The sequence below is a fragment of the Rosettibacter sp. KY25 genome (assembly GCF_057554405.1).
This window is the reverse complement of record NZ_BAAJAO010000004.1, coordinates 115,343-173,013: the sequence shown is the minus strand read 5'-3', so window position 1 is coordinate 173,013 and position 57,671 is coordinate 115,343. Positions and strand designations below refer to the sequence as shown.

Here is a 57,671-nt window from a genome sequence, read left to right as displayed (position 1 = left end):
CATCATAATCTTTGGCTTGAATTTTTTTTAGAAGTTTGAAATAAATATGCTGCATAGCACGTGCAGGAAACAATGAGGGTTTATCTTCAAAATCTATTGATTGCTCTGCTTTTTCAAAGAAGTGAAATGCATGCTGGCTTTCATATTCCATCAATTGTTTGAAGTTATCATTATACTTTTTCTGAATTAATTCTGCTTCGCTATAATTAAATCTAATTAAATCACTTTGAGGGATATAAATTCTTCCTTTTTCAATATCTTTTCCAACATCACGCAAAATATTTGTCAGCTGCAATGCAATGCCAAGATTAACAGCATAATCTTTAGCAGATTTATTTTTATAACCGAAAATTTCTATGCACATTAATCCAACTGTTGCTGCAACTTTGTAGCAATATTGAATTAGGTCATCAAAGTTTAAGTATCTTTTTCTTTGCAAATCCATTTCTACGCCGGAAATTAATTCATAGAAATGTTCAATTGGTATGTTAAATTGTTTGATGATATTTGTTAGCTTATTTAACAAATAATAATCAGATTTCCCCTGAAGTGCTTTTTCAAATTCATTTTTCCATTTTCGCAAACGCTCATATTTGATATCTTCATTTTCATTTCCCTCATCAACAATATCATCTGTTTTTCTGCAAAACGCATAAACCGTGTTCATTGCATCTCGTTTTTCAGAGGGAAGTAAACTGAAAGCATAGTAAAAACTGCTCTTGCTTTCTTTTGCTATTATTTTTGATTGGTCATTCATTTTTTCAAAGCTTTATAAAATAATTTTACTACATCTTTCTTTGAAAGAGTTGGTCTAAAATTCAAAGTGTTATAATCAAGTTCCTCAATTTTTTCTAAAATTTTTTCTCCGCCAAGTATTGTAAGTTTAATTTGTAATCTAAGCATTGCTGGAAGATAAATTAAAATATTTTCCCCTTGGCGGAACAGTTCTTTCGTTTTTTCTATATGAAATTTTAATAACTGCTTAAAGTTAGCATTATTTTTTTTTAACTCAAAAATATTCTCGCTAACACCAAACTTTTTCATTTCATCAAGAGGCAGATAAATTCTGTTTTTTCTATAATCAATTGAAATATCTTGATAGAAATTTGTCAATTGAAGTGCTGTGCATACAGCATCAGAATATTGCATTATTTTTTCATCTCTAATATCATACAATTCAAGAATTAATCTGCCCACGGGATTAGCAGATCTTTCACAATAATTCAAAACATCTTCAAATGTTTTATATCTTGTAACAGTTACATCCTGTTCAAAGGCACTTAAAAGATTGAAAAAATATTTTGGCGTCAGGTTCATCAAACTGATTGTGTTTCCCAGAGCCATCCAGAAATCATCTTCATAAATTTTTTTCAAAGCATTCACAAGTTTATTTTTATAATTTTCCAGAAGCATTAATCTAAAATCAACTGGATAGTTACCTTCATCTGCTATGTCATCTGCCTGACGTGCAAATTGATAAATAACTGCAATATGTTTTTTCAATCTATGCGGCAGAAAGAATGAAACAACTGGAAAGTTTTCATAGTGAGCCTTAGAAAATTTTAATGCATTCTTGTATGCTTTTTTTAATCTATCATATTTCATTCTAAGTTAACATTAATTTTTCAATTTAGATTTACTTTTTTTATTCAAAATATTAAAAAAATACAAAGCGATAATTATCAATAATGCACCTGACAAATAAATAAGCCATGAAAATTTTTTCCCTTCAAAAGTAACATTAAGATTTTTTTCGGTATACAAAGATGCAAGTGAAAATGACCATCGTGCAATGTTTGAATCAATTTTTACTTCATGTGCATTTGAGGAAATAATTTTTGATGGAAGCTGAAGTTCATAATTCCATTTATATTGGGAAAAGATTAAAGAAAAAATTTTTGATTCTTCATCAGTTAATTTTTCTTTGCTGACTGGATATATTTTTCTAGAAAAAATGATGTTTCCATCTTTATCTTTTGTAAGTGATATTATTCCAAACATTCCACTTTGTGTTGTATCATCAGTGATTGAATTGAGATTCTCGATTGAATCAAACTTCAATGTAATTTCAATCCATCTTATATTATTATTCACAAAAGTTCTGCTGTTAAGGAATTTTATTCCCTTTTTGTTTAGATAATTTTTTTTGATTGAATCTGCATTAAAGTTGTCAAGTTCAAATTTTCCTTTCCCAAGATTAAATATTTCATTGTTTATTCCAATAGCAAAAGTAATTTCACCTGAGCCATCATGATTTAATTTCATTTTTTCTGAGTACTGAAGACATGAAGTAAGGATTAAAAAAATTATTAGTGAAATTTTTTTTAATAATTTCATTTCAATAAGAAATTGTTTGGCAGGAAGTTAACAAATAATTTATTATTTATGAACCGAATAGTAAATGTGAAAAAAATAAGAAATTTTTGTGCCCGGAACAGGACTCGAACCTGCACTGGCTAAAGCCAACTAGCTCCTGAAGCTAGCGTGTCTACCAATTCCACCATCCGGGCAAAATTTCAATTCAAAAATAATCACAAATGAATTTTAAAACAAAACTCATCTAATTTCTTTAGCTTCGTGTGTGGAATCTTTTAATGAGTATCTGCTGGGAATAATTGCTTTATTATCCAAAAGTGCATCAAAACTTTCTGGCAGATTTTTAATATTTGCTATATCTACATAAACACCGCCGCGGCAATCAGATGAGTAAAGTTTAGGATTTCCATATTCAAATATTGATTCTCTGCAATATTTAACTGGAACAACATTTCCGCTTGCAGGAGGCTGAAAATCTTCAAGAGGTAGTTTCAATTGTTCGTAAACATCATGCATAAAGATTGCCCAGATAGGTAGTGCAGCTCTTGCACCCTGACCATATTCACCTGTAAATGAAATTCTTTGGTCATCAAATCCAACCCAAACACCTCCAACTAGTTGAGGAGTAAAACCAACAAACCAGGCATCAGCATAATCCTGAGTTGTTCCTGTTTTCCCAGCTGCTGGTCGCTGAAAATTGTAACGATATCTTGCAGCAACTCCAGTTCCTTGGTCAATGGCAGTTCTCATCATATCAGTTACAATGTAAGCTGTTTCTTCAGAAATTCCTTCACGCGACTCAGATACAAATTTATCTATCAACATTCCATCTTTATCTTCAATTCTTAAAATAGAAATTGGTTCATTGTAAATTCCATGATTAGCGATAGTAGCATAAGCAGTCGTTAATTCAAGCGGTGAAACGAGTGATGTTCCGAGTGCAATAGATGGATAGAGTTCGAGTTTGCTTTTTATTCCGAGTCTTTCAGCAATTCTTCCGATATCAGGAAGTGGTGCATAATCTTCAATTATTAATCTTGCAGCAACAATGTTTATTGAATGAGCAAGTCCCTGTCTTAATGTAGTAAAGCCACCTGTTGACAAATCAAAATTTTGAGGACTCCATCCGTTGTAATTAAAAGGCTGATTTAAAATTGGATAAGCTGGATACAAACCTCTATCTATTGCCACAGTATATACTATTGGTTTGAAAGCTGAGCCGGGTTGTCTTTTTATTTGTGTTACATGATTAAGTCCATATAAAAATCTTTGATTTCGCCCGCCGACCATTGCTCTAATTTCACCTGTTTTAACATCCATCACAACAAAACCAACTTCAATTTGCTTTGCTGCATTTTTAACTGAGTCGATAAACTCCTGATTATTTTTTAATCTATAATAGATACTTTTTCTTTCTTCTTCGTTCGAAGCTGTTCTATATTCAATTCTATTTTTTATTGCTTTGTCGATTAAATCATCAATTACGCCTTTATATTTACTCCATGACCATGATTTATCAAATTGTTTTTGAAATTCATTCAAATGAACTTCGGCTGCATGAACAGCAATTCTCTGCATTCGGCTGTCGAGTGTAGTATAAATATTTAATCCATCTCGATACAAATCATAACCATATTTTGCTGCAATTTTTTCCATTTGTTGTCGAATGTATTCTACAAAGTGCGGTGCGATGGTTCCTCTAATTCCCTGTTCAATTTTTTTGTAAGATAATCTTATAGGCTTTACTTTTAATCTTTCATACTCTTCTTCACTTAGATAACCCATTTCAACCATATTTTTTAATACAACATTTCTTCTTTGAAATGCTCTGTCATATTTTTCATACGGGTCATAATAAACCCATGATTTCAGTAATGCAATTAAAAGAGCTCCTTCTTCAATACTCAAATGTTTGACATCTTTATCAAAGTAAACTTTTGATGCCATTGCAATACCATAAGCGCCATGACCAAACCATTGAATGTTAAAATACATTTCGAGTATTTCTCGTTTGGTATATGTTTTTTCAATCTGGATAGCAGTTATCCATTCGCGAATTTTTCTGATTATTGTATCGAATAAAGATTCGTTCTGTAGTTTTAATTCATAAAGATTTTTTGCAAGCTGTTGCGTAATTGTGCTTGCTCCTTCTCTCTTAAACAAAAAAATATTCTTAAACATTGCTTTTATAAATCTGCCAATGTCAACTCCCCAGTGGTCATAAAATTTTCTGTCTTCAGTTGCAATAAGTGCATTAATTACATGAGGCGGTATGCTATCAATGCTTACTTCAACTCTGTTTTCTTTGAAAAATTGCCCAATCAATTCTCCATCAATACTATAAACATTGCTTGCTAATTGAGGTTTTGGATTTTCAAGTTCATCAAGTGAGGGCAAGCCTTCAAAAATATATTGAACCAAAAGTATAAATGCAGTTAAAAATATTATTCCCAAAAAAAGAATAAAAAATTTTAATCCTCTGCTCTTTTTCTTTTTCTGAATATTTTTTGAAGGAATTTGATTTTTAATCATCTTACACCCAATCTATAATCTCAAAATTATTTGTGAATTTTCCATAACATGGTTTTTGCAGCCATGAGCCAAGATTTATATAATATCCATGATTAAACTTTTCAAATGTTCGAATGTGTGAATGACCAAAAATTACGTAGTCATAGCCTTCACTAATTTTTTCTTTGGCTATATCATAAAGTCCATCAAGTTTATTTTGAAATTTTTGAGAAGAATAATTCCTGCTTGTTTTACTTGAAAGACTTGCAATCTTAATTCCCAAATCAGGATGAATCATTGAATAAATTTTTTGAAGAAATTTGTTTCTTAAAATTTGTTTAAGAATTCTATAGCCGACATCGCTTTTAATCAAACCATCGCCGTGCCCAATAAAAAATTTTTTTCCATTTAATTCAATTGAAATTGGATTATGATAAAGTGAAGCTCCGATTTCTTTTTCAAAAAAATCTCTGTGTAAAAAATCATGATTGCCAATGAAATAATGAATCTTTTTCTTGCTTTCAGAAAAATCTTTCAATGCTGCATAAGTTCTATAAAATCCTTTTTGAATTACTCTTTTATATTCAAACCAGTAATCAAACAAATCGCCCATTATGAATAATTCATCACAGTTTTCCTTTGCAAATCGAAGAAATGAAATAAGTTTATTTTCCTTTTCTATTTCAATTTCTTTAGAATCTAAACCCAGATGCAAATCAGATATAAAAAAATATGTTTTCAGAGAATTCATAACAATTATTTTGATTGACTAAAATTTGCAAGCAGCCATTTATCAGGGTCTAACTCAAATGAAACCGGTTTGTTCTTTGTAACAAATTCAAATTTGCTTTCACGTGATTGAACATAAAAATTCTTTACTTCGGGTTCATCATTTTCAAAATAAATTTTTATATCAACAGGAAATTTATAAATATCATAACCATTTTGTAACTGATTGATTTTAAAAATTATTTTATATCCATTGCTTACTGGAATAATATCCCAGTTGTATTCAGCTTCTATTTTCCCTGTGCCTTTGTAAATCCATTGATCAAAGAAAAACTTAAGATTTTTTCCTGTTACTTTTTCGCAAACATCCTGAAAGTCCTGTGTAGATGCATTTTTATATCTAAATTTTTGAAAGTATGTTCGCAAAATTTTAAAGAAGGAGCTGTCACCCACTTCTCTTCTAAGCATGTGCAGAACCCATGCACCTTTGTTATAAATCAAACTGCTGAAAAGATTTTCTTTTGGATTGTATAAAGTTCCTGTCAAAAACATTCCAGATTTAGAATTCATTGTAGAAATAAGAGCACTTTTACCAGCTTGATATTCCCAGTATAATGCTTCTGAGTAAGTAGCAAATCCTTCGTTAAGCCAAATATCTTTCCATGTTTTTGGACTTACAGCATTTCCCCACCAATGATGTGATAATTCATGAATCAGCATATCCTGAAAAAATTTTTTGCCAGTGATAAATCTCGAACCTACACCTGTAATTGTTTGATGTTCCATTGCACCATTCTGCCAAAGAAATTCTGCAACTGCATATTTCTCTTTTATAAATGGATAGGGACCAAAAATTTTTTCGAATGTTTTGATGTATCGAGGATGGTCTGAAAAATCTTTGATTGCATCTTCAAATTTATCCTCTAATGCATAATAGCAAAGCTGGAGAGTATCGCTTGTAACTGAAATATATTTATCGCAATATGACTTATACTTGCCCGAATATATTGTAATCAAATAAGTAGAAATTGGATAATAAGTTTTCCAGTGATATGTTTTTTTTGAATTTTTTGAAATTACTTCTATCAGTTTCCCATTTGAAAGAGAGACATAAGAAGAATCATTAGTTATGAAAATATCTGCAAGAGCTTTATCATCAGGTTTATCAACACATGGAAACCAAGTTGATGCATAAAACGGTTCGCTGATTGTATAAACAAAATTTTGTCCATTCACATTTTCAAAACAAAAAGAACCAAAGCCAAGTCTTTTAGGTTCGCCTTCATAGATAATTTTCAGTTCTGAAGTATCTTTAAGAATTTCCTTTGGAATAAATTTTACTATTGTTTCCTCTCTTTTAAAATCAACAGGTTCATCATTCAGATAAGCATTTTTAATGTTCATGTTATCATAAAAATTAATATCAATTTCTTTGGCATTGGGATTATTTGTTGTAAATCTAATTGAAACAGTTCCTTTAATCATTTTACTTTCTGGAATCAATTCAATATGAATATCGTAATGCAATACATCAAATATAGTTTGAGTAGGAGGATTATATTCTTCAATGAAATTTTCATTCAGTTCGGTTTTATTAAAATTTGTTAGCAGCTTAACTGGTTTATTAATAAAATGAAAAGTTTTCACAGCGAAAGGAACTATAACTATTATTGAAAACAGAATTGACACTAAAGCAATTATAATTGCTGTTCTAATCGGACTCTTTTTAAAGTTCATAAAATTGCATATAATTTATTCATAAACATCACAAAGTTAATCATTTCTTAAATTGCCAATCAATTTATAATTGAATATATTTTAGAAAAAGACTGGAGGCTGCCATGAGAAATTATGCTGGTTCTGAAATTTTAAGAAAAACTCTAACAATGATTTTAGCTGGTGGTCAAGGAGAAAGATTGTATCCTCTTACCAAAGAGAGAACAAAGCCTTCAGTGCCATTTGGCGGTAAATACAGAATTATTGATTTCACACTTTCTAATTGTTTGAACTCCGGATTCAGAAAAATTTTTGTACTAACTCAATACAAATCTGATTCTTTAAATCGACATCTTTATGAAGCATGGAATATTTTTAATCCAGAACTTGGAGAGTTTATTTATTCAATTCCTCCGCAATTTAAAACTGGAAGAGATTGGTATCTTGGGACTGCAAATGCTATTCACCAGAATTTTAATTTGATAACAGACAATCTCTACGAATGGCTGTTAGTCTTATCGGGTGATCACATTTACAAGATGGATTACTTGAAAATGATTCAATATCACATTGAAAAGAAGGCTGCTCTTACATTATCCGCAATTGAAATTCCAAAAGAACAAGCAACTCGATTCGGCGTTCTTGAAATTGATTCTGATTACAGAGTCACATCATTTCTTGAAAAACCAAAAAATCCTCCTGCTATTCCAAATAAACCAGATTACTCATTTGTCAATATGGGCATTTATGTTTTCAATGTCCCTGTAATAAAAGAAGTAATGAATAAAATGGAAGAAGAAAAAGTTCCTAATATTGATTTTGGGAAGAATGTAATTCCTTATATGATAAAAAATAATTATCATATTCAAGCTTATAGATTTGTTGATGAGAATAAAAAAGAGCAGCCTTATTGGGTTGATGTTGGAACAATCGAAAGTTATTATGCAGCGAGTATGGACTTGATAAGTGTTAATCCACATTTTAATCTTTACGATCAGGAATGGCCACTTAGAACAGAACAAAGACAATTTCCACCAGCAAAAACTGTATCGCACGAAGGAGAAAGAGTTGGACGAGCAATTAATTCTTTAATTACTGATGGAACAATTATTTCTGGTGGATTAGTTGAAAGGTCAATTCTTGGTTTTAATGTTCGTGTTAACAGTTATACTTATATAACTGATTCAATCATTATGGATAATTGCAACATTGGGCGACACTCAAGAATTCGAAGAGCAATAATTGACAAAAATGTAATTATCCCTGAAGGAACTGAAATTGGTTTTGATACTGAAGTCGATAAAAAAAGATTTACAGTTTCAGAAACCGGCATTGTAGTAATTCCAAAAAATTACAAATTCAATTAATGGTCAGTTTATTCGGGTTAAAAGTTGCAGGTTAACGGTTAGAGGTTGAAGATAAAAAGTTACAGGTGGAAAGCAAAAAATCACAAATAAAAAACTGATAGGGTTTAACATTAATAGTAAATTCCAATATTACAAAATGTATGAACCTCCGAAGGGGTTCAATATTAAAATCTTAGCAAATCAGCATAATCTGTGTTTATCTGCGTTCTATAAATTTCTTGTTTTTTTATTGAACTTAATTTTCTTTAAAAATCATATTCAATTCCCAAACGAATTCCTCTTTGCGGTCCCCAAACATATCTTGCCATAACAAATACTGGCGAGATTAATTTTGTTCCAAATCCAAAAGAAAACATCCAACCATTTTCTCTAAACGCAAACCTGTTGTTATCCTCAAGTTTATTAAAAGAAGTAAAAAGATAACTAACATTAATAATGTTAAAGAAATCTTTTCCCGTTACCATTGTGTTTCTGCTTTCAATTCCAACTTCAATTCTTCTAAATTCCGAAATATTAGATTTTTCACCCCAATGAGTTCCGGCAAAAAAGCCAGCAATTCCTCTTAAAACAACTTTGTTGTTGTTCCAGGTTTTAATCCATTTTGAAGCACTGACACCATAATATTCGCCGCTTCTTCCAAGTTGATATGAAACATTAAGAGAATAATTTTGACCAAACAAAGAAACGGTCATTAAACAAACAAAAAAGAAAATCAAATACTTTTTCATTTTGTCCCCTCCTTTTTAAAAGCTCAAAACAGTTTTACTCAAATAATATTTTAATATTCTTATTTGAGTACCTGAAAATTGAGATTATAAAAAATATTGAGATAACAATTGAATAAAAATAACTTGTGTAAAGCATCAACATTTTTACATTGCTGTATACATTTTGAACTTCCTGATTTTGAAATTCAACAGGCGGATAATAGAAATTAATAATTGGGGCTATAAGCAAATAAACAATTGATAAAATTAAGCCTAAAATAATTTTTCCTCTCCAATACTCTTTAAATTGCAGAGCAAAAATTGCAGATATTAACAGAAATGCACTCAATAAAAATTGAATTGAATTCATTATCAGAACATAAACAAGATTCATATTCATTTTTGCATTGGCAGCTGATGAATAAATTCTATTTTGAGCAGTATTCATAAACAAACTGCCAATTAGACTGCTTAAAGAAGCGATCAATGAAAGTGATGAAATAACTATAATAACCCAAGTAATAATTTTAATGTTTCTTTTGTTTTTCTCTTGTGATGTTTCCATTTTTTCCCCTCATTGAATTTCAAAATAAAATTGAAAAACCAATCAATAAGGAATTCAATTTTCTTGTATATTCACTATTAGAATAAAAGTTTTCTAATGTATCATGAAAACACTGGTAACGATATTCTGTTCTTACAGCAACACTATTAGTGAAAAAGTACTTCAAACCAAATCCAGCATTTAAGCAGGTAACATCAAACTTATCCGACATTCGAATGAAAGCATTTGTCGCAGTAATAAAAGGATAAGAATTCCCAAGCCCATAACCAACTAAAACGAATGGATAAAATTTAGTATCCATAATCTTATAGTTATAAGCAATATTTCCACTTACAACAAAAGAAGGTTTTTCTCCTTCAACCAAAAAAGTATAAAATTCAGGTTCAAATTGAAATCCACCATATAGAAAATATCCTGCACGAATAAAAGCATTAAAGTAAAATTTTGCATCTGACTCGTAAGTATAATTGCCGGATTTGCTTACAGATGAAACTGTTCCTAAAGACCCGCTTGTTGAGATTTCAAATCTCCTACCTTCAATTTGAGCAAAAGAAATTTGAGAAAAAAGTAATGCGAGGATGATTAAGAATGATTTTTTCATAATGTCCCTCAGTTATAGTGATTAGATTCTAAACTTTAATGAAAATTTTTATTATTAGTGAATTTTATTAAATAGTAAATTTGCTAAAATTTACCCTCACTGTTAATTAAGATGTTTTTAATATTTAATTTGAATGCAAAATAATAATTTCAAAAAAAAATCAAAATATTTTTTTTGTTGATGGTTCACGCAGTTTCTTTACATGTATTCTTTATAAAGGGCTTTTTTATTAATGCGAGATTTCAGATTTTTATCCAATAAATTCTTAACTAAATTTATGAATCCAAATTTAGAAGATAAATTAAATAACTTGCCTGCTTTGCCTGGGATTTACCAGTTCAAAAATGAAAAAGGCAAAGTGATTTATGTTGGAAAGGCAAAAAATTTAAGAAACCGAGTTCGTTCTTATTTCCAAAAAAATCTTGATTCACCTAAAACTGCTGCGCTTGTATCAAAAATTCATGATGTTGAGGTAATTATAACAGACAACGAAATTGAAGCACTGGTTCTTGAAAATAATTTAATTAAAGAATTAAAACCCCGCTACAATGTAAATCTGAAAGACGATAAATCTTATCCTTACATCAAAGTTACCAATGAACCTTATCCACAAATTTATCCAACAAGAAATATTGTTAAAGATGGTTCCAAATATTTTGGTCCATATACTGATGTCAAAAACATGAAGCAATCGCTTCGGTTAATAAACAAAATATTTAAAATAAGAAGCTGCAAATACGATATCACCGAAGAAGCTATTCAAAAAAAGAAATTCAAAGTGTGTCTTGATTATCATATAAAAAAATGTGATGGACCATGTGAAGGACTTGTTTCTCAATATCATTATAATCAAATGGTTAATCAGGTTGTTAAAGTTCTGCGAGGTAAAACTGATGATTTGATTGAGGAACTGAAATCACAAATGAACCAAGCAGCTCAAAATTTAGAATTTGAAAAAGCTGCAGAACTGCGCGATAGAATTGAACAGCTTCAAATTTATTCTTCCAAACAAAAAGTTGTTTCAACTGACTTAGAAGATAAAGATATAATTAGCGCAGCTTATGAAGGAAAAGATGTAGCAGCTACAATTCTTAACATTCGTTCTGGTAAACTTGTCGGAAAAAAGCAGCTTGCTTTGACTACAGAGGAAAATGAAGACGAGAGTCAAATTTATTCTGCAATTATCAGATTTTATTATGATGAATATGTTGAAGTGCCAAAAGAAATAATCATTGAAATTGAACCTGATGATTCTGAAACTTTATTAGAATGGCTGAACAAACGAGCATTAAAGAAATGCAGGTTTGTTATTCCTCAAAAACAGAGTGAAGCAAAATCGCTTTTGATGATGTGCAAGCAAAATGCTCAGCTTTATCTCGAAGAAATTCAGCTTCAAAGAATGAAAAAAGAAGGGAGCGTGCCTTATGCGCTCTCTGCTCTTCAAAGAGATTTGCATTTGAAAAAACTTCCAAGAAAAATTGAATGCTTTGATATATCAAATCTTCAAGGAAGTGATGCAGTTGCAAGCATGGTAGTTTTTGTTGATGGAAAACCAAAAAAAAGTTTGTACAGAAAATTTATTATTAAAACTGTAGAAGGACCAAATGACTTTGCAAGCATGCAGGAAGTATTTTACAGAAGATACAGTAAACTGCTTGAAGAAAATGAACCCCTGCCTGATTTAATTATGGTTGATGGCGGAAAAGGTCAACTCTCAAGTGCAATAGAAGTTCTGAAAAATCTTGGAATAAAAGATTATGAAATTATTGGTCTTGCAAAGCGGCTTGAAGAAATTTTTGTTCCTAATGAATCTGATCCAATATTAATTTCAAAGACATCATCAAGTTTAAAGTTACTTCAGCAAATTAGAGATGAAGCACATCGATTTGCAATCACATTTCATCGCGAAAGAAGAAGTAAAAGAACTTTTACAAGTGAACTACTAGAAATTAAAGGGATAGGAGAAAAAGCTGCACAAAAGCTTTTATCAAAATTCAGCATTGATGAAATAAAAAATATGGATGAACAAAAATTATCAGAAGTTGTTGGAAAATCTAAAGCAAAAATAATTTTTGAATACTATCACCCCGAAATAAAATCAGAACAAAAATAAAAGCCAGACCAAACGACCACCCAGGTTAAATACTTACCGTTGCTTCCTTCCGGACCTGGCGGGGTTGGGTACTAACCTGCCGGCCATTGATCTGGCAAACTTGAAAAATTTTTGCGTGCAAATATATGAATTTAATTTCAGCTGTAAAATTGAATTGAATAGTATCAGGTTTTTTGTTCTTTCTTTTTTGCAGCCGGGAAAAGTATGTTGTTCAATATTAATCTGTAGCCAGGAGAATTTTTAAAAAGACTTAAATCTGTAGGCGGATCACCCACCGCATGTTGATAATCTTCTGGGTCGTGTCCACCATAAAAAGTAAAAGTCCCTCTACCATAATTCCCATGAATATATTTTACCTGATCAGTTCCTGCTCGTTCAGCAAGAATATAAACAGAATTTTTGATATACTTTTTTCTAAACATTGTGGTTTGTCCCATAAAACCATGAATTACATTTACATGATTTTGAGTTAACATTGTTGGAACAGGGTCATATTTAGCAGAGAATTCAAACAAGGTAAAATAATCATTTTGCTCTGGTCCAATTTCGGCAGGTTGAATATCGATATCACTGTATTCATAAATTAAAGGATTCATCTCGAGTTTGAAATTTTCAAAAGCAAGAGTTTGAGAAAAATCTAATTTATTTTGTGCATCAGGGTCTGGCGGGTCACCATCATACATTTTATCTACTATATCAACATTTAATGCTGAAAGTGCAATGTCGTATGTATCTGTTGCAGAGCACATTGCAAATAAAAATCCTCCTTTTCCAACATAATTTTTAATTGAGAGCACAACTGCTTTTTCCATTTCAGAAACTTTTTTGAAACCAAGTTTCTTTGCTTCTTTTTCGTAAATATTCTGCTGTTCTATATACCATGGTGCATTGCTGAACGAAGCATAGAATTTACCATATTGTCCTGTAAAATCTTCATGATGGAGATGGAGCCAATCATATTTTTCTAAATCACCTCGTAAAATTTCTTCTACCCAAATTTTATCATAAGGAACTTCTGCATAATCAAGTGCGAGTGTAACTGCATCATCCCAAGGTTTAAAATTTGGTGGGACATAGACAGCAATCTTGGGAGCTTTTTCAAGCCGAACAACTTCCATATTCTTGTCTTCACTTTGAACGAGAGAATAAATTTGAACAGCTTCCTGCTGGGTTAATGTTTGAAATGCAACTCCTTTTAATCTGCATCTTGCAGCAAGTTTTTCAGAATAATCAAACATAAAAGCACCGCCTCTATAATTGAGCAGCCAGTCGCCTGTCATCCCATCTCTAAGTGCATTGTAAGCAATACCATAAGCTTTTAAGTGGTCAGTTTGCTGCAAATCCATGTAGATAAGAATTTTTGCCTGGGCAAGTAGTAAAGATGACAAAAGAAAATTTATGAGAATAATTTTTTTCATGTATGAAAAGAATTTCGGATAAAAAATTTTAAAAATCTCAACGTTTCTTTGCGTCCTCTGCGGTTAGGATATAAGTTAAACCGCCAAGAACGGAGAGCATTAAAGTGATTACATGGTTATGCAATTTTTCTGTCGGATTCAATATAAATTGGTTTTTCACCTTTGGCAACAACATCACGAGTGATTAAGCATTTGTCAACATTTTCCATTGTTGGAATTTCATACATCACATCAAGCAGAATTCCTTCGACAATTGACCTGAGAGCACGAGCTCCAGTTTTTCTTTCAATTGCTTTTTTAACAATTTCATCAAGTGCAAGCGGGTCAAACTCAAGTTCTACTCCTTCAAGAGCAAATAATTTTTTATATTGCTTAATAATTGCATTCTTAGGCTCAGTTAAAATATTTTTCAATGCAGCTGGTCCTAATGAATGAAGTGGAGCAATAACCGGAAGTCTTCCTACAAGTTCTGGTATCAATCCAAACTTAATTAAATCCTCAGGTTGAACTTTTTGAACAAGATTATCTTTATCAATCTCATCAGCTTTGGACATGTTTGTATCAAATCCAATTGGATTGCGATTTATTCTTGATGCAATAATATTTTCAATTCCTTCAAAAGCACCGCCGCATATAAACAGAATATTTTTTGTATTAACATTAATTAAACTTTGTTCTGGATGTTTTCTTCCGCCTCTTGGAGGAACTCCTGCAATTGTTCCTTCAAGAATTTTCAATAGAGCTTGTTGAACACCTTCTCCCGAAACATCACGAGTAATTGAAACACTTTCACTTTTACGAGCTATTTTATCAATTTCATCGATATAAACAATTCCTTTTTGTGCTCTTTCAAGATTATAATCTGCAGCTTGAAGCAGACGAACTAAAACTGTTTCCACATCATCTCCAACATAGCCAGCTTCGGTTAAAGTTGTTGCATCTGCAATTGCGAACGGAACATCAAGAATCCTTGCCAATGTTTGAGCAAGAAGTGTTTTTCCTACTCCAGTTGGACCAATCAACAGAATATTGCTTTTTTCAATTTCAACATCATCAACATCAAAAAAAGAAGAAGGAGCATTTATTCTTTTATAGTGATTATAAACTGCAACAGCAAGAATTTTCTTTGCGAGTTCTTGTTCTATTACATATTCATCAAGACTTTTCTTGATTAATTCTGGTGTTAATGATAAGCTGATAGAATCTTTTTTACCAAAAGTCGATACATTGTTTTTTAATATTTCAACACTTGTTTTAATGCAAATATCACAAATGTAAACATCTGGACCTGCAACCATACTTGAGACTTCGCTTCCATCTCTTCCACAAAAAGAGCATCTTATAGTTTTGGGTTCTCTATGACCTGCCATATTTAACCATTATTTGTTTGTAAATTATTTAAATATTCTCTTGCTTGTTCAAAATATAATGAATTTGGGAATTTCTCAAGAAGTTTTTGATAAATCTGAATAGATTTAGTTTTATCTTTAATTCCATATTGATAAATCTTGCCCAGCAGAAAAAGTGATTTATCGCCAAAAATTCCCGTTTTTGATTTTTCCAATAAATCTTCGAGTATTTTAATCGCAACAGGTAAATTATTCAAAGCTAATAATGTTTCTGCAAGTTTATAACTTGCAAATTCATTTAGAATAAATAAATCTTTGTTATCTGCCAAAGACTTAAATATTTCTGCGGCTTCATTAAATTTTTTTATGAATAAAAGTAAATCAGCTTCTGCATATTTAGACAAATTAATTGAATCCCGTTTTGTTGCGTTGATGAGAGATAATAACTCTAAAGCATCATTTGCAAAATCACTCGATAAATTTTTAGCAGTTTCAGATAAGAATTTTACAGCTTCATTAAAATTGGACTGCCAGAAACTTATTTTTGCAATGAAAAAGTTTGCTTCTGACTTTTGATTTAAATTTGCTCTGCTGTTTAATAACACTTTTTCAAAAAGAGATTTTGCATTTTCAAATCGATTCTGATGAATTGCAATTTTACCTTTCTGAATAAATGACAAAATTGAAAAATCTGTATTAGCTGCTCTTATGTTTATCAAAGTATATAAACTTTCCGCTTTTTGAATATTGTTTAACAAATTGAAATTAATTTCTGCTATTCTAAATAATGCCTGAGGATAAAAAGAACTTTGCGGATAATTTTTTACAACATCTTCATAAGATTTAATTATTTTTTTTATTTCGTCTTCATTAACTATTGTAATTACTCTGTATGATTTCCATGAGTCAATTTCATTTTTATATTTTTCATTATAAGCTGCTTCGAGTGAAGTTGAATAATAATACTTTATTGCCGGCATCATTTGAGGATTAGTGTTTTTCTTAATTAAATACTCAAAGGCTTTAAAAGCTGCGGAATATTCCTTATTCTGCAATGCATTTTGCGCAAAAGAAAAAATTGTATTCCCATTTCCATTTGTTTTTTCTTCATATTCAACAAGAAGCTGAAATGCAAGTTCATACTTCCCAATTAGTGAATAATTATAAGAAAGCAAGTCATACAATACCGGCGATGGTTTCTCTTTTATTTTTTTCTTGATAGCTTCGATAAACTGTTCAACAGCATTTTGATTATCTGAGTAATAATTAATTCTGCTTTTTACATTACCAATTTGTTCTGGCTTTTTAATTATTAAGTCACAAAATTCATTCGCTGCATCTGTAAATCTCATATTAGCAAGATAGATATTAGCAAGGTCAATAGAAAAAATTTCAGGTTCATCAGATATTTCTTTTCCTCGCTTAAGAATTTCAATAGCCTTTTCAAAAGCTCTGTTTTCAATTGCATAATTTGCAATTACTCTGAGTGCAACTATAGAAGATTGATTTATTTTTAATCCGCGTTCCCATGTCTCATAAGCTTTAGTTACATTATCAGACATGAAATAAACTGAGCCAAGCAGTCCATAAAGATTAATATCTTGAGGTGTTTGTTTCAATCTATTTTCAATTAACTCGGAGGCTTCGGAATATTTTTTTTGTTTGATTAAAATTCTTGTCAGCGCATCAAAATATGAATAGTTGTATGAGTTGATATTTACAAGTTCACGCAGTATTGCTTCTGCTTTTTCAAGCTGTCCTACTTCTTCATAACTTTGTGCTAATCTAAAACGATTGTCTAAGGATAAATCATTTTGTGCAAATGAATAAGATGATAGAATTAATATGAATAATAATGTTATAAAATAATATTTAGTCAAAATAGTTCTCGTAAAAAATATTGCCAATGTTCAAAATTTTATTCGGGTCGAAAACCAATTTTAATTTTGCCATTTCTCTTATAGTTTTTTCATCGTACATTTTAAGAAAGAAATCGCGTTTTAGTTTTCCAATGCCGTGTTCTGCAGAAATTGTTCCTTTCAATTGAACAGCTTTTTCACAAATTGTCATATAAATTTTTTTTGAAATATTGTATTCTTCTTCATTTTGAGGAAGCATATTCAAATGCATGTGTGAATTTCCAAAATGACCATAAACAACATAGTTCAAGCCATTGCTTTCAACAATTTTTTTAACATCATAATAATAATCCTTAAAAACATCATCTGGCACAGCAACATCAGTTCCTACTTTTTTCAAGCCTCGTCGGGTTACATATTCATTTACTTTCCATGCAATTGCGTGTCGAAAATCTTTGAATTGTTCCTGTTCTTTTTTATCTGAAGCTATCCAAGAATTTTCTTCCATTCCTGAATGCTTATTGATTAATTCCATCCAGTGTGAAATTATCTCGTCCTCATTTTCATCAAGTTCCTGCTCGAACCAAACGGCTCCTTTTGCATCATTTGGAATATTGGGATAATCTTCTGATAAAAATTTGAGTGTGTAGAAATCAAAGAATTCCAAGCCTCTTGCAGAAATTAATGAGAGAGAACTTTCAATTCTTTTTTTAGAAATTGCTCTTGCTTCTTCAATAAAATTAAGAGCATTATCTTCATTATCAAAAAATATAACACATGATAAAATTTTCTCCGGGAGTTCAATTAATTTTAATTTTATTTCCGAGAATATTCCAAGCGTTCCTTCAGAACCAATAAACAAATCAATCAGATCCATATTTTTTTTGCAGTAGTAACCTGCTGCATTTTTTGTATTCGGCATTTCATATTGAGGCAATGTAAAGGAAATTTTTTTACCGCTTTCAGTAATAAGAATTGCATTGAAATCATCAGCAAAATATTGACCTCTTTGAATCGACAATTTATCTCCATCAGGAAGAATAATTTTCAGCCCAAGTACATAATCTCGTGTTGGACCATATTTGAATGTTCTCGCTCCGGATGAATTTGTAGCAACATTTGCTCCAATTTGACAATTTCTTTCAGTTGGATCTGGAGGATAAAATAATTTTTGTTCTTCAACATAATCCTGAAAATCCTTGAGTATAACACCAGGTTGAATTACAGCAAATTTTTCTTCTTTATTTAATTCAATAATTTTATTCATATTTTCAAGAGAAATAACAATGCCTCCTTCAGGCACTCTTCCTCCAGTTAATCCAGTTCCATTCCCTGATACTGTTACTCTTTTTTTATTTTGATTGGCATATTTTAGAATCTCAGCAATTTCATCCTCATTAGAAGGAATATAGACAGCTTCACAATTGCCGCCGTAATTTGAAGCATCAGTCAAATAATTTTGAATCTCATCTTGATTTTGTTTTATCAGCATAAGTCCTTCAAGTTTGTTAAAAATTATTCTGATTTAATGCCGTGCCGTTTCATTATTTCTTTCCAGGTTTCTAAATCTAATTCATCAGATTCCTCGATTAACATAATCGGAATGTTGTTCTCAATTCTGTATCTTCTTCTTGTATTTCTGTCGGTAGATACAAGATAGTTATCATCCAACACTAAATCTGCTCCTGATACAGGGCAGCATAAAACTTCCAAGAGTTCTTTTGCAATCATATTTAAAACAATTTTAGTGAATTAAATATTCGAAAAGTTTTTAAAACATTAAGAAGCAGAAAAATTTTTATCGGGATTACAGCTGCAATTTTTTCTTGGCTTCTTCTGCGATTTCTGCAGAAACTAAAATTCTTCCACAGGATTCACATGAATAAATTCTTTTGTTCTGTTTAATTTCAAGTTGTCTTTGTGGAGGAACAACATTATGACATCCCGAACATGCAGAACGAATTATTGTTACAACTGCTTTGCCGCCAAGAGCTTTTCGAATTCTCATATAAGTTGCATAATCCTGCTTTTTAACTTTAGCAGCAACTTTTTCTCTTTTCTCTTTCAGCTTTAATTCTTCCCGTTCGTTTGCTTTAATAATTTGTTTTAGTTCAGATTCTTTTTCTTTAAGCTCTTTTGAAAGAGCAGCAAGCTGCGGTTCAATTTCTTCTATCTCTGCTTTTAATTTTTGAATTAAATCTTCAAGAGCAAGACTTTCACTTTCAAGTTTTTCAATTTGTTCTTCTGTGTGGTCTATTTCTTTTGTTAATGCATCATATTCTTTATTGTTGCGCACTTGATAAAGCTGGCTTTTAAATTTTTTCAAATTAGCTTTCAAGCGCTCAACATCTTCATCATTCTGTTTTCGTTTCTGCAACGACTTTTTCTTTTCTGCTTCCTTTGTTTCTATTTGCTCTTGAATTGCATTAATTTGTGCTGTCAGTTCATTTACAACAGCTGGAAGATCACCTCGCAAATCCTCAAGCTCGTCGAGTTGATCATCAATTAATTGAAGTTCATAGAGTGTTGTTAATCGTTCTACCAATTTAAGTACTCCTTAATGTTTATAAAACTTTATTGGATTTGTAACTTTCGAATATTTATAAACTTTTATTTTACTATTGCCAATAAAATTTTCTATTCTTTTTTTAACTTCATTCAAAATCAATACTTCTGTTTCGTAATGACCGGCATCAATCAGCAATATTTTATTGTTTGCATTATGAAATTCATGATATTTAATATCTGCTGTAATAAATGCATCTGCATTTGAACTGATAGCATGATTTATTAAATTTGAGCCAGCTCCGCCACAAACAGCAACTTTCTTTATAAGTTTATTTTTTCCACTACAATATCTTAGAACTTCTGTGTTCAATGATTTTGATACATGTGTTAAAAATTCTTCTTCATTCATTTCATTTTTTAGAAAACCAATTGCACCGGCTCCAAAATTTACATTTCGATTTTTCAAAGGATAAATGTCATAAGCTGGTTCTTCGTAAGGATGAGCCTTAAGCATTGATGAAATCACTTTATTCAGATTCCACTGGTCAACAATAAATTCCAATCGAATCTCTTCAACTTTTTCGAAAATATTTTTTTTCCCAACAGTTGGATTCGATTTCTCTGAGCCTTTAAAAGTACCTTCTCCTTTTAATCTAAAACTGCAATTCTCATATTCACCAATTATGCCTGCCCCTGAAGAAAAAACAGCATTTGAAACTTGTTCTATATGATTTTCGGGAACAAAAACTGCTAATTTGAATTGGTTTGATTCTAAGTTCTGAAGAAATTTGATTTCTGTTAATCCTAATTTTCTTGCCAGTTCAAATGAAACACCATCTTTGGCAAAATCAAGATTAGTATGAGCAGAATAAACAGTTATGTTGTTTTTAATGATTTTTTGAATAAGTTCAGCAGTCGAATTTGATTGAAAATCTAATTTATAAATTGGATTGAAAATCAGTGGGTGATGCGTAAAAATAAAATTGCAATTTTTATCAATTGCTTCCTGAAGGACTTCGTCAGTTAATTCGAGGCAGAGCATTATGTTTTTTACTTTCGTCCCCCGAGAGCCTATTTGAAGTCCTACATTATCTTTTTCCCAAGCGGCTCCTGGGGGAGACCAGCTTTCAATATATTCTGTCAGTTCTCCTGCAATCATATATAAAAAAAATGCACCCCTCTAAAAGTGGAGTGCATTTCCCATTTGAAATTCTTTTTAGAAAACCCGTTAAGTATTTTTCTTCTTTTTATTGAATAATTGTCCATAAATCTATTCAAAATATATAATAATAGAACAAGAACTTCAAGAATATTACCAATTTTATCCCTGTTCTATCCATTTACCATCTAATTTTATTAATTCTATGAGCTCATCCAATGCGTTCTGGTCGGGAATATTCCTTTTCACAATTTCTTTTCCTTTATACAAAGTAATTTTTCCTGGACCTGAACCAACATATCCATAATCGGCATCTGCCATTTCTCCTGGACCATTTACGATGCATCCCATTATTGCAATCTTTAAACCTTTTAGATGTTCTGTTCGTTTTCGAATTTTATTTGTCACCTCAACTAAATCAAATAATGTTCTTCCACAGGAAGGACAGGCAATATATTCAGTTTTTGTAATTCGAACTCTTGCTGCCTGCAGAATTCCAAATGAAGTTTTGTTTATGAATTCTCTGCTGATATTATTTCTATTTTTATCTTTTGCATTTATCCATATTCCATCTCCAAAACCGTCGATAAACAAAGCTCCAAAATCTGTAGCTGAATAAAGTCTTAGCTCTTCTTCGTCAATATTTTCATAAAATCTTTTAATAATAACAGGATTTTTTATATCTCTTAGAATTAATTCAAAAAAGATTCTTCTTTGTTCTGCCATTCCATGCAGATTATCTGTATTAATCACAAAAACAACTTTTGAATTGTTTTTAATTTTTTCAAACTCGTTAGAAAAAACTTCATCAATTGTTAATCCTACAAAGTTAATTACAAATGAGTATTCTTTTGCTTGTAAGAACTCAACTGGATTTTGATAAAATGGAAATCCTTTTGTTCTATCTTTTAATGTAATCCATTTTTCATAATCATAAATTAATTTTAAGTTTGGCGGTGGTTCAAATGGAAATTCTTTTTTGCCAAGATAAATTACATCAGCTGCTGAATCTGTTAACATCCATTTATCCAATTCCTCTGAATAATTATAACCAATACTTTTCATTAATGAATAAGAAATATTTTCTTCGCTGAAATCTGCAATAACTTTGGGAACTGTTGAGCCACCAATGTTTGATATTTCAAATGTTTCACGACGTTTGTAATCAAAAGGATTGATGGGATTTTCTTCGATTTCAATTATTGGTTTATGTTTTTCTCTTTCTTTATATCTATTAACAAGAATTTTTGCAACTGGAATTTCAAATTCTGGTTCTTCTGTTAATGATACACGAATTGTATCTCCAATGCCATCTTCAAGCAAAGTTCCAATTCCAGCAGAAGATTTTATTCTGCCATCTTCCCCAAATCCAGCTTCAGTTACACCAAGATGAAGTGGATAATTCATTCCTTCTTCTTCCATTTTATTTATCAGTAATCGATAAGCCTGAACCATTACTTGTGGGTTACTTGCTTTCATCGAAAGAACAATTGAATGAAAATTTTCTTCCCTGCATATTCTTAAAAATTCCATTGCAGATTCAACCATTCCAAGCGGAGTATCGCCATACCGACTCATAATTCTGTCTGATAGAGAACCATGGTTCGTCCCGATTCTAAGTGCAGTTCCATACTCTTTACAAATTTTCAACAAAGGAATCAGCTTTTCTCGAATTTTTTCAATCTCTTCATTATACTGTTCATCAGTGTATTCAATAATTTGAAATTTCTTTTTGTCTACAAAATTCCCGGGATTTATTCTTACTTTTTCAACAATTCGAGCTGCAACTTCTGCTGCATTTGGTGTGTAATGGATATCAGCAATTAAAGGTGTTTTGTATCCGCGTCTTCTTAATTCATTTTTTATATTCAATAAATTCTTTGCTTCGTTTATGCTTGGAGCTGTAATTCTGACATAATCGCATCCTGCTTCAATCATACGAATTGATTGTTCAACAGTTGCAATTGTATCCATTGTATTTGTTGTTGTCATTGATTGAATACGGATTGGATTATTTCCACCGAGAGGTACATCTCCAATAAAAACTTCTCTTGTTTTGTATCTTGAATAACTTGTAAGACTGTTACAATATTTCTTTATTGATTCAATTTTATTTTTCATGGCATTTAATAAACAAGATTAAAGGGAAAGTAGTTCTAACTTTTTTTCGAAAGTTCATGCAAAAATTTAGATATAAATTCTGATGCCGAAGACGGGTCTCTTCCTGTTATTACATTTTTATCGATTACAACGGGTTCATCTTTATATTCAATTCCTTCTTTTTCAAGTTCTTTTCTGTCATCTGGATAACATACAGCTGTTTTATTAATTACACCAGCTCTTGCAAGAATAATCGGTGCACTGCAAATTGCTCCAATTGTTTTTCCGCTTTTATTAAATTTTTGTGCAATTGAATGCAGTAATTTATTATTCCAATAATTTCTTACTCCTTTACCTCCAACGAATATTATTCCATTAAAATTTTCTTCATGAACATTGTAAAGCATAATATCATTTTTTACTTTCAAATTTTCTGAACCAATACACAAGGAATTTGAATCGGAAGCAATAAAAACTCTTTTATTGATTTTGATTAGTGAGTTTGAAATAATTAAATATTCCTGTTCATTAAAATCCTGTGCAGGCAGGACTAAAAGGATACTATTTTTAATCAAATAGCTGTTTCTCATTATAATTTCCAAATCGAAAATAATAATATTAATTTTGATGAGCAATCTTGAATGCAAAATGTAAATCATTATAAGTTTGAAAATGAAATTAAGAATAGAATTAATTTATTGAGGATGCTGTCAATTGAGAATATCAGAGCAAAAGATAGAAGAGATTAGAAGTGCTGTAGATATAGTTGATATAATTTCCGGTTATGTTCATTTACGAAAGCGGGGTAAAAATTTTGTAGGCTTATGCCCATTTCATCACGAGAAAACACCTTCTTTTACAGTAAGCAGCGATAAACAAATTTTTCACTGCTTTGGATGCGGAGCAGGCGGCAATGTATTTAAATTCTTAATGGATTTTAAAAACATTTCATTCATCGAAGCAGTTGAAGAAATTGCAGAACATGCCGGAATTAAAATTCAATATGAAAAATCTGAATTGACAGAAATTCAAAAAGAGCTCGAAGAGTTTTATGAAATAAATGATTTTGCTGCAAGATATTTCGAAGAAGTTTTACAAAAGAGCTCTGATGCCGAAGAAGCTAGGCAATACTTAAAGAAAAGAAACATAAAACCAAAAACACAAAAATTATTCAGAATAGGATTTGCACCTGCAGGCTGGAACAATTTTTTAAATGCAGCCAAAGAAAATAAAATTGATTTGCAAAAAGCCAAAACTCTTGGATTAATTGATGTAAATGAAAAAGGTGAATATTACGATAAATTCAGAGAAAGAATAATTTTTCCCATATTCTCTCCAAATGGAAGAGTAATTGCATTCGGCGGAAGAATTCTAATTGATAAAGAGAACACAGCTAAATACTTGAATTCTCCAGAATCAAAAATTTATTCCAAACGAAAATCGTTGTACGGCTTATTTCATTCAAAAGAAGAAATTAGAAAACTCGACAGAGCAATTCTTGTTGAAGGCTACATGGATTTAATTTCACTCTATCAAGCAGATATAAAAAATGTTGTTGCTTCATCAGGCACTTCGTTAACAGAAGAACAGGTTCAACTTTTATCAAGATTCACAAAAAATATAATTGTATTATTTGATGCAGACCCGGCAGGACAAAAAGCATCTCTTCGCAGCATCGAACTTTTGTTAAAACATGATTTTGATATAAAAGTTATGATGCTTCCACCAGATGAAGACCCGGATTCGTTCATCAATAAATACGGCAAGGAAAAATTTGACGAGTTATTAACTTCTGCCAAAAATTTTGTAGAGTTCCAAACAGCTCAGTTTGAAGCCGAGGGAAAGTTTAATGATCCAGCTACTGCAGCCTCTGCCATTCGTGAAATTGTGAGAACTCTTGCTCTTGTAAATGATGAATTAAAGAGAAGTTTATTGATTAAAACTATTGTAAAAAAATTTAATCTGCGAGAACGAATTATTGAAGATGAGTTAAATAAAATTTTATCACAACAAAAAGAAAAAAGTCCCGCACAGAATCCTCAGCCGCTGCAAAGAAATTTGCAGGTTAATAACACTTTATCAAATTCAGCATCTATTACAAATATTTCACAACTTGAAAAAGAAATAATAAGACTTCTTTACAGCGGCAACGAAGAAATTGTTGAACATATTCTTGAAAAAATTAGTCTGGATTATTTTACAAATCCTAAATTAAAATATCTTGTTGAAATTGTTCTTGATGGTCATAACGACAGAGATATTTCTCCTGCATATCTAATCGAAAAAATTGAAGATGCACAGCTGAAAGATTTCATATTCAAACTTGCATTGACTGATGAAACAATAAGTCACAGATGGGATGAACTTTCTCTCAACGGTAAGATTGAAAAAGATTCACTTGAATATGCAAAGGAAACTGTAATTAAATTTCTTGTCTATCAAATAGAACAGGAAATTATGACTAACAATAAAATTATTGAAAACACAAATGACGAACATCTTAAGATTGAACTTTTGAGCAGAAACAAAGAACTACTGAATGAGAAAAAACTGCTTTTAACACAAGAAAAAAATTAATCACGGAATATAAATGACAATTCATCCATCCATTTATGAAATTAATACAAGAGTTTTTATAAAACGATTTGGGAAAGAAACAAAATTAAATGATATTCCAAAAAGTTATTGGGAGTATTTCATTCAAAAAAAGTTTGATTATATCTGGTTGATGGGAATTTGGAAAACATGTAAATCAACAATTGATAAATATTGTTTTGAAGATTACCTAATTCAAAATTATAAACGAGCATTAAAAGATTGGAAAACAGAAGATGTAATTGGCTCTCCTTATTCGATAGATGTTTATGAAGTCAATCCCGACATAGGCAATTTTGAAATGTTGCTTGAATTAAAAACCCTTCTAAACAAAAACAATATTGGATTGATACTGGATTTTGTTCCAAATCATTTTAGTGCAGATAGTCAATTGATAAAAACTAATCCATCATTCTTTTTAAGAGTAGAAAAAGAAACATTCGAAAGGGATTCTAATACTTTTTATAAACCTTTTGATGATGAAGAAAAATACTATGCTCATGGACGCGACCCTTTCTTTCCTGCATGGCAGGATACAATTCAAGTAAATTATTTCAGCAAGGATGTAAGAAAATATTTTAAGGAAGTTTTAACAAATCTTACCAAATATTGTGATGGTGTTCGATGCGACATGGCAATGCTCGGCTTGAATAATGTATTTAAAAATACCTGGGCAGGTGTAATAGATAGATGTGAAAATGAATTGATAACAACTGAATTCTGGAGTGAAATTATATCAGAAGTCAAAAATGTAAGGAGCGATTTTATTTTTATTGGAGAAGTCTATTGGAATCTTGAAAAAGATTTACAAGAGCTGGGTTTTGATTTTACATACGATAAAAGTTTGCTAGATATATTCAAAGCTGGAAATGCTTTTAATATTTATGAACATCTTAAACTTGATGAAGAATATCAAAAAAAATTAGTCCGCTTCATTGAAAACCATGATGAAGAAAGAGCTGTTGTTTCACTTGGGAAAGAAAAATCAAAAGCAGCAGCAATTGTAATAAGCACAATCCCTGGCATGCATTTGTATTATGATGGTCAATTTGAAGGGAAAAAAGTTAAACTGCCTGTTCAGCTGGGTCGAGAACCCGAAGAATTCATTCAAAAAGACTTAAAAGAATTTTATAACAATCTTCTTAATATTACTTCTAATGAAATTTTTAAAAATGGCAAGTGGAAACTGCTCGATGTGCTTCCATCTTGGGAAGGGAATCACACTTTTACAAATATTTTAGCCTGGCAGTGGGAATTAAAATCTCAAAGATGTCTTGTTGCAGTAAATTATGCTGATACAATTTCTTCGTGCAGAATTAAATTAGATGTAAGAAATTATCCGGAAACTTTTGAAATAAAAGATTTGCTAAACAATCAAACATATTACAGGTCAGCAGAAGAAGTTTATCACATTGGATTATATGTTGAATTAAGACCTTATCAAGCACATATATTCTTTTATTGAATTAAATGAAGCTATTCTATTTTTTCTCCTGTCTTGCTCTCGTAAGTTTTAATTAAAGATTCCATAAGAACATTATTCTGAACAGGTTTAGTAATAAAAAGGTCAACACCGGCATTATAAGCATTATCTTTATCTCTTTGAAAAGCATGAGCTGAAAGTCCAACAACTGGGATATTTTTTGTTTCTTCAGATTGTCTTAATTCTCTTGTGAGCTGCAAGCCGTCTTTTTTGCCTCTCAAAGAAATATCCATTAAAATTATATCAAATTTTTGTTCTTTCATCTTTTCATAAAAAGTTTCGGCTGAATCGCAAACATCAACATCAAATTTGCGTTTCAGAAAAAGCTGAAGGAATTTTTGATTTTCAAAATCATCTTCTACAATTAAAAGTTTGGGTTTTCTTTTTTCATTTGTTCCAGACATAGCAATGTTCCTTAAATAGTTAGTATCCTATAAAAATCTACTAAGCGAAAATAAATAATTCAAGCCAACATAAAAAGAGCAACAGAATTTATGTTCTAAATCATAGGTAAAAATTTTTATTACTCAAATAAACATCACAGTAAAAGTTGATCCTTCGCCTTTTTTACTTTCAACACTAATTTCAGCATTATTCAGTTCACAATATTTTTTGACAAGAGCAAGACCCAATCCACTTCCTTCAAATCTTCTTGTATAACCCTGTTCTTCTTGAGTAAAAGGCTGAAAAATTTTTTGAAGAAAATCTTCGCTCATTCCAATACCTGTATCTTTAATCTTGACTGTTAGTTTATCATCTTCATTTCTTTCAATAATAACTTCCACTGTCCCTTTATTTGTATATTTAATTGCATTATCAATTAAGTTTGAGAAGATTTGAGTAACACTGTAATCATCTGCATAGAGATTAAGTTTATCTGTTTTATAATCAACAATAAAATTTAATCCCTTAGTTTCGGCTGATGTAATGAATTCAGGAATAAGTTTATCAATTACATCTTCCTTAAAGTTAAAAAAACGATAAGTTGGAATATAAGTTCCTGATTGAACGGCTGACATATTTAAAATCAGGTCGACAGTTCGAACTATTCTCTTAGATGCCAAATCAATACTGTAAAAATATTCATTAATATCTGGTGAAATTTTATCCTTTATTTCTTCTTTGATTATATTACAAAAGCTAACAATTACATTAAGAGGAGTTCTTATTTCGTGAGACATTTGAGCAAGGAAATATGATTTCAATTTATCTGCTTTCTCAGCTTCTTCTTTTGCAATGATTAATTCTTGTTCGGCTAATTTTTTTGTGGTTATATCTTCCGTAGTTCCTTCAAAATAGGCAATTGAGCCATCAATATTTTTGTATGCTCGAGCATTTTCTCTTATATAAATAATTTTCCCATCTGCTCTTTTCCATTTTTGTTCAAAGCCATAAACTATTCCTTCTTCCATTATAATTTTCAGGAATAAATCTCGGGTACCTTTTTCTGCATAAACTTCTTCCATTACAATTTTAGCTTGAGCTTCTTCCAAGGATTCATAACCAAGCATTGATAAAAATGCAGGATTAGCCATTAAAAGTTTGCCATCTGGAGTTGTTCTATAAACTCCTATTGTTAAGCTTTCATAAATATTTCTGAAGCGTTCTTCGCTTTCTCTAAGCTTTTCTTCTGCAATTTTTCTATCTGTGATATCAAATGCAGTACCGATAGCTGCTGTTTCACCTTTATAATCAATTACAGTGGAAGTAAATGTTACCCATTTTTCTTGATTATCTTTTGTTATAATTTTAAAATCATATTGAGAGGGAACCTCTTTTCCATTTAATCGATCCAAACCGCGCTGCATTATCAAATCTCTGAAATCAGGATGTACAACATCCCAAAAATTCATTCGAAGAAGTTCATGCTCGGAATATCCTGATAACTTTTCCGTCGCTTTATTTACATAAACAAATTTCGTTTTTTTATAAATAAAAATTGCGGTGTTAGTTGATTCAGCTAATTTTCTAAATTTTTCTTCACTTTCTCTTAAAGATTCTTCTACTCTTTTTCTTTCTGTAATGTCGCGAGCAATTCCTTGCACACCAATAAGTTCTCCATTCTCATCATAAATAGGAACATTTAGCTGCTCGGTCCAAATTAAACTACCATCTTTTTTTCTCCACCTTAATACAACGGGCTCTGTAATAATTTTATTTTCAAAGAATGATTTTAAAATTGGCAAATCATCCGGATGAACCAACTTGAAACCAAGCATTGGGTCGGCATAATGTTCTTCAGGGCTATAACCTGTAATTCTTGTTGCAGAAGGACTTACATACTCAAAGCCTTGTTTTGGTTTGAATCTGTAGATATAAATTAAATCATTCGCCCTCTCTGCAATAAATCTAAATTTTTCTTCACTTTCTCTTAGTGCTTTTTCTATTTCTTTAAGATGTGTTATATCTTTTGAAATTATCACAACAGCATTTACTTCATTTGTTACAGCATCTTTCACTGGACTTAAGGTTCTTATAAAATATCTTCCATCTCTAAAGCTCTGATATTCATAAGTTATAGATAATCCTGTTTCACAAACCTTTTTAACTTTTTCTTCAAAATCTTTTGAACCATCAGGGGTATGAAATTCGCTGTAAGATTTGCCTATTACATCTTCTAATTTTAAGCCTAATCTCATTAAGTATCTTTTATTCATGTGAAGATAGCGGCAATCTCTATCAACCAGATAAATAGCATCATCACTCGATTCAATTAAAGTGTAGTATTTTTCTTCATTTTGTTTTAATATTTCTTCAACTTTTTTTCTTTCATTTTCGCTCTCAATATATTCAAGAGCAAAAGATATGTCCATTGAAAGTTGTTCGAGGAGTTCGATTTCTTCTTTGTCAAAAAAGTTTTCTTCGGTTGAATATAAATTGAATGTTCCAACGTTATTCCCAAATGTTTTTATTGGGAAAGCAGCAAAAGATTTGAAACCATATTCAGAAGCTGCATCATAACATAAACTCATTTTTTTATCTTTAAGAATATTATTTGATACATAGTACTTTCCTGTTTTTAATACTTTTCTTATTGGGCATTTATCATGGTCTATTATCTTGAAGTCAGTATTAATTTTGTTTCTATAATCTTCATTCATTCCATAATCTGCTTCGATGATAAGTTCATTAGATTCGGCATCAATCATACTAATCCATGCTAAAGAAAATCCCCCTTTATCAACTGCAATTTGAGTTATTAATTTCAACAATTTTTCTTTTTCACGATTTCTTACAATTGCTTCGTTCGCCTCATACAACATTGAATAAATGCGATTTAACTTTTTGATATTTTCTTCTGCTTTTTTTCTTTCTGTTATATCTTCAATTGCAAGAAGAATAAATTCATTTTTATTTGATTCACTATAAACTCTTCTTGCATTTAAAAGCATTGTTTTGAAACCAATTTTTGGGAAATTATGCTTAACCTCAAAGTTTTCAAAAGAAGTATTTGATGGAAGAATATTTTCAAGTAATAATTTTAATTCTGGTATATTCCATTGTCCATTTCCGAGTTTAAAAAATGATTTCCCTATTGTTTCATTCTCAGAAGTTTTAAATATGTTATAAAAAGCACGATTAGCTTTAATTACATTCATTAAGGAGTCAAGAACAATCAAAGGTTCTCTCACGGTTGCAATTATACTTTCAGCAAAAATCTTTGCTTCTTCAATTTTCCTTTGTGCTTCCCTTTCTTTTGTCTGATCTCTAAATACAAGAACAACACCTGCAATTTTTCCTGATTTATCTTTAATTGGTGCCCCGCAGTCAAGTATTGGTCTTTCTGTTTTATCTTTTGAAATCAGGACTGTATGATTTGCTAAACCAATAACAATTCCTTTTTGCAAAACTTTTTTTACAGGATTGACAACTTTTTTTCTTGTAAATTCATTTACAATATTAAAAACTAATTCGAGCTTCTTTCCTTTAGCATCTTTTTCTTTCCAACCAGTTAATTTTTCTGCAACTGGATTCATCATCCTAATTCTTCCTTTGTTATCCGTAGTTATTACTCCATCACCAATGCTGTACAAAGTAGTTCTTAATTCAGATTCTGCTTTGATAAGTTGATTCTCAAGATTAATATGTTCAGTAACATCTTGAACAATCATTAACTCACATACTAATCCTTCGTAAACAATTTTACTTTTAGTTATTTGGACATCAATTACTTTACCATATTTAGTTCTATGTTTTTGGAGATTTTTAGTAGAAATTTTTTGTGAAGGTTTTCTTAACGATTCTGGAAGTGAAAGGTCAGTCAATTTTAATTTCAAAAAATTACTTTTGCTGTAGCCATATTTTTGAACTGCTGCTTTGTTAACATTTTTAACAGCTAAAGATTTTAATTCATAAACCAAAATTGGCAGGGGATGAAATTGGAAGAGATAATTAAATAGTTCATTAGTGAATTTCACTTTCAAATTATTTTGAGGTTTTGTTGCCATAATTTCCTCTTGTAAGATGGAAATCTATTAGCACTTTTAATTATTAGCTGCTAAGTGAAAAACAAAAAAAATAAAGAACAAAAGTCCTGTCGTAAACTTTCATCAAAAATAGTTTACTTAATAAATTTTAAAATAACCTTCCTAAAATTTTTCTTTATAATTTTTATTAATTAAAAATACAAAAAATAGTTTAATATTCAGTAGAAATTTCAAGAAGGAAGATTTTAAGAAATCTCGAAGAAATTAAATGCGGTTTTTAGTTTATAAAATTTAGGAGCTGGGAGAGAAAACTTTAATACTCATCCCAGCTTTTTGCTTCTAATTGAAGAGGATTTTTATTAACAAGAGCTTCTGCAAGACGCATAGCAAGTTGTCTGTTAGTAATTAATGGAATTTTGAAATCAACAGCTGTTCTTCGAATGATGTAATCGTTGGTTAATTCTTCTTCCTGATAATTTTTAGGAATGTTAATTACCAAATCGATTTTTCCAGATTTAATATAATCAGCTGCATTTGGAGATTTACCATTAAGAGGCCAATCAAGAGTTTCAACTGGAATTCCATTGGCTTCCATAAATTTAGCTGTTCCAGGAGTAGCATAAAATTTTATCCCAATTTTTTGCAGCTGTCTTGTGGATTCAAGTAATTCTGTCTTAGATTCAATTGTACCAGAGGAAATCAAAATTGATTTTATTGGAAATTTATAACCAACAGCTGTCAATGCTTTTAAGAAAGCTTCGTCAAAATCATCACCAAGACAAGCAACTTCTCCGGTTGATGCCATTTCTACACCTGTTGTTGGGTCAGCTCCTTCAAGTCGTGTAAAAGAAAATTCTGGGGCTTTAACTCCAACATAATCATAATTGAATGTTTGGTCATCAATCTTTTCAACTTTTTTACCTATGATTACTTTTGCAGCTAATTCAATAAAATTTTTCTTTAATGTTTTTGAAACAAATGGAAAACTTCTTGAAGCTCTTAAATTACATTCAATTACTTTTACTTTGTTATCCTTAGCAAGGAACTGAATGTTGAACGGTCCATTGATATTTAAGGCTTTTGCAATAGCAGCAGAAAATTTTTTGATTTGTCTCATTGTTTCGAGATAAGTTCTCTGTGCCGGCAGAACTAATGTAGCATCACCTGAATGGACTCCGGCATTTTCAACATGTTCAGAAATTGCAGAACAAATTATTTCACCATTTTGAGCTACAGCATCAAACTCAAGTTCTTTTGCATTTACAAGAAACTTAGAAATTACAACAGGATGTTCGGGTGAAACATCCACAGCTTTTTGAAGATATCGTGTAAGTTCCACATCATCAGTGGCAATTGCCATTGCAGCACCACTAAGAACATAAGATGGTCTAACAAGAACAGGATAACCAACCTTGTTAGCAAATTGAAGAGCATCTTGAATTGTATTTAATTTACTCCATTCCGGTTGTTCAATTCCAAGTTGGTCCAATAATGCAGAAAATTTACTTCTGTCCTCTGCAGTATCAATAGACTTTGGAGAGGTTCCTAAAATTTTAACTCCAATATTATGAAGCTTTAATGCAAGATTATTTGGAGTTTGTCCACCCATCGAAACTATAACACCTTTTGCTTTAATAGCATCATAAATTTCCCAGATTGTTTCGGTTGTCAGTTCTTCAAAAAAGAGAGCATCGGATTCATCGTAATCTGTACTTACAGTTTCGGGATTACAATTTATCATTACAGTTTTGATTTTTGATTCTCTTAATGTTTTTACTGTATTAACACAGCACCAGTCAAATTCTACTGAGCTTCCAATTCGATATGGACCTGAACCAAGAATTATTATGCTGTTCTTAAGTTTGAAATCAAAATCATGAGATGAACAATTATAAGTTAGATACAGATAATTAGTTTTAGCAGGGTATTCAGCAGCGAGTGTATCAATATGCTGAATGTATGGTTTTATGTTATATTTTTTTCTTAGCAAATAAATATCGTGAGCATCTTTATTTAAGATATTAGCAATTTGTCTGTCAGAAAATCCATGCTGTTTTGCTTCGAGTAATAAATCTTTTGTCAATTTTCCAACAGAAGCAATCTTATTTTCTATTTCAACAATATTCTGAATTTTATAAAGGAACCACTTATTAATATGAGTCAATGAATGAATCCAATCAACAGAATAACCTTGTTTAAGTGCTTGAACAACTGCAAACATTCTTTCTTCTGTAGGATGACTTAAAGCTTCCTCAATGTTATCAAACTCAATTTTAGTTCTACTTGCTGTTAAACCTTCAACGCCGATATCAAGCATGCGCATTGCTTTCTGAATAGCTTCCTCAAATTTTCTTCCAATTGCCATAACTTCGCCAACAGACTTCATCGAAGAGCCAATATTTCTTTTAACAAGTCTGAATTTTTTCAAATCCCAGCGTGGAACTTTAACAACGATATAATCAAGTGCAGGTTCAAAAAATGCTTTTGTGGTTTTTGTTACATTATTTGGCAATTCATGCAATCCATAACCGAGTGCAAGTTTAGCTGCAATAAATGCAAGTGGATAGCCAGTTGCCTTGGATGCAAGAGCAGAGCTTCTTGATAATCTTGCATTTACTTCTATAACACGATAGTCACTTGTTTTGGGGTCGAGTGCATATTGTATGTTGCATTCTCCTACAATTCCAAGATGTCTGATTGTTTTTATTGCAACTTCTCTAAGCAGATGATATTCATAATTTGTAAGAGTCTGACTTGGAGCAACAACAATACTTTCGCCTGTATGAATTCCCATCGGGTCAATATTTTCCATATTGCAGACGGTAATACAATTATCATATTTATCACGTACAACTTCGTACTCAATTTCTTTCCAACCTTCAAGGTATTCTTCGACCAAAATTTGTGATGAATATGATAATGCTCTTGTAGCAAGTTTTTTCAATTCGGTTTTATTCCTGCAAATTCCAGAACCCAAACCTCCAAGTGCATAGGCAATTCTGATTATAACCGGGAACCCAATTTTTTGAGCATATTCAATTGCATCTTCAACAGTATTTACTGCTTTGCTTTGAGGAAATTTAACATTTATTTCAGCAAGTTTATTGCAGAATAGTTGTCTGTCTTCTGTATTTTCAATTGCTTCGATTGGAGTGCCAAGAACCTTAACTTTATACTTATCAAGAATGCCTTCTCTGTAAAGAGCAAGACCGCAGTTTAATGCTGTTTGACCACCAAATCCAAGAAAGATTCCGTCTGGTTTTTCTTTTGCAATTACTTTTTCTACATAATGAGTATTAATTGGAAGAAGATAAACTTTATCTGCCAGATAATCTGATGTTTGAATTGTAGCAATATTTGGATTTATTAGAACTGTATAAACTCCTTCTTCTTTTAGTGCTTTGATTGCTTGAGAACCTGAATAATCAAATTCTCCAGCTTCGCCAATTTTTAATGCAGAACTTCCTAAGATTAATACTTTTTTGATTTTCATTTCTCCTTGAGTTATTTATTGTTAAGAATGATATTGAAAAAATCAGACATCTTTCAAAAATTCATCGAATATGAATGAAGTATCAACTGGACCTGGAGTTGCTTCTGGATGAAATTGAACACTTCTAAAGGGCAACTTTTCATGAATCATACCTTCATTTGAGTAATCATTTAAATTTTCGAACCAAGGCTGCCAGCCGCGCGGTAATGTTTTTGTATCAACAGCAAATGAATGATTTTGAGAAGTAATGTAACATTTGTTCGAACCTACTTCTTTTACTGGCTGATTTTGACTTCGATGACCATATTTTAATTTATAAGTCTTTGCTCCTGCAGCAAGTGCAAGTATCTGATGTCCCATGCAAATTCCAAGTATTGGAACCTGCTTTTGAATTAATTTTTTTGCTGATGCAACAAGTTGTTTATAAACTACAGGATTTCCAGGACCATTAGAAATTACAACACCATCATAATTTTCTTTCTCTACATCATAGTCATAAGGAACTCTGATTACAGAAAAATTTCTTTCAAGAATGTTGGTAATAATACTCTTTTTGCATCCGCAATCAATTAATAAAATTCTTTTTTTGCCGCTTCCGTATTTTTCTACATGTGGAATTGTAACTTTAGAAATAAGATTATCAACATCGGGGTTATAAAATTCAACTGTTTCTTCTCCCACTTCAATCTTTCCAAGCATAGTTCCATGTTCTCTTAAAATTTTTGTTAACATTCTTGTATCAATTCCATACAAGCCAGGAATATCATAACTTTTTAACCAGTCATTTAAACTTTGTACTGAGTTCCAGTGATTATAGGCTTCTGATTCTTCAGAAACAATTAATCCCGATATTTGAATTTCTTTTGATTCAAAGAACTCAGGGATATCATCATCATCTTGTGGCGGGACTCCATAATTTCCTATCAGCGGGTAAGTCATAACAAGTATTTGACCTTTATAAGATGGGTCTGTTAATGTTTCAGGATAGCCTACCATTCCAGTATTAAAAACTACTTCGCCAGCTGCTGATTTATGACTTCCAAAAAGATATCCTTCAAATACATCCCCATTTTTTAATATTAGTTTTCCTTTTTGTTTTTGTGCATTCTTTTTGCTGCTCAATTTTTACTCCTAAATACTTTTTACTATTATGAATTCGGGAGGAATTAATACTGGATGTCAAAATAAATTGCGCAAATGTATAAAAAAATTTTTATTCTACAAAAAGTGATAAAAATTTTCTAAGTGTCAGGTTAATATTTTTTCTATCAGAATTTTATTTTCCTCTTCAAGATTCAGCATGGAATTTATAAGATAAACATATTTGAACTTTTTAATATCACTTTTCTTTATTTCTTCTTCTTTAATAATTCCTTCATTCAATAATTTTTCTCTTTTTGTACCTTTAAGAAGAGGTGTTGAAGGTGTAATAAAAATCACTCCATCGGAAAAAATCAGGTTTGCAAAAGATGCATCTGTGACAAAATTATTTTTTACAATTATAATCTCATCAGCATTCGATTCTGACAACATTTTAGTTAATTCTGATCTGTCCTCATATTTATGTTCATAATTTATAAAGTCATTTTCTACAACTTTTATTTTATTTATTACCTTTTTCACATAGGGTATAAATTCTATTGATTCAATCTCTTTTGAATAAATGAGCCGACATTTATAAAGCCCGTTATTTAAATAATCTGGAATTTTTATCATGGTTAATAAATCAATTTCATCATTGCAGTTAAAAAGAATTCTTCTGGAATTATTCATTCTTTTATTGTGATATTCAATGTTGAACAATTTTTTTTCAAATACTTTTATGCTTTCAATTAATCGGCACATAAACCTTATCGATTAGTTCTTGATATTCAGAATATGGATTACTCAAAAATGTTATTCCCCCTCCGCTTCTGTAAAAGAATTCTCCATTTTTATTTTCAATAAAACGAATCATCACTGCACTATCAAGATTAAAACCATCAAATATGCCAAATATACCTGTGTAAAAACCTCTTTTATCTATTTCAACATTATGAATAATTTCTACGGTTTTTCTTTTAGGAGCTCCGCTTATTGAGCCAGCAGGAAGTAGTGAAAAAATAATGCTGCCAATTTTTTCATTGTAATTTTTTTCAAGTTCGCCAACAATTTTTGAACTTACCTGAAGCAATGTTTTTTCGTTTGTAACAAGTTTATCTATAAACCGAAATTTTTCTACTCTAACATTTTTTGAAACAATGCTTAAATCGTTCCGTATCAAATCTACAATAGTATTGTGTTCTGCAATTTCTTTTTCATCACTCAAAAGAATTTTTTCTGCATCTGGAATTGATGCATCAATTGTTCCTTTCATCGGGAAAGACGAGATTAATCCATCTTCAATTTTAACAAATGTCTCGGGCGAGAAAACAACAAATTCATCTTTATATAAAAGTTTGTATTTAGCACTGCTGGCAAAATAAATTTCTTCAAGTGTGAGATTTGTTTTTATCTTTGTTGGAAAAGTAAGATTTATCAAATAAGTATTACCAGAATAAATTTCTTGGTAAACTTTATCAAAAGCCTTTTTATAATCTTCAAACGAAATAGGAAATTTTATGAACTCTATATTTTTATTTATGGAAGAATGCTTTTTTGCGTTAATCTCATAGAATATTTTTTGTTGATTTACTTCTGTTGTTTTTATTATTACCGGATTATTCATATCAAAATCGATAATAAATAAAAATGGGATTTTTTCTTTTCCATAATAATTCATTAATTCTATTGCATATTGAATTTTATCTTCATCTATTAAATCAAAAATTTTCATAGAAAATTCACTTCTTCTGAGTTCTCAAAATATTTTCCACAAAATTGTTGTCCCAGAATTCTTTTACTTCTCCATTATGCAGCCAGTAAATTCTCGGTGGATTTGTTCCAATTAATTCATAAAACTTCACTGCATCTATTTTTTGATATGGCAGATTAGAGCCAGTAATAACTTTGAAAGAATCTACTGAAACATCACCTTCTGAATAGAGCAAAGCAAATATATTTGAATAAACTTCTTGATTTGATTTCAAAGATTCTAATTCCTTTGCAAGCTGCTGACAATGTTCACATTCTGTATTCATTATTACAATAAATTTATCACCCGATGTTAAATCAACTCTTCCTTTTCCTTCAAAATGAGTTAAATCACCAAACTTAAAATCTTTATAAGATTTTAACGGAGAAGCAGCAAACATTAAACCTGATAGTGTAATAACAATTAAAAATGGAATAAATAAATTTTTTTTATTGACTATTCTGAATTTATTTAGTACAAAAATCATTGCCATCAAAAAAATGTTTTTTATAATTGATTCTAGCGGAGACATTGGAATAACTTCTCCAAAGCAGCCGCAGTTTTGATTGTCGTTTTGAATATAGCCTGTGTAAATTAAATAGATTGTAAATGCTGTTAAAAATATATATGATGCTGGGATAACTACTCGTTTCATTTCAATATTTAGGATGAACAATAATCCTAATGAAAATTCCAGACCAATTAACAAACGAACAAAAACTGCAGCTGTTTCTCTTGATTCAAAAAATCCATGCTCAACAAGAATAATTTCAACAATTCCTGGACTAATTAATTTTGAATAAGCTGAAAATAAAAACACAATTCCCAAAAATGTTCTTAAAAATATTATCATTAATTCATTTTTCTTTTGAGAAAGATTTGTTTTGAACATTGTTTATTCTTTCGGGTTTAAAACTTGTTTTAATGCAGAGATTATATTTTCAACCGGAATAATTTCAATAGAATTTTTAATGTTGAGAGATTTATAATTATTATTAGGAACAACCACGCTTTTAAATCCTAATTTATAAGCTTCTTGAATTCTTTTTTCGATATTGTTTACACTTCTTACTTCGCCGCCTAAACCAACTTCTCCAATTACAACTGTATTATTTTTTGCAAATCGATTTGTATAACTTGATGCAATTGCGCAGCAAACAGCAAGGTCTACAGCAGGTTCCTCAATTCTAATTCCTCCGGCAATGTTAAGAAATACATTATGTGATGATAATTTTAGATTAGCTCTTTTTTCTAAAACTGCAAGAAGAATTGAAAGACGACGGTAGTCAAAACCAGTTGCAACTCTCTGAGGATTTCCATAAACCGATGGAGTTACAAGTGCCTGAACTTCAAGTAATATTGGTCTTGTTCCTTCTATGCTCGAAGTAATTACTGAACCCGAAATTTCTTTTTCTCTTTCACTTAAAAAAATTTCACTAGGATTTTTTACTTCGTGTAAGCCATCTTCGTGCATTTCAAAAATTCCGATTTCATTTGTGCCTCCAAATCTATTTTTCTGTGAGCGCAATATTCTATATGAATAACTTCTTTCTCCTTCAAATTGAAGAACTGCATCAACAATATGTTCCAGAACCTTTGGACCAGCAATCATGCCATCTTTAGTTACATGTCCAACAATTATAACAGAACATTTTTTCTTTTTTGCAGTCTGCATCAATTCTGCAGTACATTCTCTGATTTGAGTAACTGTTCCTGCAGTATTTTCCAAATCAGGTTTATAAATTGTTTGAATTGAGTCAATTATAACAACATCAGGTTCATGTTTTTCTATTGCAGTGATAATTACATCAAGGTCTGTTTCTGTAAGAATCGAAATATTTTCTGAATTAATATTTAGTCTTTTTGCACGCAGATTAATTTGATTTACAGATTCTTCACCTGATACATAAATTATCTTGCCATTAATTTTTGCTGCTGCTTGCAGAACCAAAGTTGATTTTCCAATTCCGGGGTCTCCCCCAATTAAAACAACAGAACCGGGCATTAATCCGCCGCCAAGCACTCTATCAAATTCTTCAATGTTTGTTTTAATTCTATTTTCTTCTTCATAATTTATTGAACTTAATTTTGTGAGAGAAATATCAGGAGTGTTTTTACGGTGTTGTTTCTTTTTATCTTCGATAATTTCTTCTACAAAAGTATTCCAATTTTCGCAAGAAGGACATTTACCAAGCCATTTGATTGTTTCATAACCACAATTAGAGCATACATATTTAATATTCAACTTACTCATTAATTAAAAATCCTGTTCTCTTTATAAAATTTTCTATAACAGAATCTTTACTTTCAAGAAAATCCTGAGGTGTTCCTGTAAAATAAATTTTCCCTTCATGAATCATTGCGATTCTTTCTGCAGTGTTTTTAACACTGAACATATCATGTGTAACAATAATTGAAGTTACATTTAGTTTTTCATTTAGTTCTTTTATCAGTTCGTCAATTGAATCTGACATAATCGGGTCAAGACCAGTAGTAGGTTCATCATAAAGAATATATTCTGGATTTGTCACAAGAGCACGAGCAAGTGCAACTCTTTTCTTCATCCCCCCTGATAATTCAGAAGGCTTTAACTCTTGAATGTTTGGCAAACCAATTAACTCCAATTTCTCCTGAACAATTTTTTCAATTTCTTTTTTTGTGAATCCAAAATTATTTTCTATCAATGGAAGACTTACATTCTCAAATACAGTCATCGAATCAAACAATGCAGCGCCTTGAAATAAGAATCCAAATTTTCTTCTGATTTTATATAATTCTTTTTTATTTGCATCATTTATTGAAATTCCATCAACCTTCACATAACCCTCATCAGGATTCAGCAATCCAACAATATGTTTAAGCAAAACACTTTTTCCGCAACCGCTTTTACCAATAATTGCTAAAGATTCTCCTGTATTAATCGTTAAATCAATTCCTCTTAAAACATAATTGCTGCCAAAACTTTTATGAAGATTTTTTATCTCTATCATTTGATTATAACTTACTTTTTTGAAAAGAAATATAAAAAAAAGATAAGACTGATAACTGACGAAAATAAGGTTAATAACTTTTAATAATTTCAGTTCTGCCAGTCAACAAATGTTTGGGAAGATACTTCTTTCATCGTCACTTTATCTTTCACTGTTATTGTAAACAGGTATTTCCCTGAAGAATAGTTTTTCATATCAAGCTGAAGAATTATTTGTGGATTATTTTCAAGTGTTTTGTAATCAGAAATTATGACAACTTCAGAATTTTCTGTTATGCCCAGAAAATCTGAAATAGAACTAATAATTTTCTCAAGACCACTTTCAAATTTTTTATTTATTTTTTTCACAGAGATTTTTTGTTCAAAATTGCAAATACCTCTTTCATTTCTTTGAAGATTGTAAACTTCATAATAAAGATTAATTGTATCATTCTTTGTGAATTGATTTAAAGGATTAGGCTCGATATAAAATTTCCCTCTTCTAATTCCTTTTGATTTTTCTGTTGTAATTTTTTTGCTGAATGAAATATCACTCATTCCAAGTTCGACATTACTGAATTTTTTTATTTCAAAATCAAGACGGTTAGAAGATGTTCCTTTATCCTCTCTTATCATTTCAAATGAGATGAATCCGGAATCGGGATATGTTGTAACTGCTAATGAATTTATAAAATTATTTTTTTCACTTTTCTTTACACTGATGCTATCCAGCTTTCTAAATTGTTCATCGTAAAATTTGTCAAAAAAGAATAATCCAATTTTATATTTAACTGCATCCTTGTGTTTGAATAAAGAATCAGGTACCTCAATTTTATAGTTCAGATACAAATCTGTTTGATACCATTTATCTATGCTTTTGAATTGAAGAACTGAATAATCGACATCGAAACGAGGTCCTTCGAATTTTGGTTCATAAGTTGCATGAACTTCTTTTCTAAGATAATTAATATAGTCCAGTGTATTCCCATTAAATTGTGAGTGAACTTTTTCTTTTTCGTATGAAGGAGTGCTGAACAAATATTTTCCGGAAGAAGCCATATCAGTAAATCCGAAACTGAAATCTTTATAATCCCACACTTCTGTTTTCATCATCAAACCATTTTCGCCTATTGAAGGTCTGATGCGAATAAAATTTAATGGTTCACCATAACGAAGAACCACTTCGCCTCGATTAGTTTTCCATCCTATTAAACCAAGCTCTGGAACACTAAAATGCAAATTAGAAAAAACTACGCGGGAATAATGTTCAAGCAGTCTTTCATTATAATCAGTCATATAAAGTGGGTCATAAACTTTCCAATAAAGTTCAATAAAATTATTTAATTGTCGGTCACTCATTTTCTCAATGACATTTTTGTAGGCAGGCTCAATTAAAAATTTGACCGTGTTAAAAGTAAAATCTTCTTTTTCTTCTTTGTTCATTAGAGAAATTGCTTTTTGATATTCATTGTAACATTCTTTGAGTCTTGATGTTTTGTAATAAAGCAAACCAAGAATTAAATGAATATCTTTATCATCATTCTTTTTGCTCAATAATTTCTTTAGTAAAGGAATCCCCTTCTCTGGATATCCAGCGCTTTCATAAAGTAAACTTAAGTTCTTGTTTGCTTCATAATTCATTGAGTCGATAAGCAATACTTTTCTGTAATATTTCTCTGCTTCATAAAAATCTTCATTAGCATATTTTTGAAGACTTGCATAAAATTCATCGCTTAATTTTCTTACAGAATTATTGTATTCAAAAAAATCTTTGCTTTTAATTTCTGCCAGACTCAAATAAGATGGGATGTGCATGCTGTCAATAGAAACAATTTTTTTGAATTCATTTATAGCACTAACTTTTGCAAAGTCTTTCATTAATGACGCATAAGCGAATCGATAGTCAATGTTAAATGGTTCAAGCAGTGCAGCTTTTTTAAAATATTCATATGCCAAATTTCTTGATTCAAATGTGTGCTTGTTCAAATAAATTTTACCAAGTTCATAGTAAGATGCTGCATCATTATTTTTTAAAACAGATTCCTTTAAGAATTTTAATGCTGTTGAAGAATCCTTAGCTTCCAGGAATTCTTTTGCCTTTAAAAATAATTTGGATTGATTGGAGCTCTGACTCAAAAGAGTTGAAAAAGCAAAGCAGTAAAAAACTAAGAAAATAAAAATTGTATTATTCTTTTTGCTCATTGCTATTCGTTAAATCTAATAGAACTTAATAACAATTGAACTTAAAAATCAACAGAAGCTTTTTTCTCTTTCATTTCTGTTGTGGTGAAGAATTAAAAGAACTAAATTAATTGTAGAACAAAAACAAAATTTAATATGCCATACAAATTCATTGAACATACCGCAGACATTGCAGTTGAAGTTGAAGGGAAATCAATTGAAGAAATTTTTATTTCTGCTTTTAATGCATGGAAAGATATAGTATTGGATACAATAGCTGTTAGAAATGAACAATCAAAAAAATTTTTATTTGCATCAAAAACACTCGAGGAATTACTGATAGAATTTTTGAGTGAGTTGAATTATCAATTGTATACAAAAAAATGGGTGGTCAATTCCATAAAAAAAATATTAATTCAAAAGACTGGGGATATATTTCATCTTGATGTTGAGGTCTTTGGAGAATCACTAAAAAGTAAAAATCATACAATCAAAGAAGAAATAAAAGCTGTAACATTTCATCAAATGAAAATTGTAGAAAAGAACGGGAACTTATCGACAATAATAGTTTTTGATATTTAGGAATTGAAAAGGAGGTGCTATGGAAATAAATGGAATTAAAATAGAAAAGATAAATGATTATCTCTGGGAAATTCCTGCACAAGGTGGTATGCTTGTTCCCGGAAGAATTTATGCATCACAAAAAATGCTTGAAGAATCAATTAAAAACGACGAAGCATTAAAACAAGTAATAAATGTAGCACATTTACCCGGCATTCAAATGTTCAGTCTTGCAATGCCTGATATTCACTGGGGTTATGGTTTTCCCATTGGCGGGGTTGCAGCTACAGACTTAGATGAAGGTGTTATTTCTCCAGGCGGTGTTGGTTATGATATTAACTGCGGGGTAAGACTTGCTCGCACTTCATTAAAATATGAAGACATAAAACACAAAATTCAAAGATTGATAGAAGTACTTTTTCAAAATATTCCAACTGGTGTAGGCTCAAGCGGTGCAATAAGAAAATTATCTCCTTCAGAAATTAAAAGAATATTAAGAAATGGAGCTGAATGGGCAATTGAAAATGGATTTGGCTCGCAAGAAGATTTATTGTTTACAGAAGAGAATGGAAAATTGAAAGATGCAAATCCAGAATCAGTAAGCGAACGTGCAATTGAAAGAGGATTAGACCAAGCAGGAACACTTGGTTCTGGTAATCATTTTCTTGAAGTTGATGTAGTCGAAGAAATTTATGATGAAAAAGTTGCAGAAGTATTTGGCTTGTTCAAAGGTCAAATTGTTATATTGATTCACACAGGTTCACGCGGTCTTGGTTATCAAATTTGTGATGATTACTTAAAACTTCTTGTTCAATCAGAAAAAAAATTTGGTTTTAAACTTCCTGATAAACAACTTGCCTGTGCTCCAATTAAATCTCAAGAAGGTCAGGATTATTTAAGTGCAATGAGATGTGCAGCTAATTTTGCTTGGAACAACCGGCAAATCATCATGCATCTTGCAAAAAAAAGTTTTAAGGAAACTTTTTCTATTTCAGATTCAGAACTTGGCTTTAGATTAATTTATGATGTTTGCCATAACATTGCAAAAATTGAAGAACATGTTATAATTGATAAAAATGGAAAAGAAAAAACAAAAAAAGTTTGTGTCCATCGAAAAGGAGCCACAAGAGCTTATCCAGCAGGAAGTCTGTTAATTCCTGAAAAATATAGAAGTGTCGGTCAACCTGTTTTAATTCCAGGTGATATGGGAAGATACTCATTTATTGCTGTTGGAAAAGAAAAATCTATGGAAGAAACTTTTGGAAGTTCATGTCATGGTGCTGGAAGAGTCCAAAGCCGTCATCAAGCAATGAAATCTGCTAAAGGAAAAGATTTAATTAAAGAACTTACTGACAGCGGAATTGTAATTCAAGCAAAAGGTTACAAAACAATTGCAGAAGAAATGCCTCATGCTTACAAAGATGTATCGGAAGTTGTAGATGTTATGCACTTTGCAGGAATAAGCACAAAAGTAGCAAAGTTAAAACCAATTGGTGTTATAAAAGGCTAAAAAGTCTCCTGTTAACAGCAGGAAAAATCACACACCATAAAATTTTTTTAACTCTTCAAGCAATTTATTAAATGCTTTTGCTCTGTGACTAATTTTATTTTTTTCTTCAAAGCTTAACTCTGCTACTGTTTTATCATAGCCATCGGGAATAAATATAGGGTCATAACCAAAACCTTCTTTTCCTCTTTGTTCATTAATTACAATTCCATTCAATTCACCAACAGTTTCAATAATATTTTTCCCATCATAAAAAACTGCTGTGCACACGAATTTTGCTCTGTGAGGTTCCGGAAATTCAGATAATTCTTTAATCAGCTTCAAATTGTTATCCTCAAATGTGCAATTTGGTCCTGCATATCTTGCAGAATAAACTCCAGGTCTTCCACCGAGCTGCTCAACTACAATTCCAGAATCATCTGCAATAGAAGGTTCATGATAATATTCAAAAATAGTTCTGGCTTTTATTAATGCATTTTCACTGAATGTGGAACCAGTTTCTTCAATTTCAATATTATTTCCCAAGTCATACAAAGAAATTATTTCAAAGGGAGAATTTGAAAATATTGATTTTACTTCTCTAACTTTTCCATTATTCTGGCTTGCAAAAATAATTTTCATTGATTCTCCTTTTTCTTTTCTTCAAAAATTTCATCCATTTTTTCAATTGCAAATCTAAGGTGCGGAATAACAATTGAACCGCCAACAATTAAAGCAATATTAAAAGTCTCATAAAGTTCTGATTCAGTCGCTCCTTCTTCTATTGACCTGTCAATGTGATAAAGAATGCAGTCATTGCATCTTAAAACCATTGATGCAACCAATCCCATTAGTTCTTTAGTTTTAGCAGGTAATGCTCCATCAATGTAAGCTTTGTTATCAAGAGCAAAAAATTTTTTGAAATCACTAAAATTTGAGTTCAATATTCTTTCGTTCATTTCTGCTCGATATTTTCTAAATTCTTTTACTGTTGTTTTCATTTTACACCTTTTATTTTCTCATTAATTCCTTTTTAAGAAACTTTCCTGTAATGCTGCGTTTATTTTCGACTATCTGTTCTGGAGTTCCTTCAGCAATAATTTCTCCGCCATGTTCACCTCCACCTGGTCCCAAATCAATTATATAATCTGCAACTTTAATTACATCCATGTTATGTTCAATTACTATAACAGTATTTCCTTTGTCAACAAGTTGATTTAAAACTTTAAGAAGAATGCATACATCTTCAAAATGTAAACCTGTAGTAGGTTCGTCGAGAACGTACAAAGTTTTTCCTGTGCTTACTTTGCTCAGTTCAGTTGCAAGTTTTACTCTTTGAGCTTCGCCGCCGGATAATGTTGTAGCCTGCTGACCTAATTTCATATAGCCGAGCCCAACATCATACAATGCTTTTATTTTACGATGAAGAACAGGATAGTCTTCAAAAAAGTGAAGAGCTTCTTCAACTGTCATTTCCAAAACATCGGAGATTGATTTTGTTTTATACAGAATTTCAAGTGTCTCACGATTATATCTTTTTCCATTGCATGCTTCACAAGTTACATAAACATCGGGAAGAAAATTCATTTCAATTTTTTTTAAGCCATCACCATTGCATTCTTCACATCTTCCACCGCTTACATTAAAACTAAATCTTCCTGCAGTATATCCTCTCATTTTTGATTCTGGTAGTTGAGCAAATAAATCTCGAATGTGAGTAAATACTCCAGTATAAGTTGCAGGATTTGAACGAGGTGTTCTTCCGATTGGAGTTTGGTCTATTTCAATTATTTTATCAATGTTTTCAAGACCTTTAATTTCCTTATAAGGAAGCGGAACAACTTTGGACTTATAAATTTTCTGATATAATATTCGAACAAGAGTTTCATTTATTAAAGAAGATTTTCCTGAACCACTTACTCCAGTTATTGTAACAAATGTGCCCAAAGGAATTCTCAGATTTACATTTTTAAGATTATTTCCAGAAGCACCAATCAGTTCAATAAATTTTCCATTTCCTTTTCTTCTTGACTCAGGTATTTCTATTTTCTTTTGATTTTTTAGATATTGAACTGTAAGTGAATTTTTTCCATTCGGCGATTTCAAAATTTCTTCTGTCTTTCCATATAGACAAACTTCTCCTCCATGTTCCCCTGCGTATGGTCCCAAGTCAATAATGTAATCTGAATTTTCAATTGTTTCTCTATCATGTTCAACAACAATTACAGTATTTCCCAAATCTCTTAGATTCTTTAAGGAATTAATCAATTTAATATTATCTGCTTGATGAAGCCCGATGCTTGGTTCGTCAAGAACATAAAGCACACCGGAAAGCTGTGAACCAATTTGAGTTGCTAATCTAATTCGTTGAGCTTCTCCTCCAGATAAAGTTCGTGCAGACCTGTTTAGTGTAAGATAATCAAGACCAACATTAATCAAAAATTCTAATCTTGTTCTAATCTCTTTTAAGATTTGTTTTGCAATTAATTCTTCTCGTTCAGTCAATTTTAGTTCTTTAAAAAACTTTAGTGTTTTTTCTATTGAAAGAGAAGTTACCTCGGCAATATTCAAACCGCCAATTTTAACTGATAGTGATTCTTTCTTTAATCTTCCTCCATTACATGTTGAACATGTCAAAGTATTCATGAAAGATTCTGCCCACTCACGAATTTTATTCGAAGAAGTATTTTCATAATAATGCTTAATGTAATTTATTACTCCGCTGAATTTATGCATGTAAGTTACTTCTCTTCCACCACCATAAACATAGGTGAAAGGAATTTTTTCTTTTGTTCCATTTAATAAAATATCAATTTGTTCTTTAGATAAATTTTTGAGTGGGGTATCGAAAGAAAATCCAAAATGATTTGCAATTCCTTCAAGTTGATTAAATATCCAGATAGAACGTGGTTTGCCAAGCGGTACAAGTCCGCCATCATTAATTGATTTATCCCAATCTGGAATTATTAAGTTTACATCTAATTCTTTCTTTTCTCCCAAACCATCACAATCAGGACAAGAACCATAAGGTGAATTAAATGAAAATGAATTAGGTGCTAATTCCTGATAGCTAATTCCACAATGCGGACATGCAAAATTCCTGCTGAACCAAAAATCTTCATTCCCATCGTTTACAATTATATTTCCATTTCCATAGTTTAATGCAACTTCCACAGACTGACGAATTCTATAACGAGAACTCTGGTTAACCTGAAGTCTGTCAACAACTATTTCAATGTCATGAACTTTATAGCGTTCTACCTTAAAATCATCAATCAATTCATGAACAGTGCCATCTACTCTAACTCTTAAAAAGCCGTCTCGAATAATTTCCTGAAATAGTTCTCTATAATGACCTTTTCTTCCTCTTACAACTGGAGCTAAAATTAAAATTTTCTTTTCATTAAAATTGTTGAGAATATTATCAATAATCTGGTCAGAGGATTGCTTTTCAACTGGTCTGCCGCAGTTATAACAAAATACTTTGCCTACTCTTGAGTATAATAATCTGAGATAATCATAAATTTCTGTAACTGTGCCAACTGTCGAACGCGGATTAGTTGCAGAGGACTTTTGTTCAATTGAAATTGTTGGGCTTAGTCCTTCAATTAAATCCACATCAGGTTTTTCAAGAATATCTAAAAACTGCCGTGCATATAAAGAAAGAGATTCAATATATCTTCTCTGTCCTTCTGCATAAATTGTATCAAATGCTAAAGAAGATTTTCCAGAACCTGACAAACCAGTAATAACAACAAAAGAATCCCGCGGAATTTCTAAATCTATATTTTTAAGATTATGTTCTCTTGCACCTTTAATTAATATTTTATTCAGTGTATTCATTTACATAAATTTGTAAAAGTTCAAGATGTTATTTTAGATAAACATAAAACTAAAATCAATGCAATTATAGAAATCATTTACAATCACATGAAGCTTCCCTATTCAATAAAAACAGTTGATGGATTTACAGAATTCAGAATTAAGGAAAAAGGCTCTTTATTTATTGGAATGAGTTTTCCTGTAAGTAATGAATCAGAAGCATTGGAAGAATTATTTAAAATCAAAAAAAAATATTACGATGCTACACACAATTGTTATGCATATAAATTAACAGATGGAACTATAAAATATTCCGATGACGGTGAACCAAATGGAACTGCTGGAATCAGAATCTTAAATGCAATTAATCATTTTGAATTAAATAACATTTTGGTAATAGTCACAAGATATTTTGGCGGAATTAAATTAGGTGTTGGCCCGCTTGGCAAGACTTATTATGATACAGCTTTTCAATGTTTGGAACATTCAAAAATTTTGACTAAAAAACTTTATAATAAAATTATTATCAGCTATCTATATGAAGCATCGAACATTGTTCATAGAAATATTTCAAAGTACAATGCTGTAATAGAAAAAAATTTGTTCAATGAAATTCCGCAGATAGAATGTCTAATCCCTGAAGAAGCAAAGGAAAAATTCATCAATGAAATTAACTCAAATATTCACAGCCAGATTAAAATTCACGAAACAGTTTTTTTCACTTATCTATAAATTCCTCATTTTTCAATAAAATTGACAAAATGTATTGATTTAATTAATTTGAATAAGGACATATATCTCTTTTAAAAAATAATTAAGGGTTAAGTATGATATACACTAAAACAGGTGAATATGCTATCAGAGCAATTCTGTATTTGGCAAGGCAGCCAAAAGAAAAATTAATTATGTCTTCTGAAATTGCCAAAAGCGAGGATATTCCTGCACACTATTTAGCTAAAATTTTACAGAGAATGGCAAAGTATGGATATGTTGATTCATTCAAAGGAAGAGGTGGAGGGTTTAGAATTACAGAGCTTGCAAAGAAAAGTTCAATTCTTGAAATAGTTGAACGAGTAGAAGGACCTGTAATTAATTTAAAGTGTGTAACAGGCTTAAAAGAATGTTCTGAAGAAAATCCATGTCCGCTTCATGATGAATGGGCAGATTTAAGAAACAGAATTTATAATTTGATATCGAGCAAATCTGTCCAAGAAGTTGCAGAAAAGTATGCAGAAACATTAAGCAAGCATAAGTAAAAATATTTAGAGGTTGTTTGAAAGGTAATTAATTACTTTTTGAACAGCCTCTTATTTATTATCATTAAAATAATATTTCAAATAAACCAAATCGCTGCATAAATCATTTAATGCATTCATGCTTTGCATTGTAAGTTGGAAGAACTTTTCGTTGTATATTGTCTTCAAAAATTGATTTGCATTTAAGAGCAGACTTTCCAGAATATTTTTTATTTCTTGAATACTTTTTAGATACTCATTTTTTAATGATTCAAAATATTCACCTTCGAATGAATTATCTCGATTTTGTATAATTCTTAAAACTCCCTGAGAAAATTTGGCATGAAAAGCAAGTTCTTCAAGTTCTTTCATTTTATCTGAACTTAATGCAAGCTCAATAATTCGCATTAAATCTTCTTTGTTCTTAAGTTTTCCTTTAGCCAAATCTTCAACTGCATTACAAATTTTTTCTGCTTCTAATTTATAGTCCATTATAATTTTACCCCCAAACCAATTCCATCACCTATTGGCAAAATTGTGCTTTGAATTGAATTATGATTTAAGAAAAGTTTGTTAAACTCTCTTATTATTTGTGTGGAATTTTTATAAGCATCTGGAACAACTTTCGATGCAGCATATCCATGCCAAAGTAAATTATCAATAAAAATTACTCCATGTTTTTTCAGCAACACTAACGAGTAATAAAACAATTTTTCGTAATCCTGTTTGTCAGCATCCAAAAATATCAAGTCATACTTTTTTGTAAGAGACGGGAGTATATCCAGTGCATTTCCTTCAATTAAATTTATTTTTGATTCCAATTTAGCTTTTTGAATGAATTTACTTGCAAGAGAAATATTGTCAAGGCTTTTTTCGATTGTATCAAGAACCGCTTTCTTTTTAAGTTTTCTTGCAATTCGAATTGAAGAATATGCTATTGCAGTACCAATTTCGAGAACTCTTTTGGGTCTAAGCATCAAAACTAATTGTTCCAAAAACTCTGCAGCTTTCCAATCAAGAATTGGGACATTATTAGCTTTTGCATAATCTTCCATTTCTTTAATTAATGGATCAGGATTACTGCGAAGTAATTCCAGATATTTCAATTGATTTTCATAAATAATTTTACTCATAATAAATTACTTCAAGTAAACCATTTTTTTAGCAAAGAAATTTCCATTTATTCTTAATATACAAAAATAAATTCCGCTTGCTACTTTTCTGCCTTCATCGTTTTCACCACGCCAGTAAAATACATTTTTGCCAATTGAAGCATTATCATCAAAAAGAGTTTTAATTTTTTGTCCTACAAAATCATATACAACTAATTCTGCATAAGCATTATCAATGGAATAAAATTCAATCCTTGTTTGATTATTAAATGGATTGGGGTAATTATTATATAAGTAATATTGAGATGGAATTGGCTCTTTAACATCTGTTGTATCTTCAACACTATAAACATTATAATGAATTAATAAAGAACCATAATTAAACTCGTATGAGCCGATTTGCGGTTCTCGTATTTTTCCATTTTTATTTTCATAAGAAAAATAAAAAGTTACTTTTGAACCTAATGCAAAAGCAGGAAGAGTGAATTTGTATTTTAATTGACCATCATAACTCATCTCTGCAGATTTATAATTTTCATTATCGAATTTGTAGTAAATTATAACTGGTTTTGACTTACTGATAGTTGAATCAACAAAAATTTTATTTAATATAAATTGATTATTTATTTTTTCGAGATTGGGAAATGAAATTGCTCTTCGAGCAGAAATTAAACCATAACCTCTATGATTGTCAGGTTGATTTGCATTATCACCGCTTTCGAGCATTATTTGGCGAATCTGATAATTTGTTAAATGAGGATAAGCAGATTTAAGAAGTGCTGCAATTCCAGCAGTAATTGGAGTAGAATAAGAAGTTCCATTTCCAAAACCATAACCGCCGCCAGCCACAGCAAAAAAAACATATGAGCCTTGAGCTACAAGTTCTGGTTTTATTCTTCCATCATAAGTTGGTCCTCGGCTGCTGAATGTTGTTACTTTATTACTTGTATCAACTGCTCCAACGGAAATAACATTAAATGCATCAGCAGGAGAAATTATTTTTCCATATTTATTATCACCATATTTTGCACCCCAATCTGAATTTCCTTCATTACCAGCAGCAGTAAAAGTTGCAACACCTTTTTGAAATGCAAGATTAATTGCTTTAGCAACAATTGTGGAATTACCATTCATATCCTGAAATGTATAAGAATAATTGCCCGGATCGAAAGTATTATATCCAACTGAACTGCTTGTAATATCCACTCCTTGAGCTTCCATCCATTCAAGTGCAGCTGCATAATTGTCTTCTTCCACATGAGTTTCGGTTGGCACATATTCAGTTTTTGCTAAAAGAAATTCAGCACCGTAAGCTGGACCGATTAAATTCCCATTGTCAAATCCGCCAATAATCGAGAACACAGCTGTGCCGTGTCTATCCTGATTTGGAGCATCTCCTTTTGAAGAATCATTTTCTGTTACATTATCATCTTGAATAAAATCTCTTTCAGCAATCACTTTTGCATTTTTCAAAGCCGGATGATTTTTCCATCTGAAGCCAGTATCAAGCAATCCAATGATAACCCCGCTTCCATTTATCCCAATATCATGCACTAATGGAATTTCTGAAAGCAAATTTTGTTTTAGAGAAAAACCATAATTCAATGAATAATTAGATTTTTTTAGAACTTGTTGAAAATTGCTTTGCTCATTTTGTTCGACTGGTTCAATATTTTTAAGAAGTTTAACCTTTTCAATATTTTTTACAAATGGTAATCTTTCAACTTCGCTTTTCTGTTCATCACTTAAATAACATGAAACAGCATTAAACCATTTCAGAACATGAATAATTTTTATTCCCATGTCTTCTAATTGCTGAATGTATTCTTTGTTAACGGGCAGGTCTTCATAAGTGATGTAGTTATCACCAAGAACTTTTTTTCTTCGTTCAATTGCTTTTGAAGATAATTCTTTTTCTGCCTGCAGAAATAGCGGGGAATTTTTTTTGAGAATTCCTTCTTCTTGCAAACCTTTGTCTTTGAAGTAAACAAAATATTTTGACTGAGCAAAAGTTGTTGAAAGGAGAATTAGAAGAAAAATTGTAATAAGTAATGATTTCATTTATTCTATTTCAAAAAATTAGTGAACTAACTTTGCAATTCTATTTAATCTTACAGAACCAAGGAGTCTGAAGAAATCAGAAAAAGGAATGCTTGGGTCCCAAGACCAGTAGATTAAAAATGCCTGACCAACAATTTTATCACGAGGCACAAAACCCCAGAATCTGCTGTCAGCACTATCATCACGATTATCACCCATCATAAAATAATAATCTTTTTTTAATGTGTATGAGTTTACTGGTTTGCCGTCAATAAAAACTTGATTGCCTTCAACTGTAACAACTCTTCTTCCAAATTCGCGGTCAATTATTGTTCTCCATTGTTCTACATTTTCAACACTTAATGGAATTACATCCCCTTTTTTAGGAACCACAATAGGTCCATAATTATCTTCATTAAAATTTGCGCCTTTTGGAAAAATTCTTGGATTAGGAACCCCCTTAGGAGTAACATAAGGATTTAAATATTGAATATGAGGAGGAATCCACGCTTCTTTTCCATTAACAAAAACTACTTTATCAATTATTTCGATTGTATCACCGGGAATTCCAATACATCTTTTAACATAATTATTAATTTCAGCTGGTTTAAGTTCATCTCGGTCACCTGGATATTCAAACACAACTATATCACCTCGTCTTGGTTCCCTAATAGCAGGCAATTGAAAATAAGGCAGTGCAATATTTGTAAATGGGATTGTACGAGGAGAAGTTGAGCCATAAATAAATTTATTGACAAAAAGGAAATCGCCTACAAGAATTGTTTTCTCCATAGAACCCGTAGGAACTCTTGAGGTTTCTATCAAAAATGTTTTTATCAATAGAGCCGCAAATGCTGCGAACAATAAATTTTTAATAAACTCCCAAAATTTTTGTGATGGTGTTTTTTGTAATGTTTTAGTTTTTTCTTTTTTCTGTAATGACATATTCTACCAATTAATTATTCTAAAAATTTTTAATCTTCAATTTGAAGTACAGCTAAAAATGCTTCTTGAGGTATTTCAACATTGCCAACTTGTTTCATTCTTTTTTTCCCTTCTTTTTGCTTTTCAAGTAATTTTCTTTTTCGAGTTACATCTCCGCCATAACATTTTGCAAGAACATTTTTTCTAAGAGGTTTAATATTTGTTCTCGAAATAACTTTGCTTCCGATTGCAGCTTGAATTGCAATTTCAAACATTTGTCGTGGAATAAGTTCTTTAAGTTTCGAACAAACTTTTAATCCCCAGTTATAAGCTTTCTTTTCATGAACAATAATTGAAAGAGCGTCAACTTTTTCTCCGTTAAGCAAAATATCAAGTTTGACTAAATCTGATTGCCTGTAACCAATCAATTCATAATCAAAAGAAGCATAACCGCGTGATATAGATTTTAATTTATCATAAAAATCAAAAATAATTTCTGAAAGAGGAAACTCAAACGACAAATCCGCACGCTTTGGGTCAATGTAAGTTGTATTCAAATAAACACCTCTTTTTTCTATTGCAAGCTGCATTAAGTTCCCGATATATTCACTTGGAGTTACAATTTGAGCTTTGACATAAGGTTCTTCGATATGGTCTATCTCCCCCTGAGGCGGCATTTCTGCAGGATTATCAACAATTACTTTTTCACCATTTCTTTTATAAACCCAGTATTCAACATTTGGCAAAGTTGTTACAATAGATTGATTAAATTCTCTTTCGAGTCTTTCCTGAACAATTTCCATGTGAAGCATACCAAGAAAACCGCATCTAAAACCAAAACCAAGTGCTGCAGAAGTTTCGGGAGTAAATGTAATTGATGAATCATTCAATCTATATTTTTCAAGAGCATCTCTTAAATTTTCGTAATCATCAGAATTTGTAGGATATAATCCGCTAAAGACCATTGGCTTGATTTCTTTATATCCTGGCAAAGGTTTTTCTGCACCATTTTTAACATGAGTAATTGTATCGCCAACTTTTGTATCTCGTAATTCTTTAACACCTGCAATAACATAACCAACATTGCCAGTTCTAAGTTCTCCAGTTCTGATTCTATTTAATCGAAGAATGCCAATTTCTTCGGCAATATATTTTTTGCCACTTGCAAAAAAAGTAATTTCATCGCGTTCTTTTATTACTCCATTAAACACTCGAATATAAGCAACTGCGCCGCGATAAGAATCAAACACAGAATCAAAAATTAAAGCCTGAAGTGGTGCATCTTCTTTGCCGCTTGGCGGTGGGATTCTCTGAACAATTGCTTCAAGTATTTTGTCTATTCCAATTCTTGTTTTTGCACTTGCTAAAATAATTTCTTCTTCTTTGCAGCCAATTAAATCAATAATTTGTTGTTTAACAGTATCAACCATAGCACTTGGCAAATCAATCTTATTGATGACTGGAATTATTTCCAGACCCGCATCAACAGCCATATAAAGATTTGAAATAGTTTGAGCTTCGACACCTTGAGCAGCATCTACTACAAGAATAGCACCTTCGCATGCAGCAAGCGAACGCGATACTTCGTATGAAAAATCAACATGACCGGGTGTGTCAATTAAATTCAAAATATATGTCTGACCATCCTGTGCAGTATATTCCATCTGAATAGCGTGAGATTTTATAGTAATCCCGCGCTCCCGTTCGAGGTCAAGACTATCAAGCAGCTGCTCTTTTGCTTCTCGTTCAGATACCGTGTGAGTAAATTCTAATAAACCATCTGCTAATGTTGATTTGCCATGATCTATGTGAGCAATTATGCAGAAATTGCGAATGTTTTGCATACTCTATTGAAAAATTTAGTGGCAAATATATAAAGAAGGTAAGGGATTTACAATTTAAACAGTCAGGCAATAAAATATTCCTTTCTTTGATCTTATTAAAATTCATTATCATTCTCTGTTTTACTAATTTTGTGAATGATTAATTAATTTTATTAACATGAAAAAACTGTTCATCATATTATTTTTAATTTACAATATAAGTTTTGCTCAGAAGATTAATTTTGCATTTCTCTCATCTCCTTCAATTAATAAAAGTGGTAATAATTCTGTTTTTGATTCAACAATTTCAAAGATTAATAAAATTGAAAATCTTGATTTCCTGATTATAGCTGGAAATTTAACTTCATCCGGTTCCGAAAGAGAATTTTTAATGCTTAAGTCCTTGCTTAATAAACTTGAAAAACCTTATTACCTTTTGCCTTCAGAAAATGATTTTCAAGATGCAAAAGGATGGATTTATTATCAGGATAATTTTGATGACAAATTTGCAATACGATACAACAATAAAATTTTTATTGGATTGAGCCCTATTATTCCTTTAACAAACTTTAATCATTACACAGTAGAAAATATCAACTGGTTAAATGAAACATTAGATACATTGAAACTAAGTGACGAAATTTATTTTTTCTCGCCCAACCAATTTGAATCTGATATTGACAACTGGAAATTTTTATTAAATAATCTATCACAAAAAAACTTAAAGTTACTTGTAAACGGAAATGCAGCAAAAACAGAGTTAAGAAATTTTAGTGGCTACTCAATTCTTGACATTCATTCATCTCAAAATACAAGCAAAAAAATTTTGGATTTTGTTTTAATAGAAATTTCAAAAGACTCTATAAAAATTTTTGACAACAGCGGCAAAATCATTTCTGTTATCGATAAAACTATTGATATCCCAAAAGAAAAAATTGAAATTGATAAGCTACAATCAATCAGTTCAGATATTTTGCTCAATATCAATTTAAATTCAACAATGTTGACATCTTGCAGTTATTGGAACAACAAAATTTATACATTTGATTATTCTGGATTAATCAGTTGTATTGATACAACTGGAAAAATTAAATGGGAATTTGATGCAAATGGAAATATCATTGGAAAACCAATTATTGCAGATATGATGATTGCAGCTGCAACTTTTCAAGGTGATTTAATTTCCTTAAGTGCAATTTCAGGCGAACAATTTCAATCTATTGGTTTTGAAGACTACATTACAACAGATTTACTTGCAATCAATTACAGTGGCGAAAAAGAATTAATGATTCCAAAACTTTCTCAATCAACTGCAGCTGTAGTTTTTGGCACATCAAGCGGAAAGATTTATTGCTATGATTTAGAAACACTTCAGGAATACTGGTCAAATGATTACTGCAAAGAAATGATAAGTCCCAATTTATTCTTTATTGATAATAAAATTTTTTATACAAGTCTGGATGGATTTCTTTATTGTATTGATGCAAAAGAAGGAATTACAATCTGGAGATGGAAAGAAAAAGCAAACACTGACCTTTCTTATTCTCAGATATTAAGTGATGGTAAACGAATCTTTGTAGTTTCTCAGAATGGTGTTCTTTATGCTGTAAATTTATTATTGGGAAAACTTGATTGGAAAATTGAGAATCAATTTTATCAAAACATTGGTT

Annotated in this window: 45 protein-coding genes, 1 tRNA gene and 1 other RNA gene (2 of these 47 running past the window's edge); 9 read left to right on the top strand and 38 right to left on the bottom strand. The window is 30.9% G+C overall.

Annotated elements, in window-relative coordinates; genetic code table 11:
* From hpnD to AC27L2_RS04145, 7 genes are all read right to left on the bottom strand, one after another.
* A protein-coding gene (hpnD, locus tag AC27L2_RS04175; RefSeq protein ID WP_487210428.1) for a presqualene diphosphate synthase HpnD crosses the window boundary here: on the bottom strand, window positions 1-757 show its 5' portion. 86 nt of this gene lie to the left of the window's left edge; the window shows 757 of its 843 coding nt (coding positions 1-757); the start codon lies at window positions 755-757; the stop codon falls past the left edge of the window.
* Complete coding sequence (hpnC, locus tag AC27L2_RS04170) at window positions 754-1,605, bottom strand: squalene synthase HpnC (RefSeq protein WP_487210427.1); 852 nt, start codon at window positions 1,603-1,605, stop codon at window positions 754-756. Before hpnC ends, hpnD begins: the two co-directional genes overlap by 4 nt.
* A gap of 12 nt (window positions 1,606-1,617) precedes the next feature.
* Window positions 1,618-2,265 carry a hypothetical protein gene (locus AC27L2_RS04165; protein ID WP_487210426.1) on the bottom strand — a complete coding sequence of 216 codons (648 nt, stop codon included), beginning with the start codon at window positions 2,263-2,265 and terminating at the stop codon, window positions 1,618-1,620.
* A 161-nt stretch (window positions 2,266-2,426) separates the two neighbouring features.
* Window positions 2,427-2,510 (bottom strand) — tRNA-Leu (locus AC27L2_RS04160).
* Window positions 2,511-2,556: 46 nt separating this feature from the next.
* Window positions 2,557-4,848 (bottom strand): penicillin-binding protein 1A, encoded by a 2,292-nt coding sequence (locus AC27L2_RS04155; protein ID WP_487210425.1) that lies wholly within the window; start codon window positions 4,846-4,848, stop codon window positions 2,557-2,559.
* A gap of 1 nt (window position 4,849) precedes the next feature.
* Complete coding sequence (locus tag AC27L2_RS04150; RefSeq protein WP_487210424.1) at window positions 4,850-5,578, bottom strand: UDP-2,3-diacylglucosamine diphosphatase; 729 nt, start codon at window positions 5,576-5,578, stop codon at window positions 4,850-4,852.
* A gap of 5 nt (window positions 5,579-5,583) precedes the next feature.
* A complete protein-coding gene (locus AC27L2_RS04145; protein WP_487210423.1) occupies window positions 5,584-7,293 on the bottom strand; it encodes a M1 family metallopeptidase in 1,710 nt (569 codons plus the stop codon).
* Window positions 7,294-7,397: 104 nt separating this feature from the next.
* Between AC27L2_RS04145 and glgC the strand changes: the two genes are divergently transcribed.
* A complete protein-coding gene (gene glgC, locus AC27L2_RS04140) occupies window positions 7,398-8,639 on the top strand; it encodes a glucose-1-phosphate adenylyltransferase (RefSeq protein ID WP_487210422.1) in 1,242 nt (413 codons plus the stop codon).
* A 245-nt stretch (window positions 8,640-8,884) separates the two neighbouring features.
* Here glgC and AC27L2_RS04135 read toward each other — a convergent pair whose 3' ends face one another.
* From AC27L2_RS04135 to AC27L2_RS04125, 3 genes are read right to left on the bottom strand one after another with little or no spacing between them, the layout of a single operon-like run.
* The gene (locus AC27L2_RS04135) at window positions 8,885-9,367 is read right to left on the bottom strand and encodes a hypothetical protein (protein ID WP_487210421.1); all 483 of its coding nucleotides are present in this window, start codon (window positions 9,365-9,367) and stop codon (window positions 8,885-8,887) included.
* A 34-nt stretch (window positions 9,368-9,401) separates the two neighbouring features.
* Window positions 9,402-9,911, bottom strand: coding sequence for a hypothetical protein (locus AC27L2_RS04130; RefSeq protein WP_487210420.1), 510 nt, complete (start codon window positions 9,909-9,911; stop codon window positions 9,402-9,404).
* Window positions 9,912-9,930: 19 nt separating this feature from the next.
* On the bottom strand, window positions 9,931-10,512 hold the full coding sequence (locus tag AC27L2_RS04125) for an outer membrane protein (RefSeq protein ID WP_487210419.1): 582 nt from the start codon (window positions 10,510-10,512) through the stop codon (window positions 9,931-9,933).
* 277 nt (window positions 10,513-10,789) lie between these two features.
* Between AC27L2_RS04125 and uvrC the strand changes: the two genes are divergently transcribed.
* Window positions 10,790-12,625: an excinuclease ABC subunit UvrC gene (uvrC, locus tag AC27L2_RS04120; RefSeq protein ID WP_487210418.1), complete on the top strand. Its 1,836-nt coding sequence runs from the start codon at window positions 10,790-10,792 to the stop codon at window positions 12,623-12,625.
* Here uvrC and ffs read toward each other — a convergent pair.
* From ffs to AC27L2_RS04070, 10 genes are all read right to left on the bottom strand, one after another.
* An RNA gene (gene ffs / locus AC27L2_RS04115) (signal recognition particle sRNA small type) lies at window positions 12,624-12,722 on the bottom strand. The two genes, uvrC and ffs, sit on opposite strands and share 2 nt — an antisense overlap.
* Window positions 12,723-12,789: 67 nt before the next feature.
* Window positions 12,790-14,043 carry an asparagine synthetase B gene (locus AC27L2_RS04110; RefSeq protein ID WP_487210417.1) on the bottom strand — a complete coding sequence of 418 codons (1,254 nt, stop codon included), beginning with the start codon at window positions 14,041-14,043 and terminating at the stop codon, window positions 12,790-12,792.
* Between the two features lie 116 nt (window positions 14,044-14,159).
* Window positions 14,160-15,413, bottom strand: a complete 1,254-nt coding sequence (gene clpX, locus AC27L2_RS04105; RefSeq protein ID WP_487210416.1) for an ATP-dependent Clp protease ATP-binding subunit ClpX — start codon at window positions 15,411-15,413, stop codon at window positions 14,160-14,162.
* 2 nt (window positions 15,414-15,415) lie between these two features.
* Window positions 15,416-17,272 (bottom strand): tetratricopeptide repeat protein, encoded by a 1,857-nt coding sequence (locus AC27L2_RS04100; protein WP_487210415.1) that lies wholly within the window; start codon window positions 17,270-17,272, stop codon window positions 15,416-15,418.
* Complete coding sequence (locus tag AC27L2_RS04095; protein ID WP_487210414.1) at window positions 17,265-18,743, bottom strand: FAD-binding oxidoreductase; 1,479 nt, start codon at window positions 18,741-18,743, stop codon at window positions 17,265-17,267. The genes AC27L2_RS04100 and AC27L2_RS04095 overlap by 8 nt, the downstream gene beginning before the upstream one ends.
* 23 nt (window positions 18,744-18,766) lie before the next feature.
* Window positions 18,767-18,982, bottom strand: coding sequence for a Trm112 family protein (locus AC27L2_RS04090; protein WP_487210413.1), 216 nt, complete (start codon window positions 18,980-18,982; stop codon window positions 18,767-18,769).
* A gap of 76 nt (window positions 18,983-19,058) precedes the next feature.
* Window positions 19,059-19,796: a zinc ribbon domain-containing protein gene (locus AC27L2_RS04085; protein WP_487210412.1), complete on the bottom strand. Its 738-nt coding sequence runs from the start codon at window positions 19,794-19,796 to the stop codon at window positions 19,059-19,061.
* Between the two features lie 12 nt (window positions 19,797-19,808).
* Complete coding sequence (locus tag AC27L2_RS04080) at window positions 19,809-20,918, bottom strand: Nif3-like dinuclear metal center hexameric protein (protein ID WP_487210411.1); 1,110 nt, start codon at window positions 20,916-20,918, stop codon at window positions 19,809-19,811.
* Window positions 20,919-21,080: 162 nt separating this feature from the next.
* Window positions 21,081-23,039, bottom strand: coding sequence for a (E)-4-hydroxy-3-methylbut-2-enyl-diphosphate synthase (gene ispG / locus AC27L2_RS04075; RefSeq protein WP_487210410.1), 1,959 nt, complete (start codon window positions 23,037-23,039; stop codon window positions 21,081-21,083).
* 35 nt (window positions 23,040-23,074) lie between these two features.
* Complete coding sequence (locus tag AC27L2_RS04070; protein ID WP_487210409.1) at window positions 23,075-23,608, bottom strand: DJ-1/PfpI family protein; 534 nt, start codon at window positions 23,606-23,608, stop codon at window positions 23,075-23,077.
* Window positions 23,609-23,732: 124 nt separating this feature from the next.
* Here AC27L2_RS04070 and dnaG point away from each other — a divergent pair, with 124 nt between their 5' ends.
* Both dnaG and AC27L2_RS04060 read left to right on the top strand, forming a co-directional pair.
* Entirely contained in the window at window positions 23,733-25,595 is a 1,863-nt protein-coding gene (dnaG, locus tag AC27L2_RS04065) for a DNA primase (RefSeq protein WP_487210408.1), read from the top strand.
* Between the two features lie 13 nt (window positions 25,596-25,608).
* On the top strand, window positions 25,609-27,078 hold the full coding sequence (locus AC27L2_RS04060; RefSeq protein WP_487210406.1) for an alpha-amylase family glycosyl hydrolase: 1,470 nt from the start codon (window positions 25,609-25,611) through the stop codon (window positions 27,076-27,078).
* 11 nt (window positions 27,079-27,089) lie between these two features.
* Here AC27L2_RS04060 and AC27L2_RS04055 read toward each other — a convergent pair whose 3' ends face one another.
* The 10 genes from AC27L2_RS04055 to AC27L2_RS04010 form a co-directional block, all read right to left on the bottom strand.
* A complete protein-coding gene (locus tag AC27L2_RS04055) occupies window positions 27,090-27,500 on the bottom strand; it encodes a response regulator (RefSeq protein ID WP_487210405.1) in 411 nt (136 codons plus the stop codon).
* A gap of 123 nt (window positions 27,501-27,623) precedes the next feature.
* Window positions 27,624-31,544, bottom strand: a complete 3,921-nt coding sequence (locus tag AC27L2_RS04050; protein WP_487210404.1) for a PAS domain S-box protein — start codon at window positions 31,542-31,544, stop codon at window positions 27,624-27,626.
* 292 nt (window positions 31,545-31,836) lie between these two features.
* The gene (gene carB, locus AC27L2_RS04045; RefSeq protein ID WP_487210403.1) at window positions 31,837-35,016 is read right to left on the bottom strand and encodes a carbamoyl-phosphate synthase (glutamine-hydrolyzing) large subunit; all 3,180 of its coding nucleotides are present in this window, start codon (window positions 35,014-35,016) and stop codon (window positions 31,837-31,839) included.
* A gap of 42 nt (window positions 35,017-35,058) precedes the next feature.
* The gene (gene carA / locus AC27L2_RS04040; protein ID WP_487210402.1) at window positions 35,059-36,138 is read right to left on the bottom strand and encodes a glutamine-hydrolyzing carbamoyl-phosphate synthase small subunit; all 1,080 of its coding nucleotides are present in this window, start codon (window positions 36,136-36,138) and stop codon (window positions 35,059-35,061) included.
* A 126-nt stretch (window positions 36,139-36,264) separates the two neighbouring features.
* Window positions 36,265-36,861, bottom strand: coding sequence for an aminotransferase class IV (locus AC27L2_RS04035; RefSeq protein WP_487210401.1), 597 nt, complete (start codon window positions 36,859-36,861; stop codon window positions 36,265-36,267).
* A complete protein-coding gene (locus AC27L2_RS04030) occupies window positions 36,845-37,831 on the bottom strand; it encodes an aminodeoxychorismate synthase component I (RefSeq protein WP_487210400.1) in 987 nt (328 codons plus the stop codon). The genes AC27L2_RS04035 and AC27L2_RS04030 overlap by 17 nt, the downstream gene beginning before the upstream one ends.
* Before the next feature lie 7 nt (window positions 37,832-37,838).
* Complete coding sequence (locus tag AC27L2_RS04025) at window positions 37,839-38,741, bottom strand: MauE/DoxX family redox-associated membrane protein (protein ID WP_487210399.1); 903 nt, start codon at window positions 38,739-38,741, stop codon at window positions 37,839-37,841.
* A 3-nt stretch (window positions 38,742-38,744) separates the two neighbouring features.
* Complete coding sequence (gene radA, locus AC27L2_RS04020) at window positions 38,745-40,103, bottom strand: DNA repair protein RadA (protein WP_487210398.1); 1,359 nt, start codon at window positions 40,101-40,103, stop codon at window positions 38,745-38,747.
* Window positions 40,096-40,839 (bottom strand): ABC transporter ATP-binding protein, encoded by a 744-nt coding sequence (locus tag AC27L2_RS04015; protein WP_487210397.1) that lies wholly within the window; start codon window positions 40,837-40,839, stop codon window positions 40,096-40,098. Before AC27L2_RS04015 ends, radA begins: the two co-directional genes overlap by 8 nt.
* 89 nt (window positions 40,840-40,928) lie before the next feature.
* Window positions 40,929-43,019 (bottom strand): GWxTD domain-containing protein, encoded by a 2,091-nt coding sequence (locus AC27L2_RS04010; RefSeq protein WP_487210396.1) that lies wholly within the window; start codon window positions 43,017-43,019, stop codon window positions 40,929-40,931.
* 135 nt (window positions 43,020-43,154) lie between these two features.
* Between AC27L2_RS04010 and AC27L2_RS04005 the strand changes: the two genes are divergently transcribed.
* Window positions 43,155-43,580: an archease gene (locus AC27L2_RS04005; protein WP_487210395.1), complete on the top strand. Its 426-nt coding sequence runs from the start codon at window positions 43,155-43,157 to the stop codon at window positions 43,578-43,580.
* A 19-nt stretch (window positions 43,581-43,599) separates the two neighbouring features.
* Window positions 43,600-45,069, top strand: a complete 1,470-nt coding sequence (locus AC27L2_RS04000) for an RtcB family protein (RefSeq protein WP_487210394.1) — start codon at window positions 43,600-43,602, stop codon at window positions 45,067-45,069.
* Window positions 45,070-45,096: 27 nt separating this feature from the next.
* Here AC27L2_RS04000 and rdgB read toward each other — a convergent pair whose 3' ends face one another.
* Genes rdgB through uvrA form a run of 3 tightly spaced genes read right to left on the bottom strand, consistent with a single transcriptional unit; the run spans window position 45,097 to window position 48,888 of the window.
* Window positions 45,097-45,687 (bottom strand): RdgB/HAM1 family non-canonical purine NTP pyrophosphatase, encoded by a 591-nt coding sequence (gene rdgB, locus AC27L2_RS03995; RefSeq protein ID WP_487210393.1) that lies wholly within the window; start codon window positions 45,685-45,687, stop codon window positions 45,097-45,099.
* Window positions 45,684-46,046, bottom strand: a complete 363-nt coding sequence (locus AC27L2_RS03990; RefSeq protein ID WP_487210392.1) for a carboxymuconolactone decarboxylase family protein — start codon at window positions 46,044-46,046, stop codon at window positions 45,684-45,686. Before AC27L2_RS03990 ends, rdgB begins: the two co-directional genes overlap by 4 nt.
* A 10-nt stretch (window positions 46,047-46,056) precedes the next feature.
* Window positions 46,057-48,888: an excinuclease ABC subunit UvrA gene (uvrA, locus tag AC27L2_RS03985; RefSeq protein WP_487210391.1), complete on the bottom strand. Its 2,832-nt coding sequence runs from the start codon at window positions 48,886-48,888 to the stop codon at window positions 46,057-46,059.
* Between the two features lie 87 nt (window positions 48,889-48,975).
* On the opposite strand from uvrA, the gene AC27L2_RS03980 reads away from it, so the two are divergent.
* Both AC27L2_RS03980 and AC27L2_RS03975 read left to right on the top strand, forming a co-directional pair.
* Window positions 48,976-49,599: an IMPACT family protein gene (locus tag AC27L2_RS03980; RefSeq protein WP_487210390.1), complete on the top strand. Its 624-nt coding sequence runs from the start codon at window positions 48,976-48,978 to the stop codon at window positions 49,597-49,599.
* A gap of 95 nt (window positions 49,600-49,694) precedes the next feature.
* Window positions 49,695-50,123, top strand: coding sequence for an RrF2 family transcriptional regulator (locus AC27L2_RS03975; protein WP_487210389.1), 429 nt, complete (start codon window positions 49,695-49,697; stop codon window positions 50,121-50,123).
* 51 nt (window positions 50,124-50,174) lie between these two features.
* On the opposite strand, the gene AC27L2_RS03970 is transcribed toward AC27L2_RS03975, so the two are convergent.
* The 5 genes from AC27L2_RS03970 to lepA are packed head-to-tail and all read right to left on the bottom strand — an operon-like array spanning window position 50,175 to window position 56,022.
* Window positions 50,175-50,594, bottom strand: coding sequence for a hypothetical protein (locus tag AC27L2_RS03970; RefSeq protein WP_487210388.1), 420 nt, complete (start codon window positions 50,592-50,594; stop codon window positions 50,175-50,177).
* On the bottom strand, window positions 50,594-51,235 hold the full coding sequence (locus tag AC27L2_RS03965; RefSeq protein WP_487210387.1) for an O-methyltransferase: 642 nt from the start codon (window positions 51,233-51,235) through the stop codon (window positions 50,594-50,596). The genes AC27L2_RS03970 and AC27L2_RS03965 overlap by 1 nt, the downstream gene beginning before the upstream one ends.
* Before the next feature lie 6 nt (window positions 51,236-51,241).
* A complete protein-coding gene (locus tag AC27L2_RS03960; protein ID WP_487210386.1) occupies window positions 51,242-53,275 on the bottom strand; it encodes a S8 family serine peptidase in 2,034 nt (677 codons plus the stop codon).
* A gap of 18 nt (window positions 53,276-53,293) precedes the next feature.
* A complete protein-coding gene (gene lepB, locus AC27L2_RS03955) occupies window positions 53,294-54,199 on the bottom strand; it encodes a signal peptidase I (RefSeq protein ID WP_487210385.1) in 906 nt (301 codons plus the stop codon).
* Window positions 54,200-54,228: 29 nt separating this feature from the next.
* Window positions 54,229-56,022, bottom strand: coding sequence for a translation elongation factor 4 (lepA, locus tag AC27L2_RS03950; protein WP_487210384.1), 1,794 nt, complete (start codon window positions 56,020-56,022; stop codon window positions 54,229-54,231).
* Between the two features lie 157 nt (window positions 56,023-56,179).
* Between lepA and AC27L2_RS03945 the strand changes: the two genes are divergently transcribed.
* Window positions 56,180-57,671, top strand: partial view of an outer membrane protein assembly factor BamB family protein gene (locus AC27L2_RS03945; RefSeq protein ID WP_487210383.1) — the 5' portion only. Its footprint extends 317 nt past the window's final position; only the first 1,492 of its 1,809 coding nucleotides appear in the window; its start codon is at window positions 56,180-56,182; its stop codon lies off the right edge, out of view.

Bases quoted from the DNA above. Each gene is read 5' to 3' on its own strand.
- hpnC (WP_487210427.1), bottom strand. From the start codon at position 1,605: ATGAAATATGATAGATTAAAAAAAGCATACAAGAATGCATTAAAATTT.
- AC27L2_RS04165 (WP_487210426.1), bottom strand. From the start codon at position 2,265: ATGAAATTAAATCATGATGGCTCAGGTGAAATTACTTTTGCTATTGGA.
- AC27L2_RS04155 (WP_487210425.1), bottom strand. From the start codon at position 4,848: ATGATTAAAAATCAAATTCCTTCAAAAAATATTCAGAAAAAGAAAAAG.
- AC27L2_RS04150 (WP_487210424.1), bottom strand. From the start codon at position 5,578: ATGAATTCTCTGAAAACATATTTTTTTATATCTGATTTGCATCTGGGT.
- AC27L2_RS04145 (WP_487210423.1), bottom strand. From the start codon at position 7,293: ATGAACTTTAAAAAGAGTCCGATTAGAACAGCAATTATAATTGCTTTA.
- glgC (WP_487210422.1), top strand. From the start codon at position 7,398: ATGAGAAATTATGCTGGTTCTGAAATTTTAAGAAAAACTCTAACAATG.
- AC27L2_RS04135 (WP_487210421.1), bottom strand. From the start codon at position 9,367: ATGAAAAAGTATTTGATTTTCTTTTTTGTTTGTTTAATGACCGTTTCT.
- AC27L2_RS04130 (WP_487210420.1), bottom strand. From the start codon at position 9,911: ATGGAAACATCACAAGAGAAAAACAAAAGAAACATTAAAATTATTACT.
- AC27L2_RS04125 (WP_487210419.1), bottom strand. From the start codon at position 10,512: ATGAAAAAATCATTCTTAATCATCCTCGCATTACTTTTTTCTCAAATT.
- uvrC (WP_487210418.1), top strand. From the start codon at position 10,790: ATGAATCCAAATTTAGAAGATAAATTAAATAACTTGCCTGCTTTGCCT.
- AC27L2_RS04110 (WP_487210417.1), bottom strand. From the start codon at position 14,043: ATGAAAAAAATTATTCTCATAAATTTTCTTTTGTCATCTTTACTACTT.
- clpX (WP_487210416.1), bottom strand. From the start codon at position 15,413: ATGGCAGGTCATAGAGAACCCAAAACTATAAGATGCTCTTTTTGTGGA.
- AC27L2_RS04095 (WP_487210414.1), bottom strand. From the start codon at position 18,743: ATGCTGATAAAACAAAATCAAGATGAGATTCAAAATTATTTGACTGAT.
- AC27L2_RS04090 (WP_487210413.1), bottom strand. From the start codon at position 18,982: ATGATTGCAAAAGAACTCTTGGAAGTTTTATGCTGCCCTGTATCAGGA.
- AC27L2_RS04080 (WP_487210411.1), bottom strand. From the start codon at position 20,918: ATGATTGCAGGAGAACTGACAGAATATATTGAAAGCTGGTCTCCCCCA.
- ispG (WP_487210410.1), bottom strand. From the start codon at position 23,039: ATGAAAAATAAAATTGAATCAATAAAGAAATATTGTAACAGTCTTACA.
- AC27L2_RS04070 (WP_487210409.1), bottom strand. From the start codon at position 23,608: ATGAGAAACAGCTATTTGATTAAAAATAGTATCCTTTTAGTCCTGCCT.
- AC27L2_RS04060 (WP_487210406.1), top strand. From the start codon at position 25,609: ATGACAATTCATCCATCCATTTATGAAATTAATACAAGAGTTTTTATA.
- AC27L2_RS04055 (WP_487210405.1), bottom strand. From the start codon at position 27,500: ATGTCTGGAACAAATGAAAAAAGAAAACCCAAACTTTTAATTGTAGAA.
- AC27L2_RS04050 (WP_487210404.1), bottom strand. From the start codon at position 31,544: ATGGCAACAAAACCTCAAAATAATTTGAAAGTGAAATTCACTAATGAA.
- carB (WP_487210403.1), bottom strand. From the start codon at position 35,016: ATGAAAATCAAAAAAGTATTAATCTTAGGAAGTTCTGCATTAAAAATT.
- AC27L2_RS04035 (WP_487210401.1), bottom strand. From the start codon at position 36,861: ATGTGCCGATTAATTGAAAGCATAAAAGTATTTGAAAAAAAATTGTTC.
- AC27L2_RS04030 (WP_487210400.1), bottom strand. From the start codon at position 37,831: ATGAAAATTTTTGATTTAATAGATGAAGATAAAATTCAATATGCAATA.
- AC27L2_RS04025 (WP_487210399.1), bottom strand. From the start codon at position 38,741: ATGTTCAAAACAAATCTTTCTCAAAAGAAAAATGAATTAATGATAATA.
- radA (WP_487210398.1), bottom strand. From the start codon at position 40,103: ATGAGTAAGTTGAATATTAAATATGTATGCTCTAATTGTGGTTATGAA.
- AC27L2_RS04015 (WP_487210397.1), bottom strand. From the start codon at position 40,839: ATGATAGAGATAAAAAATCTTCATAAAAGTTTTGGCAGCAATTATGTT.
- AC27L2_RS04010 (WP_487210396.1), bottom strand. From the start codon at position 43,019: ATGAGCAAAAAGAATAATACAATTTTTATTTTCTTAGTTTTTTACTGC.
- AC27L2_RS04005 (WP_487210395.1), top strand. From the start codon at position 43,155: ATGCCATACAAATTCATTGAACATACCGCAGACATTGCAGTTGAAGTT.
- AC27L2_RS04000 (WP_487210394.1), top strand. From the start codon at position 43,600: ATGGAAATAAATGGAATTAAAATAGAAAAGATAAATGATTATCTCTGG.
- rdgB (WP_487210393.1), bottom strand. From the start codon at position 45,687: ATGAAAATTATTTTTGCAAGCCAGAATAATGGAAAAGTTAGAGAAGTA.
- AC27L2_RS03990 (WP_487210392.1), bottom strand. From the start codon at position 46,046: ATGAAAACAACAGTAAAAGAATTTAGAAAATATCGAGCAGAAATGAAC.
- uvrA (WP_487210391.1), bottom strand. From the start codon at position 48,888: ATGAATACACTGAATAAAATATTAATTAAAGGTGCAAGAGAACATAAT.
- AC27L2_RS03980 (WP_487210390.1), top strand. From the start codon at position 48,976: ATGAAGCTTCCCTATTCAATAAAAACAGTTGATGGATTTACAGAATTC.
- AC27L2_RS03975 (WP_487210389.1), top strand. From the start codon at position 49,695: ATGATATACACTAAAACAGGTGAATATGCTATCAGAGCAATTCTGTAT.
- AC27L2_RS03970 (WP_487210388.1), bottom strand. From the start codon at position 50,594: ATGGACTATAAATTAGAAGCAGAAAAAATTTGTAATGCAGTTGAAGAT.
- AC27L2_RS03965 (WP_487210387.1), bottom strand. From the start codon at position 51,235: ATGAGTAAAATTATTTATGAAAATCAATTGAAATATCTGGAATTACTT.
- AC27L2_RS03960 (WP_487210386.1), bottom strand. From the start codon at position 53,275: ATGAAATCATTACTTATTACAATTTTTCTTCTAATTCTCCTTTCAACA.
- lepB (WP_487210385.1), bottom strand. From the start codon at position 54,199: ATGTCATTACAGAAAAAAGAAAAAACTAAAACATTACAAAAAACACCA.
- lepA (WP_487210384.1), bottom strand. From the start codon at position 56,022: ATGCAAAACATTCGCAATTTCTGCATAATTGCTCACATAGATCATGGC.